This window comes from Microvirga rosea (genome assembly GCF_020595095.1).
Taxonomy (GTDB): Bacteria; Pseudomonadota; Alphaproteobacteria; order Rhizobiales; family Beijerinckiaceae; genus Microvirga; species Microvirga rosea.
Window position 1 is genome coordinate 56,598 of record NZ_JAJDOP010000009.1, and the last position, 54,023, is coordinate 110,620.

Here is a 54,023-nt window from a genome sequence, read left to right on the forward strand (position 1 = left end):
TGCGGCTTCCAAAACCGCGCCCGGCAACCATATGCTCCTTATGGGCTTGTGCTCCGTGCAAAAGGGTGAAAGAGGCTTCTCCGAAATCAGATGTTGAAGACTCATCCCACCCCCGATTCCCTCCAGGCTGGCGCCGTTGCCATCGATCCGGTCCTTTTCCGAGAGGGCATGAGCCGGGTCACCGCCGCCGTCCACGTGGTCACCACGGATGGTCCCGCGGGGCGCGCGGGCTTCACCGCGACCGCCGTGACGCCCGTGACGGATGATCCGGCTTCGCTTCTGGTCTGCGTGAACGCCGCCGGGCGGACGGCCCAGGCATTGATCGCCAACGGGGTTTTCTGCGTGAACACCCTTGGCAATGCGGACATTCCGGTGGCCGACGCTTTTGCCGGTCGGGCCAACCTGCAGGGGCAGGACCGGTTCACCGTCGGCCAGTGGGAGCCTCTGGAAACCGGGGCCCCGCGTCTTCTCTCAAGCCTGGTCGCCTTCGATTGCCGCCTTTCGGACGCACGTCTCGTCGCCACCCATTACGTGATCATTGGTCGCATCGTGTCGATCAAGCTCGGCGACCTGAAGCCGGCGCTCGCCTACCAGAACCGGCTGTACCACAGCGTATGACGCCTCAGTCGCGATGACGCGGCCCCTGCGGCGGGTAGGGGCTCCAGCCGGTCAGCTGCACGAACCCATCCCGCACGGCGACAACCAGGTGATTGCGGTGGCGGTGAACCAGAGTGCCGGGCCGATGCCCATGATCCGCACGCCAGCCGGTGCCTTCCCAGATGTGGATCAGGCGGGAATTGACCCGGGCGAAGGTCTCGATCGACCCGAAGGCGCGCATCGTGCGCAGCACGTCGTCCACGGTCTTGTCCCAGTCGAGGGTCCGCTGAACCTGGGTCATGCGTGGCCAGTAGCTGCCGCTTCCCTGGGGCTGCGCATGGCTCCAGAGCCGCGGCAGATCCTCCGCCAGGAGCGATGCGAGGCGCTTGGCCGCCATTTGGCATTTCGCGAGAAGCCGGTCGTGATTCTCGTCCGCATCGAGCCGGAAGAGCTCCTGGGCGACGATGGGCCCCGTATCGAAGGCCGGCTGCAGGGCGTGGGCGGTGACCCCCCATTCCGGCAATCCGTCGAGAATGGCCTGAAACAGCGGATAGGGACCGCGCCCCATGGGAAGCGGCGAGGGGTGGAAGTTGATCGCATAGGGAAGCTGGGTTTCCCAGCCCTTGATCAGCCAGGGATACCCCGCAACGATCAGGGCCTCGCAGCGCTGCGCCCTGAGCTGTGCGAGATCGGATGGGACCAGACGCGTGAACTGCACGGGCAGCCGTAGGGAACGGGCGCGCGCCACCGTCACATCGTTGAAATCATAGATGCCGTCGCAGGGGCGGCTGAAGAGCTTGACGGGCTCCCAGCCCCTGTTCAGGAGCGTCTCGAACACGTCTCCCAGGAAATCGATGCCGGCAAAGGCGAAACGCATGTCTCGTTCACGTCTCCGCGTGGGTCAGGGCGGATTGCTTCGCCTTGCGGGCTGAAACTCGGGCGGACGGGACGTCAATCAAGCGCAAGCCTCCGCTTCGAGCATCCCTAAGGATCCGGGCGGCCCTCGGCCGCTGCGGTCACCATGCGCTGCGGGACGCCTTTGATGAACCGGCGGAACACCGCGTTGTTGCGCAAGGCGATCTCGCCCGTCTCGATCACGGTTTCCAGCGTCGGGCGGTCGAGCTTGAAGCGCGTCGGCACCTCGTCCATTCGTTTCCGCCATTCCGGCCCCGCATCTTCGGACGAAACCCGGCCGACCGTGAAGGTGACGTCCCCGCACCGCCACCCGTCGAGGGTTCCGCGGAGCTTCAGGACCTCGTCGCTGGACAGGGAGCAGCGCCAGCGGCGCAGGTCGTTCTGCCAACTGCTCATGATGGTCGTGAAGTAGTCGTAGCCCTTGTACACACCGGAATCGATGGCGACGTCCGTGACGATCCCGGCGAGCTCCATGCCGGACGGGGACGACAGATGCTCCGGCCATTTGCCGGCGGGGCCACGGCCCGCATCGACCACCAGGAACAGGAAGCGCTTCACCCGCACGGCCTGCTCGGCCGTCATCGGCATGTAGGGACGATCGCGATTGGCCCGGGCAATGGCCAGGGAATGGATGCCGAAATTGTCCGTGAGGCCGCCATCGAGGAGCTTTACGTAGCGGAACTTCTCCGGATCGTTCCGGTACCGCACCAGGGCCGAGGCGCTCGCCTTGAGGGTTGCCGGGGCCGTCGGGTCCACCGCGCCGCGCTGGTAGAACTGGGGTACGTGCCCTCCGCAGGAGGAGCCGAAATTCTCGACGTTGAGGGGGATGAACAGGCCCGGCACGGCAGCCGAAGCCGCGACGGCCTCCGACAGGCGCACCTTGCCCAGATCGCTGCACAGGGCGCTGAAGGTCACGGGCTCGAAGACGAACGGAACGCGGCTGTAGATGTCCGATGCGGCGATCCAGACGAGCGGGCGCTTGCGGGCGAAGAGATCCGCGAAGGTCGCTCCGTCGAAAAGGTTGTCGTCGAGCCATTTGGGGAACTTGGAGCGGTCGTTGACGCCCCCGTCATTGACGATCCGAAGGACATTGGCGATCGACACGTCGGTATCGAAGCCTTGCTCGGCGTCCTGTTCGAGGAAGCGGGTTCGAAAGGTCTCCAGTCCTTCCCGTCCCCTGAGGCCGAAATAGGCGGCGGTCACCGAGCCGCCCGAAACGCCGGAAACGAGATCGACCACATCGGTCATCCGCTGCGGCCCTCGGTCGGTGGCGATCTGATAGCGGTCGAGTTCGTTCAGCACGCCATAGGAAAAGGCGGAGGCGCGCATGCCGCCGCCGGAAAAGGCCACGCCGACGACGGTCGAGCCGAACTGATCGGGGCCGAGAGGCCATCCGCCCTGGTCCGCCACATTCGCAATCGGCCCATTGATGGGAGTATTGAGGACGCCTCCGGCGCAGGCAGACACTGCCATTGCCAGAGCGCCTGCCATCAGCCAGCGCCGCCACAATCCCCGGTCCATCGTTCCTTCCCCGCACCCGTTGCGTAACGGAATACGATGACAAGAAGGAAGTCTCAATAGGATGACGGCCTCATGACCGAAATGCCGTCGCCGGATTGTGAACAAGGTTGACCCGAGGTGACCGCCATACGCCTTTGGTCACTGAGGCGCCGACGGAACTCCCCCGTTTGCCCAAGCTTTAAGTCTTTAGGCGTCTGCTCCCCGTGCCGAGGGCTGGAACCGGTCCACGGCACGGTATTGCGTAGGGAGTTCGCATGGTTTCGAAAGATTTCATCCGTCAGCTCGAAGGCTATGGTCTCACCACGGCCAGCATCCTCTACCGCATGCCGGATCATCCGCATCTTCTGCAGACCTATGTCTGGCAGGAATATGATCTGGCACCCCGTTTTCCCGTTCTGCTCGAGTTTCTCGATTTCTGGCAAAGGGAGTTGGTGGGACCTCTCCATTCCGTGACGGTCAGCCATGCAAAGCTGATCCGCCCGACGGAGTACCGGGCGGTCGACGGTGAGCTGAACCTTCATTGATGAGAGCTGACGCAAGGCAATGACGCCCTTGCGGGCACATTGCCTCATCCGGCGTTGCCAGCACTTGGCCGCAGGATCCATCTCGGGTAGAGAGGCGTGTCCTGAGCACCCTCGAACTTGCCGAGGCTCCTTGTTTTCCAACGCGCGTACTTCACAGATCCTGGCTGCCCTGGCATCCCAGCCCGGAGAGCGTCTCACCGTCCGTGACATCATGGCTGTCCTGAAGGACCGTGCCTTCGCGCTTCTGATCGTCCTCCTGGCCCTGCCCAATTGCCTGCCGATGCCCCCGCCGATCCCCCTCGTGTGCGGCCTCCTTCTGGCCCTGGTGGCGGTTCAGATCGTCTTTGGGCGGCCGACGCCGTGGCTTCCGCGCACGCTCCTGAACCGCTCCATCGCAACGGTCGACGTGGAGCGGGCCGTGAGCCGGGCGCTTCCGGTCTTCCGGCGGCTCGAGCGCTTCTCCAAGCCGCGCATGACCTTTCTCGACACCCCTTTCGCCATGCGCCTGATGGGCCTCCTCATCCTGATCATGGCGTTCGGACTTCTCTTTGCCCCGCCTTTCGTCGGGCAGATTCCGATGGGCCTCGCCGTCTGTCTCGTCGGTCTGGGTTTGGTGGAGCGGGACGGCGTGGTGGTGGTTTGCGGCCTCTTCATCGGCGCCTTCGGCCTGACGCTGAGTCTCGGCTTCATCTACGCGATCTTCTCGGGCCTCGAGACCCTGTTCTAGGCCTCAGATCAGCTTCAGCCCCTTCAGGCTCGCATGTCCTTCGCGTCCGACGATGATGTGATCGTGGACGACGATGCCGAGTGGCTTCGCCACTTCGATGATTTCACGGGTCATCTTGATGTCGGCGGCGGAGGGGGTCGGATCCCCACTGGGATGGTTATGGACTAAGACCAAAGCCGAGGCCGAGAGCTCGAGCGCCCGTTTCACGACCTCGCGGGGATAGACCGGCGTGTGGTCGATGGTGCCCGATTGCTGCACCTCGTCGGCGATCAGGGCGTTGCGTTTGTCCAGGAAGAGCAGGCGGAACTGCTCCTTGTCCATGAATGCCATGGCGGTGCGGCAATAATCGATGACGGAAGCCCAGGAGGACAGGACCGGCCGCTTGGCGACTTCGCCCTTCGCCAGGCGGCGGGCCGATGCCTCGACGATCTTGAGATCGGTCACGACGCTCTCGCCGATCCCGTCGACCTCCATCAGGCGGGGCGGGGCGGCGGCGAGCACCTCGGCGAATGTGCCGAACCGCTTGAGGAGCTCCTTGGCGATGGGCTTGACGTCCCGGCGGGGGATCGAGCGGAACAGCACGAGTTCCAGAAGTTCGTAATCGGGGAGGGAATCCCCGCCGATTTCCGAAAAACGCGCTCGCAGCCGGTCGCGGTGACCATGATAATGAGGAGAACTGTCGCCGCTCATGCCCGCCACTTGCCTTCGCGCCAAGGTCTTCGCCGACCGGTCGAATCCGATCGTTTGAAACACTATTGCGACGACAGCTTGAAGCCGGGTGCCAAGCCCGTGTCAAGGGGAAGCGCGTCCGACGCGCTCAAGCAGAATAGGGCGGCTTGTCGTAACCGTTGGGAGAAAGCGTGAAGATCTCGACGCCGGTCTCGGTCACCCCGACCGTGTGCTCGAACTGCGCGGACAGGGAGCGGTCGCGGGTCACGGCGGTCCAGCCGTCGGACAGCACTTTCACCTGCGGGCGGCCGAGATTGATCATCGGCTCGATGGTGAACAGCATCCCGGGTTTCAGAACGACGTTATAGGCCGGCTCCACATAGTGCAGGATTGTCGGCGAATCGTGGAAGACACGCCCCAGGCCATGCCCGCAGAAGTCCCGCACCACGGAGCAACGCTCGGCTTCCGCATAGGATTGGATCGCGGCGCCGATGTCGTTGGTGGTGGCTCCCGGGCGCACGGCCGCGATACCGCGCATCATGGCCTCGTAGGTGATTTCGCAAAGGCGCTGGGCCCGGCGTGGGACGTCGCCCACATAGAACATGCGGCTCGAATCCCCATGCCAGCCATCGAGAATCACCGTCATGTCGATATTGACGATGTCGCCGTCCCGCAGCGGCTTGTCGTTCGGAATGCCGTGACAGACCACGTGGTTGATCGATGTGCAGATGGTCTTGGTATAACCGCGATAATGGAGGCAGGCCGGATAGGCGCCGTGATCCCTGATGAATTCGAACGAGAGCTTGTCCAGCGCGTCGGTCGTCACGCCGGGCTTCACCTTGTCCACGAGCATGTCCAGCGCTTCCGCGGCCAGGCGTCCGGCACGGCGCATGGCCTCGAAGGCTTCCGGGCCATGAAGAGGGATCTCGGCGCGCCTGCGCTCAGTGGTCTCGGTCTCGGTCATACTCGGTCCTTGGATGGTCTTCCGAATGTAAGGATTGGCGCGTCCGACGCAAGCGAAGACCGCCCCCGGCTTGCGATTGACGCCCGGGGGTGTCATGACCACCCGCAACATCCGCCGGTTCGCCGGCCTGACGGTTTCGAGACGACATGAACGATCAACGCCCCTACGGCGCCTATGCGCCCTCCGGCTTGGCGAGCTTTGCCATTGCGGGCACGCGCCGGCTTCCCCAGCGCTGGGCCACCCGCCGCATTGCTCTCATGCTGCGACATCTCGTGCTGCATTCCCTCAAGGGCGCTCCGATCGATGTCGAGACCTTCGGGGTCCGCATGCGGCTCCATCCCTACAACAATGTCTGCGAGAAGCGGATTCTCTTCACGCCGCAATACTTCGATCCGGCGGAACTCGAATTGCTGGCCGGCCGCATCGGCGAGGGCTTCACTTTCGTGGATGTGGGCTCGAACGTCGGCTGGTATGCGCTTTTCGTCGCAGCGCGCGCCGGGGCGAAGGCCAAGATTCTCGCCATCGAGCCCCAGCCCGAGGTGTTCGACCGGCTGACCTACAATATCCGCCAGAACCCCTTCGGCACCGTGAAGGCGGTCGCCTGCGCGGTCGCCGACAAGACCGGCGAGCTGACCCTGTTCCTCGATCCGAACAACCGGGGCGAATCCAGCGTCAAGATCGTCAGCTCGAGCCAGACCGATGCGATCCGGGTTCCCGCCGTCACCCTGCTCGACCTTCTCAATCGGGAGGGCTTCGCGCGGGTGGATGCCATGAAGCTCGACGTGGAGGGGGCGGAGGATCTGATCCTCGATCCGTTCTTCCGGGATGCTCCGGCCTCCCTCTATCCGTCGCTCTTCATCATCGAGGACGGTCGCGATCGCTGGCAGATCGATCTGCCGCAGCTTCTGACCGGAAAAGGCTATCGCCTCATTCTCCAGACCCGGATGAACCTCGTCTTCGAGCGGGTGTGAGACCCGTTACCGGGGCGTGACGATGTCCACGGGATGGTCGATCGTCACCTCGCCGGGGTTGATCCGGCAGATATAGGCATAGGACTCGACGCCTGCCGCAAGGGCATGACGGAAGGCCTTGTCATAGGCGGGATCGATGTCCCGGGCCACGTCGAAGCGCTCGGCCCGCATCTGGATGACGTAGACGAGCGCCGCCCGCGCACCTGCGGCGGCCATGTCGGCCAGCTCGTAGAGATGTTTCGCGCTGCGGGCGGCCACGCAATCGGGAAACTCGGCGAAACCGGCCTCTCGCATGAGATGGCAGTTCTTGACCTCCAGGTAGCATGGCTGTTCGCCGTCCTTCTCGAGGAGGAAGTCGACGCGGCTGTTGCGCCCGTATTTGACCTCCGGCCGCACGCGATCGTATCCGGCGAAGGGGGCCAGCCGGTTCTCGCGCAGGGCTTCCGCCACCAGGAGATTGGGCCGGGACGTGTTGATCCCGATGAGCTGGAGGGGGCCGCCTCCGGCAGCGATCTCCACGAACTCCCAGTTATAGGCGAGCTTTCGCTTCGGGTTGGAGGCACGGGACAGAAACACCCGTGATCCGGGTTCCTTCAATCCCATCATCGCTCCCGGATTGGCGCAATGGGCGGTCACCCGCTCACCCGTTTCCAGAACCACATCGGCGAGAAAGCGTTTGTAACGCTCGATGAGGCGACCCTCGAGCAACGGCTCCGAAAAACGCATGACGACCCGTGTCTTGTTGGAAAAGGTCTCCTTAGCGCATCGTGCGGAAAAGTGGACCCGGTTTTCTGCGTCCCAAGCTGCTCGCGTCGGGGAGAAGCCCGCCCTTCGGCCGCGGGCTTGCTTGAGAAATGCCGCGTCCGGCGCTAAAGGCCGTCAAAAGGACCCTTGCTCATGGCCGTTTCCGTTACTGCCGCCCTGCTCATCATCGGCGATGAGATCCTCACCGGCCGAACCAAAGACAAGAATATCGGCTACATCGCCGAATACCTGACGGGTATCGGGATCGATCTGCGCGAGGTTCGCGTCGTTCCCGATGTGGAGGAGGAGATCGTCGCGGCCGTGAACGCCCTGCGTCACCGCTTCACCTACGTTTTCACGACCGGGGGCATCGGCCCGACCCACGACGACATCACTGCCGACAGCCTCGCCAAGGCCTTCGGGGTTGAAATCGACCACGACCCCCGCGCGGTCGCCATGCTGCGGGAGCGTTATCCCGCCCACGCGGTGAACGAGGCCCGGATGCGGATGGCCCGGATCCCGAAGGGTGCCGACCTGATCGACAATCCGATCTCCAAGGCCCCGGGCTTCCGGATCGGGAACGTTTTCGTCATGGCTGGCGTCCCCTCCATCATGCAGGTGATGCTGGACTCCATCGCGCCCACCCTGGCAACCGGTGCCAAGATGATCTCCGTCATGATCGAGGCCGAGGGACTGGCGGAAGGGCACTACGCGGAAGGACTCGCGGCCATCGCCGCCGATGAGCCCCGGGTTTCGATCGGGTCGTATCCGTCGTTCTCCGCGGCCGGGTTCCGCAATCAGATCGTCGTCCGTGGCAAGGACCCCGCCGCCGTCGAAGCAGCAGAGGCCGCCGTCCGTCAATTGCTGAATCGCCTCAAGGGCGATCGCAGTCCCCTTTGAAGCCGTTTACCCTCAAGAACCCCGCGAGTGAGCCCGATGTCCCCGACCTCTCCGAAAGCCTTTCCCGTCTCCTGGGATCAGTTCCATCGCGATGCCCGCGCCCTGGCATGGCGCCTTGCGGCGGCCGGCCCGTTCGAGGCCATCGTCTGCATCACCCGTGGTGGCCTCGTGCCCGCCGCCATCGTCGCCCGCGAGCTCGACGTGCGGCTGATCGAGAGCGTGTGCATCGCCAGCTATCACGATTACAAGAACCAGGGCGAACTGCAGATCCTCAAGGATATCGCCCCTTCGATCAAGGCGATCGGGGATGGTTCCGGCAAGGGGGTTCTGGTGGTCGACGACCTGACCGATACGGGCAAGACCGCCAAGATGGTGCGCGACATGCTGCCGAACGCCCATTTCGCGACCGTCTACGCCAAGCCCGCCGGGCGTCCGATGGTTGAAACATTCGTCACGGAAGTGAGCCAGGATACCTGGATCTATTTCCCCTGGGACATGGGCCTCGCCTATCAGGCTCCGATCCGCGAAGGTTCGGCCGGCTGATCCACGAGGCGAAAGAGGAGGGCGGCTTTTTGCCTGATTTCGATGTCACGTCCACGCGCAAGAGCCTGTTTTCCGCCCTTCTCGACGCACGGGATCGGTTCGGCCGCAACAAGGTCGCCCTCGAAGATCTGGAGCGGCAGCCGATCACGTTCGGCCGCCTCGTTCTCGGCTCGCTCCTGCTCGGGCGCAAACTTGCGGACAGGGTCGGGCATGGTGAAACGGTGGGTGTGCTTCTGCCGAACGTGCAGGCCATCGCCGTCACTCTATTCGGCCTCAATGCCTTCGGGCGCGTGCCGGCTTTCCTGAACTTCACCGCGGGCCTGAAGAACCTCACGGCGGCCTGCGAGATCGGCCGCATCCGCACCATCGTGACGTCGAGGCGCTTCATCGAGCAGGGCAAACTCGACGATGTGCTGGCAAGTCTCGGGGAGGGGCGCGAGATCCTCTACCTGGAGGATGTGCGTTCGACGATCACCAGCATCGACAAGATCCGCGCGCTCCTGGAAAGCTGGTTCGCGCGCCGGGTCCATCGAAGGGCGCATGTGAGCCCGGACGATCCCGCCGTTGTGCTGTTCACATCCGGATCGGAGGGCAAGCCCAAGGGCGTCGTGCTGTCCAACGCCAACCTCGTCGCCAACGCCTATCAGGTAAAGGCCCATGCGGGAGACGTCCTTCAGGACGATGATATCTTCTTCAACCCGCTTCCGATCTTCCATTCCTTCGGCCTGACCGCAGGCCTCCTGACGGCGATCCTCAACGGCATGAAGTCGGTGCTCTATCCGAGCCCGCTGCATTACCGGCAAATCCCGAAGCTCATCGCGGGCACCCGCGCGACGATCATGCTGGCGACGGACACGTTCCTCCAGGGCTATGCCCGGGCGGCCGGCGAGAACGATCTGGCGAGCGTGCGATACGTGATCGCCGGAGCGGAGCGCGTGAAGGAAGAAACGCGTGCCCTGTGGGGACGGCACGGCACCGTGATCCTCGAAGGCTATGGCGCCACCGAATGCTCCCCGGTGATCGCCGTCAGCCTGCCGGACCGTAATCGTCCTGGCACGGTCGGGCCGCTCCTGCCCGGGATCGAGCCGCGCCTCGATCCCGTGGAAGGTGTCCACGAAGGAGGGCGGTTTTTCGTTCGCGGCCCTAATGTCATGAAAGGCTATCTCGACCCGGATCGACCCGGCGCGATCCTGCCGCCGGAAGGCGGCTGGCACGACACGGGCGATATCGTGGGGATCGACAAGGCTGGGCTCGTGAGCATCCTCGGCCGTGCCAAGCGCTTTGCGAAGATCGGTGGCGAGATGGTGTCCCTGGCGGCCATCGAGACCGTCGCGCAGAGTTTATGGCCCGCCTTCAACCATGTGGTCGTCGCCTTGCCCGATCCCCGTAAAGGGGAGCAGGTCGTGCTCATCACCGACAAGCCCGACGCGGACCGCGACGCTCTTCTGCAGCATGCGCGGGACCAGGGCTTCCCGGAGCTTTGGGTTCCAAAGGCCATCCTGGTGTCGGCCGTTCCGGTTCTCGGGTCGGGAAAGACCGATTACGCAGGAGCCGTCGAGATGGCGCGTCGGCTCCAGCCCATGTTGTGATAAAAAGTCCTGACGCGCCGGATCCATCCTTCGCAAATCGGTGTTGACCAATAAGTCAGTGCCTTCGCACCCGATTGTCACGGGCGCGAGGCCCGTTTGGGATCGTCACGATGAGAAAGCTCCGTCTGATCCTCGTTTGCGCTGCCTTTGCCATATCAACCGCTCAGGCGCAGCAGCGACCCTTTACGCCGGCCTTGCCATGCAGCCAGGCGCAGCAGATCGTCCTGAGGAATGGGGCCGCCGTCCTGAGCACCGGTACCCATACCTACGATCGGTTCGTCCGGGATCAGAGCTTCTGCGAGATCAACGAGTATATCGATCCGGCCTGGGTCCCGGCCCGTGACACGCCCCAGTGCCCCGTCGGCTATCGGTGCCGCAGCGATCCGCCGGAATTCTTCGATTAGAGCGCCGCTGCAGCGCTTGTACCGTCCTGTCCGAATCGCCGTTCGGATAGGCCCGTCTATAGGCCGCGCAGGCCCCTGAAACTGACGTAACGGCAGTCGGTAACTTCATGTTGTCCGTTTGCAACATGTGTCCAAACAATCGCGACGGGACCCCCGAAATGTCCAATTTTTGGGCAGAAAGCCCTGATCTTGGCCATGGCGTGCAGGGCAGTCGCATTGCCCCGACACCTCGCTTTTGACTAGGGTCAGCTCAAGCTTGAGGGCCTGTCGCGCTCTTGAGGTTTTACGACAGCGGAGATTTCCATGAAGCTCGTTCAGAGCCTCCTGATCGGTTCGGTTGCGGGACTGACCCTTGCCGCAGGCGCCCAGGCGGCAGACCTGCCTGCCAAGAAAGCGGCCCCCGTTGAGTACGTGCGCGTTTGCACGACCTATGGTGAGGGCTTCTTCTACATCCCCGGCACCGAGACCTGCCTGCGCGTCGGCGGCCGTGTCCGCGCCGAAATTCTTTATACGGAGCCGGTGGCTCGGGGCGATGATGCCATCGGTTTCTATACCCGTGGCCGCATTCAGCTCGATGCACGAACCGCGACCGCCTATGGGCTTCTCCGCTCCGTGGTCCGCTTCGAGATCACCCGCACGTCGGGCACGCCCTATAACGCCGTTCCGGGCGGCATCTCGACATCGCCGAACGTTGCCGAGGCGTTCATCCAGTTCGGCGGCCTGACCGCCGGTCGCGTGGTGTCGTTCTTCTCGAACGGCGACTTGGCGACCGAGCATTTCGGAACGCTGCGTTTCGACGACGCTCCCGACGTCAATTTGCTGGCCTACACCTTCACGTTCGGCAACGGCTTCTCGGCGAGCATCTCGCTTGAAGACGGTCTGGACCGCCGCCGTAACGATTTCATTGTCGGCGGCATCGCCTCGAACGCCCTCGACTACGCGGGCCAGCGAGTGCCGGACCTCGTGGCGAATCTGAAATATGACGGGACCTGGGGAACGGCCCAGATTTCCGGTGCGGTTCACCAGATCCGCAGCAACAATCTCGTCACGCTGGCGCTTCCCGGTGTCGGAACGACGGCCAACTTCCCGGATACGGAGTACGGCTTTGCCGCCGCCGCGTATCTGGGTGTCAACCTGCCGCAGCTCGCTCCCGGCGACGCACTCTGGCTGGCCGCGACCTATACCAACGGCGCCCTGGCCTACATGGACGGCGGCAACGCGGGCATCAACTCCTCGCCCTATAACGCCGTCACGGCGAATGGCGGCGTCGGCCTCGTGGACGCCTATGTGAATCCGCTGACGGGTGACCTCGATCGCGGCCACGGTTGGTCGATCGCCGGTGGGCTGCGTCACTACTGGACGCCGAGCCTCCGCCAGTCGATCTTCGGCTCGTACATGCGCGTCGATTACGGGGCCGGCGCATCCGCCTTCACGGCGGGTGGTGTCGTCACGGGCCTTACCGACTTCAACGAATGGCGCCTGGGCTCGAACGTGATCTTCAGCCCGGTCAGCGGCTTGGATCTCGGCCTCGAAGTGATCTATGCCCGTGTCGATCCCCGCAACCGGACCTTCATTCCGGCAACCGGCCAGATCCGCGGCTCGGACAGCGGTTGGGAAGGTCGCCTGCGCGTCCAGCGCGACTTCTGATCGACGCTCCTTCAGACATCAAAAAGCCTCGGCCGCAAGCCGAGGCTTTTTCGTTTGAAACGCCAAACAGGTGATCGCGCTCCGATCACCTGTTTGATCGGAATGCGATCAGCACTCGGTCTTTTTCGTCGTCTTCGTGTCGCCGAACTCGTTCGTCTTCTGCTTCACTTCGGTGCTGCATCCGACGCTGCCCGTCGTCGTGACGGAGGTCGACGTAGAGGTATCGCTCGGCTCCGTCTTGCGCTCGATCGTGGTCTTGCTGCCGAGGAGACCATCCTCCTTCTTGATCGTGGTGGTCGTATCCTGGGCGAAAGCTGCGGTGCTGAATGCACCGGCAATCAGAACAAAGGCTAGCTTCTTCATCTCGCGAACTCCGCTGAAACGGTTGATGACGAGCGAACGTCACTGCCTAGATCGGAGTTCCGTCGATGGCCGAGGTTCAGCCTGAAGAGAGTGCTTTCAGCCGAGTTTTTTCATCATGAAGAAGCGCGGATAAATCGGGCCCGGTCCATCCAACTGACCGAAGACCTCAAAGCCAAGCTTTTCGTAGAAGGGACGTGCCTGGAAATCGTACGTATCGAGGAGCATGTGGTGACATTGCCGCCGCTTCGCTTCCGCTTCCGCGGCCTGCATGAGACGTCTGCCGACGCCGCGGCCCCGCAAAGCTTCCGGCACGACCAGCATGTCGATATGAAAACCGCCCCAGCGCGACTGCGCCCATAGACCGCCGCTGGGCTCGCCGGTTTCAGGATCAAGGATCAGAACTGCGAAGTTCTTGTTGTCCGGCGTGCCGACGACATCGGTCGTGAAACGGCGCAGCTCTCGCAGCAATGCATCGTAGGCACCTGCTGCCGGATTCGCCGTTTCCACGAAAACGGGTTCCGTCGATGACGCCGCAACCTGCATGATGTCGATCCCACTCCTTCGGACCGTGGTCGATACATCATTCCAAGATCCGAGCACAGAGTCGAGTTCGTGGGTGGAGGGAATCACAAGGAAGGGATGAACTCTTCGCTCGCGTCACAGCTGAGCCATACGCAAAAGAAAGCCCGCTTTCTGTTGGCGGGCTTGAAGAATGACCTATAGGTCCTGCAGTTTGCGGACCGAGCACAAGGGGGTGTGCGGGGGGCAATTGAAGGTCCGCATATTTGAGATGGGAAGTCCTCGGAATTGCGGCAAGGGCGCAGGCTATCACGTCTTCGTGTGAGGGGTCAGGGAACCGCCAGTGCTCTACTTTAGCCTCAAAAACACTTGCGTTTTTCGTTCCCTGTTCCTGCCCTTATAGGAATCTCTGCAGTGGTTTGCAGGCCAAGCAATTTTTCCTGTGAATCTGTGCTGATACAGGGAGCGCTAAGTGGGTCGTTGCTAAGTTAATGTCGTTCCAATCTATGGAGGACATATGAACCCCAGCTCTGATGTCTTTGGTTGGGCAATCCTAATCGCCACTTTCATTGGTCCGATTGCGGCCGTACTTGTGACGCGGTTTATCGATCAGAAGCGCGAAGAGACTCAACGCCGCCTGACCATTTTCCGTACACTTATGGCGACGCGAGCAGCCGGATTAAGTCCGGAGCGGATTGCCGCTCTAAACATGATCCAAATTGATTTTGCTGGTCATGTTAACGTCCTCGCGGCTTGGCACGGATTGCTCAGCCATTATGGGTCGCCTGTTCCGTCTAATGATAACGATGAAGCGTCGTTCTTTAGAGAACGCAATAGATTATCGACTGTTTTGCTCCACGAGATGGCAAAAAAATTGAGCATCAAGATTGAGCAGCTGGATATTCTTGATCGCGTTTATTATCCGGTCGGCTTGGCTAATCTCGAAACGGAACAGCAGATAATAAGGGCTTTATTTGTGGACATTGCTGCTGGTCGACGAGCGTTGCCAATTATCGCATACCCGCCTCCAGAAATCAAAGAATAGTCCAGTTTTTGGTTCTGCTGGTGCCTGTCGATCGATAGCTCTACTAACGATCGTTATGAGTCTCAGTGGAGCGGCAGATAACTTAGAAAGTAATTACAGTTGGGCTGGCAGGCTTCGTGGGCGAACCAATCTCCACTTGTAGCGTCTCTCGTAGCGGTTGGGCGACCGAAACCCCGAAGCACAACGCCTCCTAACGAGCAAGCATTCTCAGCCATGAATGGTGCGGACGGCGGGGGTCGAACCCGCACGGGCATAGCCCGAGGGATTTTAAGTCCCTTGCGTCTACCGGTTTCGCCACGTCCGCATGCAGGTTTGACGGTTATCGGGCTGCGCCGAGGAGCGCAAGCCCATCTGAGCCAGCGAGCCGGCGAAATCGGCTAACCGCGGTGGCCATAAAGCCAAGCGTAGCGCTCGGTCATGCCGACCGGTCCGAGATGCCGGATCACGCGATCGCGTCCGAAGGCCACGAGATTCCGGGCATGATAGATCTGGCCGTTGCGACGGGCCTGTTCCTGGACTTTTTTGGCTCTGTCGCGACGTCCCTGCTCATACGTTTTCAGGCTCTGCACGATATCGGATCGCGGATCCCGCACGAGCGTTCCGAGAAGCGCCGCATCCTCGATCGCGAGGGCAGCCCCCTGCGCCAGGAAGGGCAGGACGGGATGGGCCGCATCACCCAGGAGGGCGATCCTCCCCTTCGCCATTGGACCAACCGGGTGATCGAACAGGGACCAGCGAAGCCATTCCCCCGCGCCGGCGAGAAGCTCGCGCAACAAAGGGGCGGCGGATCGGTAATGCGTCAGCAGCGCCTCCCGTTGTCCAGGAGCCGCCCAGCCCTCCACGGGCGTGTCGCTTTTCTCGATGGCCACGATGTTGATCAGCCGCCCGCCCGCGACCGGATAGTGAACCACATGACCCTTGGGGCCGAGCCACAGGCCGGTCTCGTTTCCGGCAAGCTCCGCCGGGGCGAGATGGCGCTCGATGGTGGTGCGCCAGGCGATGGCGTTGCGGAAGGTCGGTGCGGCCGTGTCGCCGAGGGAATGGCGGAGCTTCGACCAGACGCCGTCCGCACCGATCACGGCGTCGGCCGTCAACGTATCGCGGGATTGGCTGGACGTCATGGTCAGGCTTGCGTCATCCGGCCCGTCGACGACACCCTCCACCGTCCGGCCCATGACGATCCGGATGTTCGGCAGGGAGCGTACGGCGTCGAGGAGAACGGTCTGGAGGTCGGCCCGGTGCACGACCCAGTAGGGGGCGTCGAAGCGCCCACGCATGAAGTCGCCAAGGGCAATCCGCCCAATTTCGCGGCCGGTGCGAAGGGTCCGGATGCGAACCCGCTCCGGCTCCGTCACCACGCGACGAAGCGCAGCGCCCAAACCAAGCTCGAGGAGAATACGGCTTGCGTTCGGGGAAAGCTGCAAGCCGGCCCCAACCTCCGTGAAGCCGGTGCGCCGTTCGACGAGCGTCACCTCATGGCCCAGGCGGGCGAGGGTGAGGGCGGTCGTGAGTCCCCCGATGCCGGCCCCGACAACCGCGAAGGATCGAGAGTTCACCGGGCGGGATGAGGAATGTCGGCAGCGATCTCGGGCTCGTCCCAACGGCATTCGGCCGGGCGGGCGTCAAAAGTCTTCAGGGACGGATCGTATTTGTACAGGGTCGAGCAATAGGAACAGATCACCTCCGAATCCCGCCCCATGTCGAGGAAGATGTGGGGGTGATCGAACGGGGGCTTCGCGCCGATGCACATGAACTCCTTCGAGCCCACGTGAATCACGGGAACGCCCGGCTCGTTGTGGAAGTGAGGGGTGCCTTTGTTCTCAGCCATCGCCGTTGCTCTGAACCTATCCGATTGGCGCGCACCATAATGGCGGATCGTTCATGCGCCTAGTGGCTTTTGCAGGATGTCGCGCCCTATTCGCCGGGGCCGGAAAGCCCAGGCGCTTTCAGCATTTGCATGAAGGCCGCAGCCTGCCTTAGGGTGCGCCGGACTGTCCCACCCCTCATTCATCCGGACCCATGCGCTTTTTCAATTCCGACGGCGTCAGCATCGCCTATGTCGACATCGCTCCCGAAGGTGGGCAAGGCGAGCCGATTCTCCTCATCCATGGATTTGCATCCAACCACACCGTCAACTGGGTCAATACGCTCTGGGTCAAGTCGCTGACCCGGGCAGGGTATCGGGTTGTCGCCCTCGACAATCGTGGGCACGGGCAGAGCGAGAAGCTCTACCAGCCCGAAGCCTACGACTCGTACAAGATGGCTGCGGATGCCCGTCGGCTCCTCGATCACCTGGAGATCGAGAAAGCCGATGTGATGGGCTATTCCATGGGCGCGCGGATCACGGCCCATCTGGCCCTTTCGGCTCCCGAGCGGATGCGATCGGCCATTCTCGGCGGCCTCGGAATTCATCTGGTCGAGGGCGTCGGACTTCCCTTGGGCATCGCCGATGCCATGGAGGTTCCGTCGCTGGACGATCTGACCGATCCCATGCAGCGGATGTTCCGGGCTTTCGCCGAGCAGACGAAGAGTGACCTGAGGGCGCTCGCGGCCTGCATCCGCGGTTCCCGACAAGTGCTCACACGCGAAGAGGTCTCGTCGATCCGCCTTCCGACGCTGGTCGCCGTCGGGACGAAGGACGACGTTTCAGGATCAGGTCCGGAGCTGGCTGCCCTCATCCCGAACGCGGTGGCGCTCGATATCCCTGGACGGGACCATAACTTGGCGGTCGGCGATCGTGTTCACAAGCAAGGGGTTCTCGACTTCCTCGCCCAGAGACCCTGAGCCGTTCATGAGATAAATCAGGAAGTTCAGGCTCTTAAGGCGCATTGTTCTGTTTCTGATTCACGCGCCGGAAATGGTTTCCAACCCTTGCTTCAAAGCTCAGCAAACGGGATTAACGCCTTGATAGCACAGCGGATTGCGGCATCTATCAGGGAAAGGGAGGTCGGATGACCCGGCTCGACAGCGCCATTCGCCGGCTTACGGCTCAGCGGGATCTCCTCGATTGGGCAACCCGCGTTGTCGCGCCGACCGGTCTGGTGCTGGAGCTCGGCCTCGGCAATGGACGCACCTACGATCATCTGCGGGCCCGCCTTCCGGGGCGGGAAATCTATGTCTTCGAGCGGTTGCCGGCCGCCCATCCGGATTGTCTGCCGGCGCCCGAATATCTGATCGTCGGCGACATCTTCGAGACCCTCCCTGTCTTCATCGCGAAAATCGGCAGGGGCCGCGCCGCGCTGGTTCACGCCGATATCGGCTCCGGCGACGAGAGTCTCAACCGCGAGGTTGCCCTGCGGATGTCTCCGCTCTTGGACGAGCTTCTGCAGCCGCAAGGGCTGCTCCTTGCGGACCGCGCATTCGCGTTGCCGCATTGCGAGGACGTGACCGAGGAAACCGGCATCGCAAAGGGCCGCTACTACGTTTATCGCCGCCGGAACGAGGCGGGGCGGGCAGGTATTAGCGCCCAGTGAAAGTCGGCTGGCGCTTCTCGAGAAACGCCGTCCGCCCTTCGACGGCGTCGGCACTGTCGAAGCAGGCATCCGCCAGGGCGACGGGATCGACGTTCGGGTCCGCAACGCCAAGCGCCGCGTCGATGGCCGCCTTGGCGGCCCGGATCGTCAGGGGAGCGTTTCGGGCAATCTCGGCTGCGGTCGCCAGGACCGTCGCGGCGAGATCGGCATCGGACACGACCTGCTGCACGACGCCCAGCCGCTCCGCTTCCGCCGCCCCGATGCGCCGGGCCGTGTAGAACAGGCTCCGCGCAGCAGGGCCGCCGATGGCCGCCGTGACAAGCCGCATGGCGCCGGGCGGGTATCCGACACCGAGCTTCGCCGCCGGAATCCCGAACACCGCATTGTCGGCCGCGATACGAAGGTCGCAAGCCAGGGCCAGGCCCAGTCCGCCGCCGAGGCAGAAGCTGCGAATCATCGCGATAACGGGTTTCGAGCAATGGGCCACGGCCCAGAACGCGGCCTCGTTCGCAGCCTCGTAGAGCCGGCCGCCCGTTGCATCGGCGCGCACCGTCTCGAACTCCGAGATGTCGGCCCCCGAAGCGAAGGCCCCGTGTCCCGCGCCGCGCAGGATGATGGCGCGCACACGCTCGTCTCCGTCGAGGGAAGCCATGATGGCCGGCAAGGCCTTCCACATCCCGAGATCGATGGCGTTGCGCTTTTCCGGGTTGTCGATGGCGATGGTGGCGACAGCCCCGTCGTAGGACAGGACAAGTTTCGAGGATGGCGATGAAAAATGGGCAGGCATGCGATTTCAGATCTAGGGGAATGGAGAGGACACCCCTATTTATGCTAGTTCGAACGGCCCCGGCAGGGAGAACATGATGACTCAGGCGTGGATGAAACCAGGATCTTCTGACCATCTGGCCGGAACCGTGGATCCCCTGTGGGACCGTCTGCGCGAGGAAGCCGAGGCGCTCGTTCATGACGAACCCGCCATGGGGGCGATCGCGCTGGGGACCGTGCTTCAGCAGCCGAGCCTGGATGCGGCGGTGATCCACCGGGTCGCGACCCGGCTCGGTCATCCGGCCCTCGGAACCGATATCATCGAGCAAACCTACCTTGAGGCCCTCTCCGAGGAGCCTGCGATATCGGAGGCTTTTCGGGCCGATATCCGCGCCGTTTTGGACCGGGACCCGGCAACCACCCGCGTGATCGAGCCCGTTCTCTATTTCAAAGGCTTCCACGCCATTCAAACGCATCGCCTCGCCCATTGGCTCTGGCATCGGGGACGGCAGGATTTCGCCCTTTATCTTCAAAGCCGGTCATCCGAGGTCTTTCAAACGGACATCCATCCCGCCGCGCAAATCGGCCGGGGCATCTTTCTCGATCACGCCACCGGTCTGGTTGTGGGTTCGACCGCCGTCATCGAGGATGACGTTTCGCTTCTCCAGAACGTGACGCTCGGCGGAACCGGGAAGGAGCGGGGAGATCGTCACCCCAAGATTCGGCACGGCGTGCTGATCGGCGCCGGAGCCAAGATTCTGGGCAACATCGAAGTGGGCCACTGCGCCCGGGTGTCGGCGGGATCGGTAGTGCTCAAGCCCGTTCCACACAACGCCACGGTCGCGGGCGTTCCGGCCAAGGTGATCGGAAGCGCCGGCTGTGCCGAGCCTGCCCGTTCCATGGACCATTTCCTGAGGGAGATGGAAGGCATCTGACGCCGCTTTTCTTCGGAGCGGACCCAACGCGGCTTGCCCGCGTTGGCCCGGCATGGCAAGTGCTGCATCCATGCAAATGAAGAAAGGACAAGCGGTGGACAAAACGGAGATGGCGAAAGTCGAGCAATATCTGCGCCAGACTTTTGCGAATCACTCGATCCGCGTGGTCGGTCGTCCCAAGAAGACCGATTCGGCTGAAGTTTATATCGGCGAAGAGTTCGTTGGCGTTCTTTTCGTGGACGACGAGGACGGCGATCGCTCCTTCAACTTCACCATGGCGATCCTCGATACGGACCTTGAGGACTGATTGCTCCCGGCAAGCCAAGCTTGGCTTGCCCTGTGATTATCCTGATTATGGGCTGGCCGCTGCGCCGGCCCTTTTCACATGAGCTTTTCGCACGAGAGTGAGCCATGCCGATCTACAGTCTCGACGATCGTATCCCTGCCTTGCCCGAGCCCGGACGATTCTGGGTTGCTCCCGATGCCCATGTGATCGGCAGCGTCCGCCTTGGGGTCGATGTGGGTATCTGGTTCGGGGCCGTTCTTCGCGGAGACAACGAGCTGATCGAGATCGGAGACGGAACGAATATCCAGGAGGGCTCTCTGCTTCACACCGATCCCGGGGCCCCTTTGAGCGTCGGCCCAGGCTGCACCATCGGTCACCATGCCATCCTTCATGGATGCACGATCGGACCGAACAGCCTCGTGGGAATGGGTGCGACGATCCTGAACCGGGCGCGAATCGGAGCGAATTCCATCGTGGGCGCCAACGCGCTCGTGACGGAAGGGAAGGAATTTCCCGACAACGCCCTGATCGTGGGCGCGCCGGCACGGGTCATTCGGGCGCTCGACGAGGGGTCGATCGAGCGCCTGAGAGCGTCAGCGCTGGGTTACGTGGCGAATTGGAAGCGTTTTGCCGCAGGGTTGAGGCGGATCGACTGATCCGCCCTGTTCTTAGCGATTCGCTGTCGTGGTCGGAGAGCTGATCGTCGGCGAGGTGATGCCGCCGAGCGAAACCCAACCGGTTGCCGCCTGGCTTTCGCGCTTGATGTAGACGTAACCGGTCCGGTCCCAGGGAAGGACGGACGACGTCTTGTTGTCGAGCACGTAGTCGCCCTGATTCGTGCGGACCAGCAGCACGGCATGGCCTTCGCCCAGCTCGTCGATCACCACCGTCATGCGCATGGCGCGGCGGGGGAGGCCACTCTCGGCAAGGATGCGGCGCTTCAGGAGCTGGAAGTCCTCGCAATCGCCCTTTCCGTCATCCGGGAAGCCCCAGATGTCGACAACGCCCCAATGGTCGGCGTCCGTGACGGCTTTCACGTTCGCGTTCACCCGCTGATTCACCGAGGTAATCAGCTTCCACACCTGGGGGGTGAGCTCGATGGTCTGAGGTTCGGCCGTGTTGACCGCGCATTCGGCAGGAAAGTTCTCGCAGAACTTCACCCATCCGAGGATCGGCTTCGCGCTGCCCATATCGGTGATGCTGTGGGCCGCAGGAGGGAGCGAAGCTAGGGTCTGTGCTTCGGCAAGACCGGCCGGAGCCAGAAGTGCAAGGCCAAAAAGGGCCGTGCGAACGAATTTGGATGAAGAAATCGACTTTGTCGCGTGATCAAAGAGATTTTTGAAATAATCCTGCCGCATGCCCCACCAGCCGGTTAATGTTCTTTTAACCAAACTGACACGGTAGGATTTCCGGCTCAAGCGGAAAGTAAAAGGTGAGTTAACGCGTCGCGCCCGGATCGGTTCCGATATGGTTAACGAAATATTTCCATATTTGCGCCATGGAAGCTAAGCCGTTGGCATTGCTGACATTGGGATCTTACATGCGACCGCCGCAAGGGGAACCTCTTCCTTTATTTCCTGTGTCAAAAAGTCCGATGCCGTCCGTTTCGTTACAGGTATGCGCCGTTCCCCGTGGCTTGGCGTAAGCCGTCATGCAAAGCTTTTCCGATGGCCAGCACCCCGTCACGCCCTGCCCGTGAACCAATTCTTAACCTTCCTGCGGTTGTCGCGTGGAGCATCGGCGTCTTGATCGCCATCCATGCGCTGCGCCTGCTCCTGTCCGATGAGACGGACTTCGAGCTGCTCATCGATTGGGCGGTGATTCCCGCCCGGTGGGCCGTCGCGTATGGCGGCGTCGAGGCCCAGGAGGTTCTGGGCGCCCTGAAGCGAGCCGGGACATCGGGTGAAGCGTCGCCGTTCGTCGCGCTCGGGCAATACGTCCTCCAGGACGAGGATGGGCGGCCGTGGACGGCCGTAACCTATGCCCTGCTTCATGGCTCCTGGAGCCATGTCCTGATCAACAGCATCTGGCTCGCCGCTTTCGGCACGCCCATCGCGCGTCGTTGCGGGGCGGCGCGCTTTTTCGCGCTGGCGGTCCTCTCGGCCATCGGCGGCGCGCTCCTCTACGCCTTCATGAATTCCCTCCAGGTGATCCCGATGATCGGTGCATCCGCCGCCGTTTCCGGCATGATGGCGGCCGCCTCATGGTTCATGTTCGCGCCCGCCGAATGGCATCCGGAAGGGCGCCCTGCGATGCCCCACGAGCGGCCTCGGGAGAGCTTGTCCGGGATCGTCCGGAACCGGCAGGTCCTGATCTTTCTCGGGGTCTGGTTCGCCGCCAATTACCTCTTCGGCTTTGTTCAGCCCATGGGCGTCACCGATGCCAGCGTCGCCTGGGAGGCTCACATCGGAGGCTTTCTGGTCGGCCTGGGGCTTTTTCCCCTTCTGGATCCCCTTCCGACCCGGCAAACGCGCTTCATGGCTTGAAAAGGCCCCCGTTTCGCCAGATCATCGACGGGCTGACGAAAGGTCAGAGATGTCCCGAGCGGACGACAGGACCTTGCGTCGGTCCTGCGGCCACGGGGCGGGAGCCCTGCAGCCGCGCAACGGAGGCGAGCATGTCGGTCCATCACATCCTTTCTGCCAAAGGGCGCACCGTCGTCACCATCGAGCCCCACAGAACGTTGGGTGAGGCTGCCCGTACCCTGGCCGAGCGGAAGATCGGGGCGCTACTGGTCACGGACGGCAGCCGGCCTGTTTCCGGAATTATCTCGGAGCGCGACATCGTTCGCGCCGTATCGGCTCAAGGGGCGGATGCCCTGCATGAGCCGCTCTCCCGTTTCATGACCGAGAAGGTCGTCACCTGCACGACCAAGTCGCCTGTCAATGAGCTGATGGAGATCATGACGGACGGCAAGTTCCGTCACATTCCGGTCGTGGAGAACGGCGCGCTGGTCGGGATCATCTCCATCGGCGACGTGGTCAAGCATCGGCTCGCCGAGATCGAGGCGGAGGCGCAGGCCATCAAGGATTACATCGCCACCGCCTGATCACACGGCCTGGCTTTCCTTCAGGAGATCCAGGATGTCCGGAAGCGCGCGCTCGGTCGCCTGGCGGCCCAGCGCGATGCATTCCTCGGCCCGGTGAAACTCGAAAAGTCCCATTTTCGCGAGCTTTGGCGAGATCATGATATCGGGCGGATCGCCGGCTAGGCGGGAGCGGGCGATGCGGTCCTGGGTGATGTTGAAGGCATCCACCATCACGGTGGCGATGCCCGGCGCATTCGGCTTTCTCGGCTTGGCTGTCCGCCCCGACGGGAAGATGCCCCAGCGCTTGGGTTCGGAAAAGGCTTCCTCGATCTCGCGCTCATCGCTGGATTCTTCAGCGGCGTCATAGGATTGGATCACCGTGCCGCGAATCCGGATCTCGCCATTCAGATTCACGCAGATCACCAGGTCCGCTCCGAGGGCACGGGCGGCGGTGATCGGAATGGGGTTCACCAAGGCTCCGTCCATGAGCCAGCGCCCGCCGACGAGAACGGGATCGAACACTCCGGGAAGGGCATAGGATGCCCGCATCGCCTGGACCAGCGGCCCTCGGGTCAGCCAGATCTCATGGCCGCTCGCGAGTTCCGTCGCGATGGTGCAAAAACGAATCGGCAGGGTTTCGACCCGCTGGTCGGTCAGGTCCTGGTCGAGGAGACGCTGCAGACGGGTTCCGGCGATCAGGCCGGACCCGCTGATGTGAAAATCGAGCAGGCCCATGACCCGGCGTTTGGTGAGGGACGCGGCAAAGGCTTCGAGCTCATCCAGCTTGCCGGCCGCGTAACAGCCCCCGACCACGGCGCCGATGGAGCAGCCGGCGATCACGTCCGGCACGATTCCGGCATCGCTCAGGGCTCGCAGGACGCCGATATGGGACCAGCCGCGTGCCGCCCCTCCGCCGAGCGCCAGCCCGATCTTGACCCTCGCGCGCGGATCCCGCTCAATCGGTGCATGCATGTCAGCGATGCTCCCGCCACCCCCGGACCCGACACTGCGCCGGGCGATGTTGTCCCACAACATGGCCGAACTCCAGACCTGTGTGACTTTATGCGACGCTTGTCGTGAAAGTCTTATGAATAACGCACGACAAGCTTATCAGGTCGGTGGTGTGGAAAACTAAACGGTGGAGGACGGCAGAACGCGTCGAGCGACCAGCATGATCACGAGGGCGCAGAGCACGAGAAGTCCGAACATTGCCCGCAATCCGAGGAGATCCGCACCGAATCCGATAATCGGAGGGCCGAGGAGAAGGCCCGCATAACCCAGGGTCGCAACCATCGCGACCCCCATGCTTGGCGGAATTCCCGGCGTTTCTCCTGCGGTGCTGAACAGGACCGGCACCACATTCGCGAGGCCCAGGCCCACCAGGGCGAATCCTGCCGCCGACAGGAGAGGGTGGGGCACGGCCACGGCAAGGCCAATGCCGAGCGCGGCGAGAAAGCCCCCCACCACCAGGGTCTTGACGCGCCCGAGGATCCGCACGGCGAAATCGCCCATGAACCGGCAGATCGTCATCGTCAGGGAAAAGGCCGCAAACCCGCTGACAGCCCGTTCCAGGGTCGCGCCGGCGATGGTCTGCAGATAGATCGCCGACCAGTCCACCATGGCGCCTTCGACGAGAAAGCAAAGAAGCGTCAGCCCTGCGAGTCCCAGGATCCCCCGCCTCGGAATGGCGAATCCGTGGCCGCCCTCCGCGCGGTCCTTCTCGCTGATGACGAAGAACGAGGCGATCAGGAATAGCAGTCCGGTGCCGCCGCAGGTCAGCAGGAGCGTCGGGACGATCGCGAAATCCAGGGCGATCAACGATCCCGAGGCGGCTGCTCCCAAGAGGCCGCCGAGGCTGAAGAAGGCATGGAACGAGGACATGATCGCCTGGCCCCAGCCCTTCTCGACCAGGGTGGCGTTCGTGTTCATGGACACGTCCATGGTGCCGTTGCAGGCCCCGGCCACGAAGGAGGCGAGAACCAGGGCCGGAAGCGTGGAGGCGAAGCCCGGAAGCAGCAGGGTGGCCGCGAAGGCGAAGGCCGAAGCTGCCGCGACACGCCCGCTTCCCAGCGCGGCCGTCCCCCACCCGATGAGGGGCATCAGGAGAACGGCCCCGAAGCCGAAGGCCAGGAGCGCGAAGCTGAGCTCACCGTCGGTCAGGCCGAGGGCGGCCTTGAAACGGGGCAGTTGCGCAGCCCAGGTTCCGATCAGGAAACCGTTGCCGAAGAACAAGCTGCTGGTGGCGGCGCGCGCCAAACGGATATCATGTCGCGTCATGCGCTGCTTCTAATCCGCCTGTCATCGCTTTTCACCCCCGCGCCGAGGAATGGCAGCCTGTCGATTTTGTGGATGCGGCAGCCGATCTGACCGGCTCAACCGAAGATCAGGCCCGGCCTGCCGTCCTGCATGGTCACCTGGCGATAAAAGCAGGACCGGCGGCCCGTGTGGCAGCACCCGCCGTCTCCCGCGACCGTCACCTTGAGCCACAAGGCGTCCTGATCGCAATCGACCCGGATTTCGACGACGGTCTGGACCTGCCCGCTGGTCGCACCCTTGTGCCACAGCTCGTTGCGGGAGCGCGACCAATACCAGGCTTGGCCGGTTTCGAGGGTCTTGGCCAAGGCTTCGGAGTTCATATGCGCGACCATCAGGAGATCACCGGTCGCGGCGTCGGTCGTGACGCAGGTGACGAGCCCGTCCGCCCCGAAGCGCGGGGTCAGGATCGAACCCTCCTCCAGCTCCGCCTTCGGGCCGGGGGAGGGAAAAGTGTCGGAGGCGCACATGGAAGATGCCTTGTACTGGCGGGCCGCGTTCCGGCGGCCCGCGATCGGGACGAAAAATGAGGCTCAAGCCTTACCCTGGCGCAGCAAGGTGAGAAAGCGGACCTGTTCGGCCGGATCGTCCTTGAAGGCTCCCATGAACTGGGTCGTGAGGGTGAGGGCGCCCGCTTTCTGAACGCCCCGCATGGACATGCACATGTGCTCCGCTTCGATCATCACCGCCACGCCGCGGGGATCCAGGCAGTCCTGGAGGGCGAGGGCGATTTGTGCCGTCATCGTCTCCTGCGTCTGCAGCCGACGGGCGTAGACCTCCACAAGACGGGCGAGCTTGGAGAGCCCCACGACCCCCTTTGCCGGATAATAGCCGATGTGAACCATGCCGAAGAACGGCACCATGTGGTGCTCGCAATGGGAGTAGAACGGAATGTCGCGGACGAGGACGATATCGTCGTATCCCTCGACCTCGGCGAAAACCTTGTTGAGAACGTCCCGCGGATCGTCCTTGTAGCCCGCATAGAATTCCTTGAACGCTTTCGTGACGCGCTTGGGGGTGTCGAGAAGGCCTTCGCGGTCCGGGTCGTCTCCCGCCCAGCGGATCAGGGTTCGGACGGCCTCCTCGGCCTCCTCGCGTGTCGGGCGGTCCAAAGGCTTGTCTATGATGGAACTCGTATGTTTCGGCGGGGACTTAACCACATTGTCCATGTGGAGCCTCTCTTTGGTTGTGGAGGATTGCAAAGCGGCGTCATGCCCTTCATCAACCCTGACCATGCGACGTTACCGCTTCGGCGCGGCCGGTCGCATATTTAATGCCTGATCCTTATATTGGGCGTTAATACCCATCTGGCCACTCAAGAGCGCGATGCTGAACGAGATCTACAACCGCCGCATTCTGGAACTGGCCGCGACCATTCCCCATCTCGGGCGACTCGCGGATCCGGATGCCAGCGCGACTGCGCACTCGAAGCTCTGCGGCTCGACGGTCACGGTCGATCTCAAGGTCGAGGGAGACGTGGTGACGGGCTTTGCGCATGATGTAAAGGCCTGCGCCCTCGGCCAGGCTTCGTCGTCCATCATGGGGCGCCATGTGATCGGCTCGACGGCGGACGAGCTTCGCGCCGTCCGGGATGCGGCCCGCCAGATGCTGAAGGCCGGCGGCGTGCCCCCGGCCGGGAAATGGGAGGACCTCGCGGTGCTGGAGCCGGTGCGATCCTTCAAGGCCCGGCATGCCTCGATTCTCCTCACGTTCGACGCGGTGGTGGACGCGTTGGACCAGATCGCCGCCCGAAGGGCGCCGTAGTGGCGAGCCCCGTCCGGCAGGCGGCTCACTGGGCCATTCGCGGCTATCAGCTGACCCTATCCGGCCTTGTCGGACGCCAGTGCAGGCATCTGCCCTCCTGTTCCGAATATACCGACGAGGCGATCCAGAGACATGGTTTCTGGGCCGGCGGATGGGTGGGCTTTTCCCGGATCTGCCGCTGTGGTCCGTTCGGCACGTCCGGCCTCGATCTCGTGCCTGAAACATTGCCCCCGGGATCCGCGTGGTATAAGCCGTGGTCCTATGGTCGCTGGCGAGGCGTGAATGCCCCGGCGATCACTTGCGAGTCGGTCGAACCTGACGGCGGCTGATTCCTTCCTGTTCCAACCCATCCGTCGGCCCCCGCTTACCTGCTCCGTTGGCAGGAGTGAGCAAGGAGAACCTGATGATTACTCTGACATTCCCCGATGGCGCCCAGCGGCAATACGCACCCGGAACGACTGGGCGCGAAATCGTTGAGGGCATTGCCAAATCCCTGGCCAAGCGCACCGTCGCCATGGCCCTCGACGGAACCGTTGTGGATCTCGCCGATCCCATCAGCCGTGACGCCAAGATCGAGTTCCTCAACCGCGAAGATCCCCGGTCGCTGGAGCTGATCCGGCACGATTGCGCGCACGTGCTGGCCGAGGCGGTGCAGGAGCTGTTTCCCGGAACCCAGGTCACCATCGGCCCGGTCATCGAGAACGGCTTCTATTACGATTTCGCCCGCAACGAGCCGTTCACCCCCGAGGACTTTCCCGCCATCGAGGCGAAGATGCGCGAGATCATCGCGCGCGATAAGCCCTTCACCAGGGAAGTCTGGAGCCGCGACAAGGCGAAACAGGTCTTCAAGGAAAAGGGTGAGGCCTACAAGGTCGAACTCGTGGACGCGATCCCGGAAGGCCAGGACCTCAAGATCTATTTCCAGGGCGACTGGTTCGATCTTTGCCGCGGTCCGCACATGACCTCCACGGGAAAGATCGGCAACGCCTTCAAGCTCATGAAGGTGGCAGGCGCCTACTGGCGGGGTGACTCGAACAACGCGATGCTCACCCGCATCTACGCGACGGCCTGGACGACCCAGGAAGATCTCGACGATTACATCCACCAGCTCGAAGAAGCCGAGAAGCGCGATCACCGCCGCCTGGGCCGCGAGATGGACCTGTTCCACTTCCAGGAGGAAGGGCCGGGCGTCGTCTTCTGGCACCCAAAGGGCTGGACGGTGTTCCAGGAGCTGATTTCCTACATGCGCCGCCGCCTGAAGGGCGACTACAAGGAAGTCAACGCGCCGCAGATTCTCGACAAGGCCCTGTGGGAGACTTCCGGCCACTGGGGCTGGTATCGCGAAAACATGTTCGCGACCCAGACCGAGGATGACCGAGTCTTTGCGATCAAGCCGATGAACTGCCCCGGCCACGTGCAGATCTTCAAGCACGGCCTGAAATCGTACCGCGATCTGCCGCTGCGCCTCGCCGAGTTCGGCAACGTGCACCGCTACGAGCCGTCCGGCGCTCTGCACGGCCTGATGCGCGTGCGCGGGTTCACGCAGGACGATGCGCATATCTTCTGCACGGAAGAGCAGCTTGCCGCCGAATGCCTGAAGATCAACGACCTGATCCTCTCCACTTACGCCGATTTCGGCTTCGAGGAGATCGTCGTGAAGCTCTCGACGAGACCCGAGAAGCGCGTCGGCACGGACGAGATGTGGGATCATGCGGAAGATGTCATGACCCGGGTTCTCAAGCAGATCGAGGACCAGTCCGGCGGACGCATCAAGACCGCGATCAACCCGGGCGAGGGCGCGTTCTACGGGCCGAAGTTCGAGTATGTCCTGCGCGACGCCATTGGCCGTGACTGGCAGTGCGGCACCACGCAGGTGGACTTCAACCTGCCGGAGCGGTTCGGTGCGTTCTACGTCGATGCAGACGGCCAGAAGAAGACTCCCGTGATGGTGCACCGCGCGATCTGCGGTTCCATGGAGCGCTTCACGGGCATCCTGATCGAGCACTTCGCCGGCCATTTCCCGCTCTGGCTTGCCCCCGTGCAGGTGGTCGTCGCCACGATCACGTCGGACGGCGACGATTATGCCCGGGAAGTCGTCCGCGCGGCTGAAAAGGCCGGTCTGCGGGTCGAGGCCGATCTGCGCAACGAAAAGATCACCTACAAGGTGCGCGAACACTCGCTCGCCAAGGTTCCGGTGCTTCTCGTCGTCGGCAAGAAGGAAGCGGCCGAGCGGACCGTGTCGATCCGCAGGCTCGGCAGCCCGGACCAGAAGTCAATGACCCTCGACGAGGCGCTCAAGGTCCTGGCGGATGAAGCCGTCACGCCGGACCGCAAGCGGGCCCGCAGCCTCGCGGAGCCGGAGGAGCACCTGACCCTCGACGGTCAGCACGTGGTCGCCAGGACGGTCGCCTGACTTCCGGCCGAAGCATTCCGATCATTCCGGGGTGACCGACAGGCCACCCCGGAACAACATCTTTCTCATCGTCTGTCGGGTTTCAGCTCGTCTGCCGCTGTCGCCCCGAGCTGCGTCCCCCGGCCTCGGAGCCTGCGGTGACCCCCGACGTGCCGCTGCCGGGATTTCCGCTCGCCGCTCCGGAATCTCCCGCCTCCGTTCCGGTGGCATGGCCCGGTTGGTGCTGGCCGACCCGCAGATTGTTCTGGACATGGGCGATCCCCGAAACCGACTCGGCCAGATCCTCGGCCCAGCGTTTCTCGTTCCGGTCGCGAACCGTGCCGCTCAAGGTGACCTCCCTGCCGCTGACGCTGACCTCGATTTCCGAGGCATCGAGCCGAGCGTCGTCCGTCAGCCGCTCGTTGATGTCCTCCCTGATGCGGTCGTCGGAGCGCTGATAGCTGCGGGGACCCTTGCCGCGGTGCTCGCCCCGGCGGACCTCTCCTCTGCTTCCGGTGGCGTCGTTCTCGAACCGGGTGTTGCCCGGGCCGCTGCCATAATTGCCGTGGTCCCGCCGCTCTGACACGAGGCTCCAGGTACGCTCCCGGTTCTGCATGCGACGTTCGTCCTCGCGGCTATCGTCCCCCGGGCGCTCCCACCAGCCGGTCGCTGTCGCCGCGCCAAACTGGCGCGGCCGATAACCACCGCCGCCGCGGCCCGTATCATAGGTGCCGTTGTCGTCGCCGTAGTTCTGATAGCCTTCACCGCCGAAACCGCCTCGCATCTTGGGATTGCGCTCGCCGGCGCCCACGGGGCCGCCGCCGATGCCGAAGGCCGCGCGCTCATCGTCCTGATCGCGGAAGCGGAAGCCGCCCCGGGAGGCGCCGCGCCGGCTGCGGACGGCATGGCCCCGCCCGCGATCCTCGTCCCGATCGTCGTGGGCCCGCCGGGCCAGTTCGCGCCGCTCGTCCTCGGTCAACCGGTCACGCCTGGGACGTTCCTGTCCCCCTGCGATGGAGCGATCGGGCTCGGAAGGGGAGGAGATGCGCCGCAGGGCCTGCGATGCCCTGTCCTCGGCGTCCGTCGCCAGATCGCCGAGCGCCACGATGCCCACCAAATGTTTGTCGTGGTCGACAACGGGGAGACGGCGGATCTGATGGTCGCTCATCAGCTCCACGATATGATCGACGTCATCGTCGTCGAAGCACCACCAGACATTGTCGGACATCACATCCCGCACGAGCGTGTTGTCGGGAGCCAGGCCCGCCGCCGTGGCGCGAATGGTGATGTCCCGGTCCGTGATCACGCCCTTCAGGCGCCGCCCGTCGCAGACCGGAAGCGATCCGACATTCATCTCGTCCATCAGGCGAGCCGCGTCCCGGATCGTCCGATCCGGCGGGATCACGCGCACGTTGCGGGTCATGACGTCCGATATCTTCATGAGCTTGCTCCCGGTTGGGGCCGCCCTTGAAGGTTGGCGAGAACCAATATGCGCGGCGGCCATGCATCGATGACCGTTCAATGCCGCCAAGGCTGGAAAGGTTCAGGCTTATTATGGTTTGGCGACGATCTCGATGTCGCGGTCGAGGCCGCTTTCCACTTTGAAATCGCGAGTGTGAACCTTGCCGTCGTGGCGGGCGATCAGGACATAATCTCCCTCGGCCAACGTGACGGAAGGGAAGGCCCCGATAGCTTCCCGGATGACGTCGCCGCCGGGCGTCAGCACGCTGAAGGCGGTCCCGGCAAAGGCTTCGCCGCCTTGGGCCGCGACGAGCTTGAGAGTGACGGTGGCCGCGCGGTGGTTGAGGGTCGCTTCCGTCACCTTGCCGGTCTCGACCTTCAGGTCTGCGCGCATGATCGCGTTGGCGTCCCCATAGGTGGACACCACGTGGTAGGTGCCCTCCGGCAGACGAATGACGTCATCCGCCCTGGCGTTGGCGATGACCAGACGGCCTTCCGAGTTGGAGCCGATCGGAACATAGACCGAGAAGCTGAGCTTGCTTCCGGGAATCGACGAATCGCCCACGGCACCCTTCAGCTTGAGCGCTCCGGCGCTGATCACGAGCCGGTCCGACAGGGCTCCCGCCTGGATCGTCAGGCGCTTCGACGCGCCTGCGAAGCCGTAGGCCACATGAACGATGTAGTTGCCCGGCGAGAGCGTGAAGGTCGGGGTCGGGCTGGTCGAGCGCGCGATGATGGTCGGCTGGGTCGTATCGCCCTTATCCTCATACACACGCCAGACGAGGCCGGAGCGGATGGACTGATTGTCAGGAAAGACGGCGCTGGTAGCGAGCGTCACCTGGCCGAGAGTCACCGGCGGAGCCTTCTGCGTCAATGACGGGACGGCCGGCGACGTCTGGGCTTGCGCCGCACCGGAAACGAGGCCGGTTGCCAAGGCGAGAAAAAGCAGGCGCAGGGTCACGATCGCATTCATTCCTGAGAGCCGGTCCTAGCGTATCCGGGGGACTTCGGCGGTTCTGATCGGCTCTTCCTTCTTGCTCTTTACGAGGTCGGAGGCAGCCGCGACAAGATTTTCATAGGAAATGGGGCGAAAATTAAACTCGACCCGATGCCGGCCCGCCGGAATCTCGACGCCGCGGAACAGGAGGTTCGCGCGGAGCAGGGGCTTACGCTCTCCGTCCACCGTGACCTCCCAGCCGGGATAATAGACGTCGTGCAGGACGAGCACGCCGGCTTCCACCGTTTCCAGGTCGATGCTGACGGAGTTCCGCTGATAGCTGACGATCTTGACGTGGTCCTGAAGGTCCTTGGGGCTCGCCCCCTCCGCCGAGGACGCGTAGCGCTCCTTGAGAAGCGGCATGCTTGCGTCGTCGATCAGGGCCTCGCTCTGGCGGTTGAATTCCGGCAGCTCCTCCTGATCGAGGGCCGCCTCGGAATCCACCGGGCTGATCTCATGCGCCACATAGGCGCGTGGGCTCGCGCCGTTGAGACGATAGATCCACATGCGGCCGGTGCCGTAGACGATCTCGGCTCCCGTCAGCCGGGGGAAATGGCGCGGCATGCGCTCGATCGGGCGGTCGAGCACCAGATATTCCAGGCCGAGAAGTCCGGCGAGGCGGCACTTGTAGCCCCGGAACGTCGCCGGAAAGGTCCGGAGATTCGGATCCTCGGCGTTCTCGCCTGGGCCAATGGCCCGCTCGTAATCGGCGAGGCGGAGCGGGTTGTAGCCGATGATGTCCTCGATCTGCAGCACCATGGAGGCGTTCTGCCACGGTCCTCCGAGGCCGAGGATCTCGACGCGCGGGTAGTCGCCTTCGGAATGCCGGTCGGCCAGCTCGCGCTTGAGGATCTGGAGCCCTTGGAGCTGTTCGGGCGGGAGCTGGCGGAAGACGGCGTAGCGCTCGGCCGGCTCCGCATTCAGCGGCGAGGCGGCATGGCGCAGGATGAGCTCCCCGCCGGTCAAGGTGATCAGCACCATGGCTGAGATTTCGCGCCACCGGGGCGTGAGGCTCGCCTTGGACAGGGCCGCGATCAGAAGCGCGGCGGCCACGAGGCCGAGGCCGATCTCGCGCATGGCGGGAGCACCCTGTCCGGCCCGGAGGGCGAATGCCATGGCGCTGGCGATCGCGGCGATAGCAAGGGCAAGCGACAGCATCGGCAGGAAGATATGGAGCCTGCCGACGGAAGGGGCGGCCCATTTCGGAAGCCCGTCGACGACGTAGCGGTGGACCAGATAGCCCGCCGCAAAGGCGAGCATGATGTTGATCAGAAAGGTCGCATCCGCGGGACGGCGATAAAGATCGACGCCGGGCATGTGGTCGAAGATCATCTCGAAGCCGGGCGTGTAGCGTCCAAGCGCGTAAAGCAGGGCCAGGACGCCCACCACGAAGAAGAAGCGGAACTCGCGCGCCAGGAGGCGCCCGCCTGCGATTCCATGCCAGAAGAGGAACAGGGCCGGGATCGTGCCGATGAACAGGTAGTTGGTGGCCCGGTCGGTCCAGGTGCCCTCCGACAGGCTGTGCCAGTCCGGCCCCCAGTAGTCGTAGGTCCAGCGCAGGGAGCCGAAGACGTTGCCGAAAAGGATCGTCGCGAGGCTTTCGGGCGGCAGCGAGCCCATGGCCGCGACACCGAACCCGAAGGATGGGCGGGTCGAGGTGGCCAGGAACTGCATGGTCAGGACGACAGGGACTGCCAGGAGTGCCCCGCCGATTGCGGCCATCGTCACCAGAACGCCGAGCCGGGACTTGAAATAGGAAAAGGGAGCGGAAGCCGTCGCGATCCGGTAGCCGGCGCCGGCAAGAAGCGTCAGGTCGCAGAGAAAGGCGACCTGATCCCGCCCGATGGTCATCAAGACCGCCACGACGGCGAACAAGGCGCCAAAGCGATACGAGCGCCGGTCGAGCGCTTCCTCGAGCAGCAGGAGCGCAAGGGGGAACCAACCGTAGCTGAGGATGATCCCGGTATGCTGGAGCCGGGCGCTGGCGGATCCGCCGAGAATGAAGACGATCGCCGCAACCACCGCTCCGGCCGGATGCCAGCCGCGCCTTCTGAACAGGGGGACGAAGGCGAGGGCGCCCGGGATGAAATGGGCGAAGATCACCAGGTCGAACAACTGCATCGACGGCTCGGGGACCAGCCATCCGAAGAACAGCATCGTGGGGGTGAACAGGAGCGATTGCGGATCTGCCGCAGAAGGATGTCCCCCGAAATGGTAGGGGTTCCAGAACGGCATTTCCCCGTGCGCCAGCGCTGCGCCGAGATAGCGAAGGGTCGGGTAGAACTGGTTCTTCGAGTCCCAGGGAACGACGGTGCCCGTCAACGGCCAGATCAGGGCCGCGAGAGCCCAGAAAGCCAGGATGAGGCCCAAGGCCACGAGGGTCGGACGCCGGGTCCAGATCCCAGGTTCCGTTACTTTGCCCGATGCAGGTACAGATGTGTTCATTGTTATTGAGACGGCACTCCACCGGTGACTCTAGGCAGGTCCCGGACGATCCCCCGAGGCGATCGAGGCGGAGCTCGCCGGACCGGCAAGCCACCATTCCTCGCCATGCTCAGGAAACCTGCTTGGCGTGTCGCCGTACTCCCCCTATACATCCGCTGCGGTTTCTGTTCTGCAACGGCCCCAAAATGCCCGCGCTTCCTCAAGCGCAACAAGAGGGCGAGACCATGGCAGGCAAAGCGCCGCCGAAATCCCGCTGCCCTTGAGGCATCTCAAAAGCATTGTCTCATATATTCCCTGTCGGATGAAGGTCCTATGAACGAAAGCCTTGCCCGCCTTGAGCAACGTCGCTCCGTCCCCGCCCGCTGGCTGAGCGAGCCGGGGCCGACACCCTCGGAGATCGACACGCTTTTGACCGTTGCGGCCCGCGTGCCCGATCACGGGAAGCTCGTTCCGTGGCGCTTCATCCTCATCGAAGGGGAGGGACGCCAGCGGTTGGGCGAGGTGCTGGTGGGGGCCTTCAAGGCCGACCAGCCCGAGGCGGAGGCCGAAAAGGTGGAGGCGGAGCGCACCAGGTTCTCGCATGCGCCGCTCGTGGTCGCGGTCGTATCGAGGGTCACGCCCCACGTGAAGATCCCCGATTGGGAGCAGGTGCTGTCGGCGGGCGCCGTCTGCATGAATCTCCTCAACGGAGCGACCGCGCTCGGGTTCGGGGCGGTTTGGCTCACAGGTTGGGCCGCGTTCGACCGGCGGGTGCTCGACGCGCTCGGCCTCGCGCCGGAGGAGCGCATCGCCGGCTTCATCCACATCGGGACGGCGAGTGAGACGCCCACCGACCGGGCGCGTCCCGCCCTTGCCGATATCGTGACCCGCTTCTGACGAACCATGTTCTACGAAACCGCCACCAAGAACCACGGCCTTCCCCACGACCCCTTCAAGGCCATCGTGACGCCCCGGCCCATCGGCTGGATCACGGCGATGAGCGGGAAAGGGGAGGTGAATCTGTCGCCCTACTCGTTCTTCAATGCGATCGGCGAGAATCCGCCGATGGTCGCCTTTTCGTCCAACGGGCGGAAGGATGCGGTCACATTCATCGAGGAAACCAAGGAATTCGTCTGCAACGTCGCGAGCTTCGACTTGCGGGATCAGCTCAATTTGACCTCCGCCCCCCTGGCGCGGGGCGAGAACGAGATGGTTCATGCCGGGCTGGAGGCCGCACCCTCGCGCCTCGTGAAGCCGCCGCGGGTGGCTCAGGCACCGGCGGCCCTCGAATGCCGATGGGTCCAGACCGTTCCGCTCGTGCCCCTGGAGGGCGGAACGCCGACCTATTTCCTGGTCATCGGTCAGGTTGTCGGCATTCACATCGACGACCGCTTCATCGTGGACGGTTTGGTCGATACCGCGGCCATGCGGCCGATCGCCCGCTCCGGCTATCGCGACTACTTCGTTGCGACGCCCGAGACAAAGTTCGCCATGACGAGACCGGGCGGCTAGCGCTTTCCGGCTCTTGTCAGGAGGCGCTCGGCCCGGACCAGATGGGGGCGGTCGAGCATCTCGCCGGCGACCCCCACGACGCCCGCGCCTGGAGAGGCTTGAAAGGCCGCGATGACGGCCTCTGCCCGCGCGACGGCCTCTTGCGACGGCGTGAACGCCTCGTTGATCACCGGAACCTGTGCCGGATGGATCGCCATCTTGGCGACGAACCCGTCCCTGCGAGCCTCCCGGCACTCGGCGGCGAGGCCCTCGAGGTCACGAAAGTTGGTGTAGACCGCATCGACCGCATCGACGCCCGCCGCCGCCGCCCCCAAAAGGGTCAGGGAGCGCACCAGACGATAAGGGTCGGTATAAAGGCCATTCTCCCCTCGGTTTCCTTCGGCTCCGATATCGGCGGAAAGATCTTCCCCGCCCCATGCAAGGCCCGCGAGCCTGTGACTCGCGCCCGCGAACGTGCCGAGGGCAAAAACGCCAAGGGCATTCTCGGTGGCGATGGCGAGGATCCGGGTGCCGCCATCATCGAGACCGAACTCGGCTTCCCGCACGGCGAGCTTTGCGCCCAGATGGGCCGCGTCGACCCCGCCGACGGCCTTCGGCAGCACGACGCCATGCGGACCCGCGCGCATGACACCATCGAGGTCATCGTCGATCAGGCCGGAGGTCAGGCCGTTCACCCGGACATAGAGGCGCGGCCCCGCCGGTTGGCCCTTTGCTTCCGTCAGGAAGGAGGCCGTCGTGGCGCGTGCCTCGGCCTTGGCATCGAGGGCAACCGAATCTTCCAGATCGATCAGAAGAGCATCGGCCCCGGACAGGAGGGCCTTTTCGAGTTTCTTGCGGCTGTCGCCGGGAACGAACAGGAGCGAGCGCATCGGCCTCAAACCTCGATCGTCGTGTCGCGCTTGCGCATGAAGGCCTGCCGGCGGCACTCGGCCACAAGGGTGCCGTCCTGCTTGTAGGCCCGGTGGATGAAGTCGACGATCCCCGCATCCGGGCGCGAGCGCGATTCCCGCTTTGCGACGATCTCGGTCGTGACGTTGATCGTATCGCCTTCGAACAGGGGGGCGGGGAACTTCACGTCCGTCATGCCCAGATTGGCGATGGTGGTGCCCACGGTCGTGTCGTTCACGGAGATGCCGATCATCAACCCGAGGGTGAACAGGGAGTTCATGAGGGGGCGGCCCCATTCGGTCTCGGTTGCGCAGAAATGCGCGTCGATATGAAGGGGCTGCGGATTGAGCGTCATGTTGGAGAAGAGCATGTTGTCCATCTGCGTCACCGTCCGGGTCAGGCGGTGGCGCATGATGTCGCCGATCACGAAATCCTCGAAGAAGAGGCCGCCCCTCGGGTGCCTTTTGCTCTCATCGCTCATGTGGAGATCCTTGTTTCGCCCATGGCCGCCCGGTGGCCGACCTGCCGATGCTCCGGCCCGCGCCGAAGGTCAATAGCCGAATTGCTCTCTCAGAATCCGTTCGTCGAGGCTGTGACCGGGATCGTGCAGCATCACGAGGTCGATGCTGCGGTCCATGGAAGCGTGGACCCTTGAGATATCACGGAATTCCGTGTGATCCGCCACGGCGCTCACCGGTCTCTCGATGGGATCCATCACCTCGATCTGGATCTTGGCATAGTCAGGCAGCAGCGCCCCCCGCCAGTGGCGCGGCCGAAAGGCCGAAATGGGCGTCAGCGCCAGAAGGGGGGCATTGAGAGGAAGAATCGGCCCGTCGACCGAAAGGTTGTAGGCCGTGGACCCCGCCGGGGTCGCGATCAGGACCCCGTCGGACATCAGTTCGGAAAGCCGGACCTGGTTGTCGATGCTGACCCGCAGTTTCGCGGCCTGATAGGTCTGTCTCAGCATGGAGACTTCGTTGATCGCGCGGGCCGTATGGGAGGTCCCGCGCACGTCCCAGGCCACCATCAGGAGGGGATGGGCGACGCTGCGCTCCGAGGCCTCGAGCCGATCGAACAGCTCGTCCTCGCGGAACTCGTTCATGAGAAAGCCGACCGTGCCCTTGTTCATGCCGTAGATCGGCTTCGACCTGCCCATGAAGCGATGAAGCGTGCGGAGCATGAGCCCGTCGCCGCCGAGCGCCACGATCACATCCGCATCGTCGGGCTCCACGCTCGGATAACGGCCCTTCAGCAGCGCGAGCGCGGATTGCGCTTCCGCCGTCGGACTGGCAACGAATGCGACATGGTTGAAACGGCGCGCCATGCCCGGGTACCCTCCTCACGCCAAACGGCTATTGGAAGAAGGCATAGCATGGAGAGCCCACTTCTCGTCTATACGACCTTTCCCGATGTCGACACCGCATTGAGCGTCGGCGAGGATCTGGTCCGGGAGCGAATGATCGCCTGCATGAATGTGCTGCCCGGAATGCGCTCGGTCTACGCCTGGAAAGGGTCGGTCGAGCGAGGCGCGGAGGCAATCGCCATTCTCAAGACGCGAAAGAGCCTGCAGGATCAGGTTCTGCAGGCTCTCAAAAGCCGCCATCCCTATGAGACGCCGGTCATCCTGACCATCGAGCCGGGTGCGGATGCGGACACCCTTGCCTGGCTTGTCGGCGAGACGACTGTGCCCACCTAGGACTGCTTCTGCGGTTAGAGGCCGGAGCTCCATTGCACCGGAACGAACCGGTAGCCGTTGCCGTCCTTCGCGATATGGCCCGTCGCAGGGAAGGGGGCATGATAAAAAGCGACCTGCGCCCGTTCGGCGGAGGCCATGTCGAGCATCTTATGCCGCGTCTGGCGCGCCGTCTCGGCATCCATGTCGAAAACGGCGGACCAGTCGGGATTCCGGACGAAGAGCGCCGGATGGTTCGTCACGTCGGACATGACGATCAGCTTTCCCTGTCCGGAGTTCAGCATGTAGGACGTATGGCCCGGCGTGTGACCGGGCGTCGCGATCGAGGTGAGGCCGGGTACGATCTCCTTGCCGGCATCATAGCGCTTCACGTCCTTCGCGACGGGATCGAATACCCGGTGAACCCCCTGGAAGGCGCCCTTCATGGCCTCCGGAGCCTGGCTCATCCGGGCATCGTCCATCCAGAAGTCCCATTCCTGAGCCGGCACCATGATTTCCGCCTTCGGAAAGACGGCCGTCCCGTCCTTCAACCGCAGGCCGTTGATATGGTCGCCGTGGAAATGGCTGATGACCACCGTGTCAACTTGGGCAGGATCGAACCCGGCCGCGCGGAAATTCGACATCCAGGTGCCGGAGGTGGGGGCGCCCATGTCGCCGTTGCCGGTGTCGATCAAAGTGACGCGGCCATTTTGCCGGATCGCAAGGGTCGTGAAAGTCAGCGGGATTTTGTCGGCAGGAAGAAAGGCATCCTGCATCGCTTTCTTGACGTCGTTGAGCTCCGCGTTGCGGATGAAGCCTTCCAACGGGCGATAGGCGAAACCGTCGTTGATGGCGGTCACTTCGATGTCCCCCACCTTGTAGCGGTAATAGCCGGGGGCTTGGCGCGACGATGTCGTGGTGCCCTGGGGAGCGGGGCTCGATTGAGCCAGGGCGGAGCCGGCAACCGGAATAGCGGTACTTGCAAGAATGGCGCGACGGGTCAGCGTCATGAGAACCTCTCTGGAAAAAGGATCGTCAAGGCTAGAGAGCGACTTCAAGAGCGCAAGAGCTTGGCCTTTCACGAATCGGCGAGCGTCAGCGTCCGAAGCGGGTTCAGTCGTCTGTCCGCGTGAGCTGGTACAGTGCGATCCCGCTCGTTGTGGCGACATTCAAGGAGTCGAACCCGCCACTCATCGGAATCGTGACCGAGCGGGTTTGGGCAAGAAGCTCCGGCGGCAGACCGGGACCTTCGGCGCCGAGGAGCAGGGCCGTCCGACCCTGAGGCTTGATCCGGCTGAGAGGCTCGGCGCCCGACGGGGAAAGGGACAGGATCTCGAAACCTGAGCTTCGAAGGTGTTCGAGCAGGTTTTCCGCCGAACCGGCGCGGGTGAACGGAACGACCAGGGATCCCCCGACGGCGACACGGATGGCTTTCCGGTAAAGCGGATCGCAGGTCGTGTCATCGAGCAGAACGCCGTCTGCCCCGAAAGCGGCGGCATTGCGAAAGATGCCGCCGACATTGTCGTGATTCGCAAGCCCGACGAGCCCGAGCACAAGGGCGTTTGGCGGCAGCCCGTTCAGAAATTGCCTGGGGGGAGCGGAGGGAATTCTACGGGCGATAGCCAGGATGCCGCGATGAATGGGAAATCCGACGATCGCGTCCATGACGGAGCGGCCCGCCGCATAAACTGGAACTCCAGCGGGCACTTTCGCCAGAAGATCGCTCATTCCTTCGACACGGTTTTCCGACAGCAGGAGCGATTCCACCGCAAAACGCTCCTGCCGAAGCAGGACCCGCAGCACGACCTCGCCTTCCGCCACGAAGAGATTTTGCCGTCCGATCAGGTCGCGCTCGCGAACCGCCCGGTAAGGTTCGATTCGGGGATCGTCGGGGTCTGTGATCGTAACCGTGTTCGGCATCGGGTCGGGTGCAGCCATGAGTTCGATTGTTCCGACCTATGGCGGCGCTTGAGCGCGGGAACAACGACTTTCTGTCTCTGTTAGCCCCACGCGATAGGTTCTGGTCGATCTTTATGGAGGCAGACGGTCATGGATATGTTGGGTGGATGGCTATGGGCGCTTGTCGTTATCGGAGGCCCTGTTCTCCTCGGCATCGCGCTTTTCCTGTTTTCGGCGAACCGGCGCAAAATGACCCGGCGGGAAGTGCAGGCTTCCGAGCAGAGTGCACGGGAGAACTGGGGCAAGGAGCGGGTTCGCTGATTGGACGGCGAAGTCGAAAGGCGATAGCCCGGTTATTTTCTAAAATGCTATAACATTAAGTATCGGTTCATCTCCAATCGCTATCCTGCAGGGACCGTTATCTGCAACGATGAGTTTGGAACCAGACATGAACCATTCCAGCGTAAAACCGATCGGCTCCGCCTTGTTCGCCGTGCTGCTTGCGGCTTTTTCAAGTGAGGCCTTGGCGTTCCCCGTGATCCAATCCCCCGCAGAATCGGCCACGGGCAGTCAGATGCTTCACAAGGCCTGGCACAGCGGCGTTCCCCACAGGCGGGTCATTGGCGATCGTGTCTATGGAGGTTATTGTCCTCCGCAGGGGTGCCCCGCCTGGACACAGCGCGATCTTCGGCAGGATCCCCGCACGGGAGAATGGTACAGCCCGGAAAATGAGCGGCGGCGGTACGAGCCTGAGCCGCGCGAACATCGCGGACGCCGTCATCGTTACTGAATATTGGACGTCTCGGGCGCCACCTAACTATCAGGGTGCTTTGTCAAGCGACCTTCTACTCGAGCGGCTGCTGCAAATCCCCCTGGCCAGGAGGGGAGCTTCTCCTGACGTGCTTCCTCCGAGCGATTCAGCAAGTCGGTGCTTCCGGGGGGCACGTCATCACCAAATCGTGGCGAATGTTGCTCGCCCATACATGGGTGAAGCAGTAACGGTGCTTCTTGATCCCGTCAGCCGCTCGGCACACGCCCATAGCCGCCGTTTGATGATGCGGGGCGCGGCGGCGCCGTCATGGCTGTCTGGTGTCTTTGCGGCGGTCCAGCTCGGCCTCGATCTCGAATGCCAAATCCCGCACCAGCTCCCGGTACTCCGCGCATCGGGCCCCCCGCACGGCTGACATCGATCGCTCCCAGTGCAACAGGGCTGCCTGCGCCGCGGTGAGATCCTCGCAGAGTGATCGGAAGCTCTCGTTCGTCCGGGCCAGCTCCTCGATCGCATGTCCCCGGTCGGGGAAGCGGGCAATAGCGGCCTGGACGGCGTGATCCATGGGGTAACCCCGCTGCCGGGTTCAGACAGCGCCGATGCGCCGTCCCATAGTGATCAGCATTGACCCATACCGCAGGCGTGAGGAGTATGTTACGGTAGGTTACGGGAAGAGGCGTCTCGTACGCCCGCGGACAACGGACCGATCCATGCTCGGCCAAAGCGACGGCACAGTCGGTGCCTCGCCCCAGGTGCAGTCGTCGCCTGCGGCGGAGGATGTGCGCGCCCAGCTCGCCATTCTCCTCACCAGCCCAGACCTCGATGCTCCGGCGCGGGCCCGCAAGTTCCTGCACTATGTCGTCGAGGAGACGCTCGCCGGGCGCGCCGACCGCATCAAGGCCTATGCCATCGGCACCGAGGTGTTCCGGCGGAGTTCGGACTTCGATGCTCAGAGCGATCCGGTCGTGCGCATCGAGGCCGGACGGCTGCGCCGGGCCCTGGAGCGCTACTATCTCTCCGATGGCGTGTCGGACCCGGTGATCATCACCATCCCCAAGGGGGCGTATGTCCCGCACTTCGCCTGGCGCGCGCAGGCCACGATCCCTCACCCTTCCGCACCAACCATTCTGTCACCGGCAAAGAGCCAGGTCGGTTCGCCGCGACGGCGCTGGATGCCCTGGATTGGCGCGGCAGTCCTTCTGATCGCCGTCCTTACCCTCCTTGCCGCGCTCGTCCTGTGGAACACGGGGCGAGACGGCCCGGCCCGCCCCTCCCAGGCGTCCGCTCCCATGCCTCTCGGCAGGCCGACCCTCGTCGTGATGCCGTTCGAGGATCTGGGAGAGCTTCCGGCAACCAGGACCTACGCCGCCGGCCTGACCGAGGAAGTCCTGAGCCAGCTAGCTCGCTTCAAGGAGATCACCGTCCTCGGCCGGGAGACGTCGCGGACCATCCCGCCGGGAGCGGATGCCGCCCGTATCCGTCAAGACCTCGGCGTCCGGTACGTGCTCGAGGGCAGCGTCCGGGCCGCGGCGCATCGCCTGCGCATCACGGGGCGTCTCGTCGATGCCGGGACCGGCACCGTCCTGTGGTCGCAGACCTACGACGAGGATTTGCAGGTCCGCGATCTCTTTACGATCCAGGACGACGTCGCCCGCAAGGTCGCGACCGCCGTGGCGCAGCCCTACGGCATCATCCAGCGCGCCGACCAAACTCAAGCCGGCGCCCGCCCGCCGGACGACCTTGAGGCCTATGCGTGCACGCTGCGGTTCTATGATTACCGGGCCGCCCTGTCCGAGGACAGTCATGCGGCCATCCGGACCTGCCTTGAAAGGGCCGTGGCGCTCCATCCGGATTATGCGACCGCCTGGGCGATGCTGTCTGTCCTGTATCTCGACGAGGATCGGTTCGGGTTCAATCCGAGGGCGGGGTCCAGCAACCCGATCCAGCGCTCGCTCGATGCCGCTCGCCGCGGGATCCGCCTCGATCCGGAGAACGTGCGAGCGCTCCAAGCCCTGATGATGGTATTGTTCTTTGCCCAGCAACCCACGGAAGCGCTGGAGATCGGTGAGCGGGCCGTCGCCTTGAACCCGAACGACACCGAGCTGCTCGGCGAGTTCGGCACCCGTCTGGGCCAGGCCGGAGCTTGGCAGCGCGGCGCCGAGCTGCTGGAGCAGGCTCTTGCCCGCAATCCGCGCCACTCCGGCTATTACAGCGGCACGCTGGCAGTTTACGCCTATATGCAGCGCGACTACGCCCGCGCCGAGACCTTGATACGCCAGGCGAGGCTGGAGAAATTTCCCCTTTATCACTTCGTCGCCGCCGTCATCTACGCCCAGCTCGACAAGGCGCCGGAAGCCGCTGCGGCCCGCGACGAGTTCTTGCGGATGCGCCCGACCATCTTCGAGCATTGGGATGAGGAGATGGCCAAGCGGAACTACCGGCCGGAGGACGCAGCGCATTTTGCCGCGGGCGCCCGCAAGGCCGGTTTTCCGGTGCCGGCCTGGACGGCCGCGGAAGCGACCCTTCAGGCGCCCGCTCAGCAGCGCTGACCCGCACTGCCTCTACGTAACCTACACGATGCTACAGGCGCGAATGCTCCACCATTGCTAGCGTCCAGGAGTGGCATGGCGGCCAGGAGGATTGCGCTCAAGGACGCTGTCGAGCGGGGAGCCGCCAGTCGGGATCGCCGGGCTGGGCAAGTCAGGTGTCACACAGTCCTCGATAACCTAACGCAAGGGAGATTTGTCATGCCTTTGGATCTGACCCGTCGCCAGGCGACGATCGGTGCCTTGAGTCTTCTCGCCGGAACCTCTGTGAGCACGGTGAGCGAGGCTCACTTGGGCGAGCTGTTGGGCATCGATGACGGCCTCGAGGAGTTCTGGCTCGCAACCGACGCGTACATCTACGGCTATCCGCTGGTCACAATGGAGATGACGCGCCGCGTGATCACCAATGTGGCCGCCCCTGAAGGTACCCGGGCGCCCATGGGCCACCTCATCAAGCTCCGGCATTATCCGGATGCCGCGTTCCGCGACGTGACGGCGCCCAATGCGGACACGCTCTACACCACCGCGTTCGTCGATGTCGGCCAGGAGCCCTGGGTGCTGGGCCTGCCGGACATGAAGGACCGCTATTATCTGATGCCGATGCTGGACGGCTGGACGACGGTCTTCCAGGTTCCGGGCAAGCGCACCACGGGCACCGGACCCCAGACATACGCCATAACCGGGCCCGGCTGGACCGGTACGCTGCCGCAGGGTGTCAAGGAGTACAAGTCACCCACCAACATCGTCTGGCTTCTCGGCCGCATCTACTGCACGGGCACGCCGGAAGATTATGCGGAGGTGCACGCACTCCAGGACCAGGTCAAGCTGATGCCGCTCAGCGCCTACGGCAAGCCGTATACGCCGCCTGCCGGCAAGGTCGATCCGTCGATCGACATGAAGACCGCCGTACGCGATCAGGTGAACCGCATGGACGCGGTGGCGTACTTCACCCTGCTGGCACAGCTGATGAAGACCAATCCACCAGCGGCGGCCGATGCTCCGGCCCTCGCCAAGTTCGCTCGTATCGGGCTCGTTCCCGGCCAGGACTTTGATGCGAGCAAGCTGCGTGCCGATTTCTCCAAACGCATTCCGGAGATTGCCAACGATCGGATCATGATCCAGTTCAAGATCAACAAGGACGTTCACGATATCGACGGCTGGGGCTTTACGACGAAGACCGGCATCTACGGCACCGACTATCTGATGCGGGCTCTCGTTACGGCGATCGGACTCGGAGCCAATCGCCCGCAGGACGCCGTCTATCCGACCTCGCAGAAGGACGGCGACGGCCAAGTCTACGACGGGGCCAACAAGTACGTCATGCGCTTCGCCAAGGGCCAGTTGCCGCCCGTCGAGGGCTTCTGGTCCCTGACGATGTATGACGGCGCCTATTTCTTCGTACCCAACCCGATCAACCGCTATTCGGTCAGCGCCCGCCAGAATCTGAAAGCCAATCCCGATGGCTCGATCGACCTCTATATCCAGAAGGATTCGCCGGGGGCGGACAAGGAATCGAACTGGCTGCCCGCTCCGGCCGGCAAGTTCATCCTTATGCTCCGCATGTATTGGCCGAATGAGAGCAACCCGTCGATCATCGACGGCACGTGGACGATACCGCCGGTCAAGAAGGTGAGCGATCGGGCTTAGCCGGGTGCGAGTGCCGACCGCTCAAATCCACAGGAGGAATCGATGATGAGGTATCTGCTCACATTCTCTGTCCTCGCCTTGACGGCGACGTCGGCGGCCGCGCAGGTCGGACCCCCGACGTCCCAGCGGACCTGCGGCGCCAATCGCCAGCTCGTCATGAAAGAAGGCGCGGTCGTCCTCGATACGAGCCCCTCCACTTATGCCCGCTTCGTCCGGAGCGGGGCGGAATGCCTCGTCGACCAGTTCCCGGAGCCGGCCTGGGTTCCGAGCTCCAACAATCCGCAATGCTTCATCGGCTATAGATGCAAGGATGGGACCGACGATTTCTGATGCCACTGATACGGCCGCAGAATTGAGGGGCTAGCCAAGCTGGCCAACACTTGCGATCCTGCGGCCGGCAATCGGTGTTTCGTCGCAAACCCAGACCCTGGAGGACGATCGTGGAGACTGGCGCCCTCGGATTTCGTCGTGGCGTGCTCGCATCTTTCTGCGCACTGCTCGGGATGGCGGCAAACGCCTGGGCCGCAGACCTGGGGCCCGCCCCGTCGCCCATCGTTGAACCGCTTCCCGTGCCGCCCGCATGGAGCTTCCGCTTCGTGCCCTATGGCTGGCTTACCTCCCTGAATGGGACCCAGACCGTGCGCGGGCGCTCGGTGAAGGTCGATGCCAGCTTCGTGGACATCGTCGAAAAGAGCGACACGCTGGTGGCCCTGATGGGGGACCTGGAAGCCCGCAACGGGCCCTTCGCCCTGCTGGGCAACGTGGTCTGGAGCAAGATCGGCGCCGAGGGCGGCAATGTCAGGAGCCGAGCCCTGGCGCCCGGCGTGGCGGGAACCCTCGGCACGTCGCTGGGGGTCGACATCACGATGGCCATCGCCGAAGTCGGCGTCGCCTACGAGGTTGCCCGTTTCGGCTCGCTGGCGTTCGACGTTCTGGGTGGGGCACGATACTGGCATCAGCGGGCCGATCTGTCGCTTGCTGTCGCGGCGACAGTCGACGTCGGCGATCTCGAGATTGCGGGGGGCCGGGCGCTCGCTCGCTCCGGCTCGGTCGATTGGCTCGATCCGATCGTCGGCGCACGTCTGCGGTACACGGTGGCGCCAGGACACGAGATCATCCTGCGCGGCGACATCGGCGGGTTTGGCGTGGGGAGCGACTTTTCCTGGCAGGCCATCGGCGCTTATGGATTTGAGCTCGGCAGCTATCAGGGCATCACGTTTTCGGGCGTGATCGGCTACCGTGCGCTTTATGTCGATTACGTCCAGGGCGAGGGCCGGCAGCGCTACGAATTCGACATGCTTCAGCATGGACCCGTGATCGGCCTCAGCGCCCGCTTCTGACGGGCGGGATGGCCGACGGTCTTGGCGTCGTTGCGGAATGCCGCCGAGGAGTATCAGGGCCTCGTGTTCCGAACGATGCGAAGGATAACCGCTCGGTCTATCGGGCGTTAACGCGCTTTTCCATCAGGGCCTAGATGATCGCCGCTCCCTGACGTCCCCGGTTGGCAATCACGCCGCGCGGACCGGGATCTTTTTCTCCCTGGGAGAACGCCGCCCTCCAAAGCAGTGAAGGGGGAGAACGGAGCCGGAATCATTTTGGGGATTTTTTGGGACTTCTTGCAGCGGCTCCTGCGATTCCTGTCCGTTTTATGCCGTTTTGTTCTTCAGTGAACGAGCGAGCACTCCGTCCCACGCATGGCGACAAGATCATGAAATATAAAGGATTTTCGCTGTGCGGGAATGGTGCCGGTTGCGGGACTCGAACTCGCGACCTACCGCTTACAAGGCGGTTGCTCTACCAACTGAGCTAAACCGGCGCTCCCGTATGGCCGATGAGGTAGCAGCGCGGGAAGCAGGGCGCAAGTTCCCTTTAAAGTTAAAAATAATGTGCTCCGCAGCACCGCAACCAACGCCCTGGCATGGAATTGTTAACGGAAGGTTGCTGAGGAGTTCTAACCCATGATGGGTCCCAAATCATACACGGCATCGAAATTCCCGTTTCCCGATGCCCGAGGCGGTTTCTTCGCCGCCGGGATGGTTGCATGTCTCGTTTTGGGCGCGATTCCGGCCCAGGCGTCCCATGTGGCTTCGCATACGACAGCCCAGACGGATGCCAAGCTGAAAAAGACCTCTGGCACAACCGTGGCCGTCAAAGATCCGGACACGACCGGGTCCGTCCAGGTTCACGACGAGAAGTCGAACTGCAATCGCTCCCGCAAGAAGCTCTGGGTCGAGGATGAAGGCTGGATCGTGCGTCAGGTGACGACGTGCTACTGATCGCTTTCTTCGAGCCTCGCCATGTGAAAAGCCCCGCCAATGGCGGGGCTTTCCGTTTGAAAGACCGGTTTGCGAGCGATCAGTCGTTCTCGTAGGTGAAGATGTCGCGGTTCTTCGTTTCAGGCATGAAGAGCAGGCCGATCACGAAGGTCGCGAGAGCAACGATCACCGGATACCAAAGGCCGGAGAAGATGTTGCCCGAGGCCGCCACGATCGCGAAGGCGGTGGGAGGCAGGAAGCCGCCGAACCAGCCGTTGCCGATGTGGTAGGGCAGGGACATGCCTGTGTAGCGAATCCGGGTCGGGAAAAGCTCCACCAGCATGGCGGCGATCGGGCCGTACACCATCGTCACGTAGAGGACGAGGATGAACAGGAGGCCGATGCCTGCCAGCGCCCGGCTGTCGGAGAGCACGCCGCCGACCGACGGTGTCTTGAGGATCGTCGGATCGCCGGCCTTCGGATAACCCGCCGCCTGCGCCGCGGCCACGAGGGCAGCGCCGGTCTTGTCCGCGACGGGAACCTCGGTGCCGTTGATCTTCGCCGTCAAGGGCGTCCCTGCCGGAGCCTTGATCAGGTCATAGTGGATCGAGTTGTTCGCGAGATTACGACGAATGACGTCGCACGGCTCGGTGAATACCCGCACGCCCACCGGATCGAACAGGAAGCCGCAATTGGCGGGATCTGCCGTAAGCTCAAGCTTTACCTGGTTGGTGGCATCGATCAGCTTCGGATTCACCGTCCGGGCAAGGCTGGAAAACAGCGGGAAGTAGGTGATGGCCGCAATCAGGCAGCCGATGAGCAGGATCGGCTTGCGGCCGACCTTGTCCGACAGCCAACCAAAGAAGATGAAGAACGGCGTGCCGAGAAGAAGCGCAAAGGCGATCATCAGATTCGCCGTCGTCCCGTCCAGCTTCAAGGTCTGAGTCAGGAAGAACAGGGCGTAGAATTGGCCCGTGTACCAAACCACCGCCTGACCGGCCGTGCCGCCGAGAAGGGCCACGAGGGCCACCTTGGCATTGTCCCACCGTCCGAAAGCTTCCGTAAGGGGCGCCTTCGAATGAGTGCCTTCTTCCTTCATCTTCTGGAAAGCCGGCGACTCGTTGAGCTGCAGGCGGATCCAGACCGAGAAGGCCAGGAGGATGATCGAAAGCAGGAACGGAATGCGCCAGCCGTAAGCCGCGAAGGCTTCGGGCGACATGCTGAGGCGAAGCACGAGAATCACGATCAGGGACAGGAAGAGACCGACCGTCGCCGTGGTCTGAATCCACGACGTGTAGAAGCCGCGCCGTCCATGGGGCGCATGTTCCGCCACGTAGGTTGCCGCGCCGCCATATTCGCCACCGAGCGCGAGGCCCTGAAGCAGGCGGCAAAGGATGAACACCGTCGGCGCCAGGTAGCCGATCGATTCGTAGCCGGGCAGCAGGCCGACCACGAAGGTGGCGAGGCCCATGATGGTCATGGTGACCAGGAAGGTATACTTGCGGCCGATCATGTCGCCGAGCCGGCCGAACACCAAGGCGCCGAACGGGCGTACCGCGAAGCCGGCCGCGAAGCCGAACAACACGAAGATGAATTTGGCCGTATCATTGGTGCCGGGAACGAAGTTCTGACTGATATTCGCGGCCAGGGAGCCGGCGAGATAGAAGTCGTACCATTCGAAGACCGTTCCGGCAGAGGAGGCGACGATGACCTTCCTCTCCTCCCGGCTCATAGGTCGGACTGCGGCGTCCGTCCTTGGCGTTGTTGCTGCTGTTGCCATAGCATTTCCTTCCAAAGTGTGATGATGCCCGTTGTGCCGGGTCTTGATTTCCGCATGCCATGAGCACCGGAATCTTTCAGGATGGAAAGCTAGCTGCAGCTTCAGCCGCCACAATTCTCAATTGGTAGTTTCGACTTCCGTCTAAGGCAGATGGGGTCGTCGACAATAAGATAATATTGCCAACAGGTTAGCGTTCTATCGTCACGAACTGCCCGCCGCCATGACGGCCTTGGTCACCGCAAAAAGGGAGATCGCTGCGGCGTTCGAAACGTTCAGGCTCTTGATCGCGCCGGGCATGTCGAGGCGGCCGATGACATCGCAGCATTCCCGTGTCCGTTGCCGCAGGCCCTTTCCTTCGGATCCAAGCACGAGAACGACCGGCAGCCTGAGGGGCGTCTCGTCGAGGCGATTCTCTCCCGACGAATCAAGTCCGACGCGCTGAAAGCCTCTGTCGCCCAAGGCGATCAGGGTATCGGCCAGGTTGCGGACGATCATGAACGGCACATGTTCCAGCCCGCCCGAGGCCGATTTCGCCAGAACGCCGGTGGCGGCGGGGCTGTGCCGCGCGGTCGTGATGATCGCCTCGACCCCGAAGGCGGCTGCCGTGCGCACGATGGCGCCGACATTGTGCGGATCCGTGATCTGGTCGAGCGCCAGGACGACCTTTTGGCCGCTCAGGGTGTCGACGTTGGGCGAGGGAAGGGGGGATGCCTCCATGTAGAGCCCCTGATGAACGGCGTCTGCTTCCACGAGACGATTGATCTCGTCCGGCCGGACGATGTCCGGCTCCTGCGGCAGCAGCGATCCGAGTTCCTCATGAAGGCGGCGGGCCGAATTCTCGGTCGCCAGGAGCCGGCGAATCGCCCGCTTGCCGTTGCGGAGAGCCTCCGTGACCGGATGCCATCCGTAGAGAACGACGGTCTCGGGATCGCCAAAAGTGCGGCGCGGCCCATGGTCACGATTCCCCTTCTTGTCGGGGCGGCGTTGAAAGCGGGGCTTGCGGGAAGAAAAGGGGCGATCGCTCATGGGACTCGTTCTGTTCGGAGACCTGAGCACATAGCACAGGACACCATGATCTCGACACCCGACACGCCGATTGCGCTTTGGTGTTGACACCGGCCATCCGGGTCACCATAAGAGCGCCCACGGAAGCCCCGGTGGGGCGCTTTCGTCGACGACCTCAGGCGCGATGCGCTCTGGTTGGGCAAATGGGGGAATGTCCCGAGCGGCAAAGGGGGCGGACTGTAAATCCGCTGGCTACGCCTTCGTAGGTTCGAGTCCTACTTCCCCCACCACCCAAACCTCTGCTAGCCTTTGGTCACGCGGGTGTAGCTCAATGGTAGAGCAGCAGCCTTCCAAGCTGAATACGAGGGTTCGATTCCCTTCACCCGCTCCATTTCCCTTCAAACTCCGACTTTGGTTCCCGTTGCGGAGGCTTGGCCGTTCATGTAGCGCCGTTCGTCGTTCTCGATGAATGGATTCCTTACATGTTGCGCCGATTCTTCCTTTTTGCCGCGCTCGGGTTGGCCCTTGCGGGATGCGTGACGGCCTCGAATACGCTTTCACCCGATCAGGTCGCGAATCTCCGCCTGGAGAGCGTGACGGTGGCCTTCGCGCCTTCCGCCCGAATCTGGTGGGGCGATGGCGAGCGCGCCTATGCGGCGTCGAAGGGGCTCCCGATCCAAGATTCCGACGCATTGGGCAAGACGCCGGAAGGCCAGGCCTACGTTCAGGGCATCATCGCCGCCAAGCTGCGCGATGCCATGACGCGCAATCTGGCCGGCTACCTTGCCGGCACGCGGCCCGCCAGGGTCGAGGTGATGGTCAAGGAGCTCGAAATTGCATCCACCATCCAGAAGATCGTCGTGGGGGGCAACTACAGGCTCAGGGCTGACGTCAACATCGTCGATGCCAAATCGGGGGCCGTGCTGCTGGCCTTCAACGATCAAAGCGCCGTCCGGGGAGCCGGCGGCGGATTGCTGGGCGTTTTGGTGGATAAAGCCCTTTTGGCGGAGCCGATCGACCAGATTGTGGAGAACTATGCGAGCCAATATCGAAATTGGCTCTTGCGCAATTAGCGCAACCGCAATATCGGGACGCCCTGAGAATTTTGTTCCTGGCCTCGGTAAGGTAGAGATCAATGGCGAAGGAAAAGTTTGAGCGGAATAAGCCGCACTGCAACATTGGGACGATTGGCCACGTTGACCATGGCAAGACGTCCCTGACGGCGGCGATCACGAAGGTTCTGGCGGAGTCGGGCGGGGCGACGTTCACGGCGTACGACCAAATCGACAAGGCGCCGGAAGAAAAGGCGCGCGGCATCACGATCTCGACCGCGCACGTGGAATACGAGACGACCAACCGTCACTATGCCCACGTGGACTGCCCCGGCCACGCCGACTACGTGAAGAACATGATCACGGGTGCGGCGCAGATGGACGGCGCGATCCTGGTGGTGTCGTCGGCGGACGGCCCGATGCCGCAGACCCGCGAGCACATCCTTCTGGCGCGCCAGGTCGGCGTTCCGGCGCTTGTGGTGTTCATGAACAAGGTCGACATGGTGGACGATCCGGAGCTTCTGGATCTGGTCGAGCTTGAAGTGCGCGAGCTTTTGTCGAAGTACGACTTCCCGGGGGACGACATCCCGATCGTGAAGGGCTCGGCTCTTTGCGCGCTGGAAGACCGTTCGCCTGAGATCGGCCGCGATGCGGTTTTGAAGCTGATGGCCGAGGTTGACCGCTACATCCCGCAGCCGGAGCGTCCGGTGGACCAGCCGTTCCTGATGCCGATCGAAGACGTGTTCTCGATCTCGGGTCGTGGCACGGTGGTGACGGGTCGCGTTGAGCGCGGCATCATCAAGGTGGGCGAGGAAGTGGAAATCGTCGGCCTGAAGGCGACGGTGAAGACGACGGTGACGGGCGTCGAGATGTTCCGCAAGCTTCTGGACCAGGGCCAGGCGGGCGACAACGTGGGCGTTCTTCTGCGCGGCACGAAGCGCGAGGACGTGGAGCGCGGCCAGGTGCTGTGCAAGCCCGGCTCGATCAAGCCGCACACGAAGTTCAAGGCCGAGGCCTACATCCTGACGAAGGAAGAGGGTGGCCGTCATACGCCGTTCTTCACCAACTATCGTCCGCAGTTCTACTTCCGCACGACGGACGTGACGGGTGTGGTGACGCTGCCTGAGGGCACCGAGATGGTGATGCCTGGGGACAACATTGCGATGGAAGTGACGCTGATTGCTCCGATCGCCATGGAAGAAAAGCTGCGCTTTGCCATCCGCGAAGGCGGCCGCACCGTCGGTGCCGGCGTCGTCGCTCAGGTCATGGATTAAGTTTAGAGTTCCGGGCGGCGGAATGCCGCCGCCCGTGATCCGCCGGAGGAGTGTAGCTCAATCGGCTAGAGCACCGGTCTCCAAAACCGGGGGTTGGGGGTTCGAGTCCCTCCACTCCTGCCAGCGGATCGACAAAGCGGGCGTTTTGCGCTAGAGAGCGCCCCAGTGATGGTTTCGAGGGTGGCGCGAAGCTCAAGAAAACGGCTTCGCGCCCCTTCACTTTGGGCCGAATGGTGCTCATGAGAGGACGTCCGCAATCATCGCAAGAGCTTGTGGGCGCAGGCGAAATGGCAAAGACGAACCCGTTCGATTTTCTACAGCAGGTACGCTCGGAAGCCGCAAAGGTGACCTGGCCGACCCGCAAGGAGACCATGATCACGACCGCCATGGTCTTCGTGATGGTCCTGGTCGCTTGCTTGTTCTTCTTCGTGGCCGATCAGGCCATGGGCTGGATGGTCCGCACGGTCCTTCTGGGTTTTGGCGGTTAAGGGGTGGATGCGATGACGAAGCGTTGGTACATCGTCCACGCTTATTCGAATTTCGAGAACAAGGTTGCTCAGTCGATCAAGGACCAGGCCGCTCAGCGTGGCCTGGAAGACAAGTTCGACGAGGTGATGGTCCCGACCGAGAAGGTCGTCGAGGTGCGCCGGGGCCGAAAGGTCGATACGGAGCGTAAGTTCTTCCCTGGCTACGTCCTGGTGAAGTGCGACCTCACGGACGAGGTTTATCATCTGATCAAGAACACCCCGAAGGTCACAGGCTTTCTGGGTGCCGACAAGTCCAAGCCGGTTCCGATTCCGGATCGGGAAGCGGAGCGGATCAAGGGGCAGGTCGCCGAGGGTGTCGATCATCCCAAGCCGTCCGTCAGCTTCGAGATCGGCGAGCAGGTCCGGGTTTCGGACGGCCCGTTCGCTTCCTTCAACGGCGTGGTCGAGGAAGTCGACGACGCCCGGGCCCGCCTCAAGGTGGCGGTGTCCATCTTCGGCCGCGCGACGCCGGTCGAGCTTGAATACGGTCAGGTCGAAAAGATCTGACGGTTAGCGGTGCCTTGAAAACGCCGCTTCTCTAGGCCCCAAGGGCCTTTCATCCGCGGGAGGTCCGCCCGGTCGCCAGCCGGGATCATCGGACTGAACCGCGACCTGCAACCACCATCCCGCTCGGTTGGCTCCGGGCGGTTGGTCCATTGGAGAGCAGTCCTATGGCAAAGAAAATCGCGGGCTACGTTAAGCTTCAAGTGCCCGCCG

At 63.3% G+C, this 54,023-nt stretch carries 61 protein-coding genes and 5 tRNA genes (1 of these 66 only partly in view); 38 read left to right on the plus strand and 28 right to left on the minus strand.

Features of this window, described 5'->3' with window-relative positions; translation table 11 throughout:
* Positions 1-90 precede the first annotated feature (90 nt).
* Positions 91-618: a flavin reductase gene (locus tag LJD17_RS19085; protein WP_227385803.1), complete on the plus strand. Its 528-nt coding sequence runs from the start codon at positions 91-93 to the stop codon at positions 616-618.
* 4 nt (positions 619-622) lie between these two features.
* On the opposite strand, the gene LJD17_RS19090 is transcribed toward LJD17_RS19085, so the two are convergent.
* Both LJD17_RS19090 and LJD17_RS19095 read right to left on the minus strand, forming a co-directional pair.
* Positions 623-1,474: a methionyl-tRNA formyltransferase gene (locus tag LJD17_RS19090; protein WP_227385804.1), complete on the minus strand. Its 852-nt coding sequence runs from the start codon at positions 1,472-1,474 to the stop codon at positions 623-625.
* Positions 1,475-1,581: 107 nt separating this feature from the next.
* On the minus strand, positions 1,582-3,033 hold the full coding sequence (locus LJD17_RS19095) for a patatin-like phospholipase family protein (protein ID WP_227385805.1): 1,452 nt from the start codon (positions 3,031-3,033) through the stop codon (positions 1,582-1,584).
* A 254-nt stretch (positions 3,034-3,287) separates the two neighbouring features.
* Here LJD17_RS19095 and LJD17_RS19100 point away from each other — a divergent pair, with 254 nt between their 5' ends.
* Positions 3,288-3,557 carry an usg protein gene (locus LJD17_RS19100; protein ID WP_227385806.1) on the plus strand — a complete coding sequence of 90 codons (270 nt, stop codon included), beginning with the start codon at positions 3,288-3,290 and terminating at the stop codon, positions 3,555-3,557.
* A 130-nt stretch (positions 3,558-3,687) separates the two neighbouring features.
* Positions 3,688-4,284, plus strand: a complete 597-nt coding sequence (locus LJD17_RS19105) for an exopolysaccharide biosynthesis protein (protein WP_227385807.1) — start codon at positions 3,688-3,690, stop codon at positions 4,282-4,284.
* Positions 4,285-4,287: 3 nt separating this feature from the next.
* Here LJD17_RS19105 and radC read toward each other — a convergent pair whose 3' ends face one another.
* Both radC and map read right to left on the minus strand, forming a co-directional pair.
* Positions 4,288-4,974 (minus strand): RadC family protein, encoded by a 687-nt coding sequence (gene radC / locus LJD17_RS19110; RefSeq protein ID WP_227385808.1) that lies wholly within the window; start codon positions 4,972-4,974, stop codon positions 4,288-4,290.
* Between the two features lie 127 nt (positions 4,975-5,101).
* A complete protein-coding gene (gene map / locus LJD17_RS19115) occupies positions 5,102-5,917 on the minus strand; it encodes a type I methionyl aminopeptidase (protein ID WP_227385866.1) in 816 nt (271 codons plus the stop codon).
* Between the two features lie 146 nt (positions 5,918-6,063).
* Here map and LJD17_RS19120 point away from each other — a divergent pair, with 146 nt between their 5' ends.
* Positions 6,064-6,888 (plus strand): FkbM family methyltransferase, encoded by an 825-nt coding sequence (locus tag LJD17_RS19120; RefSeq protein ID WP_227385809.1) that lies wholly within the window; start codon positions 6,064-6,066, stop codon positions 6,886-6,888.
* A gap of 6 nt (positions 6,889-6,894) precedes the next feature.
* Here LJD17_RS19120 and sfsA read toward each other — a convergent pair whose 3' ends face one another.
* The gene (sfsA, locus tag LJD17_RS19125; RefSeq protein ID WP_227385810.1) at positions 6,895-7,614 is read right to left on the minus strand and encodes a DNA/RNA nuclease SfsA; all 720 of its coding nucleotides are present in this window, start codon (positions 7,612-7,614) and stop codon (positions 6,895-6,897) included.
* A gap of 171 nt (positions 7,615-7,785) precedes the next feature.
* Between sfsA and LJD17_RS19130 the strand changes: the two genes are divergently transcribed.
* The 5 genes from LJD17_RS19130 (at position 7,786) to LJD17_RS19150 (ending at position 12,715) form a co-directional block, all read left to right on the plus strand.
* A complete protein-coding gene (locus LJD17_RS19130; protein ID WP_227385811.1) occupies positions 7,786-8,532 on the plus strand; it encodes a competence/damage-inducible protein A in 747 nt (248 codons plus the stop codon).
* A gap of 36 nt (positions 8,533-8,568) precedes the next feature.
* On the plus strand, positions 8,569-9,075 hold the full coding sequence (gene gpt / locus LJD17_RS19135) for a xanthine phosphoribosyltransferase (RefSeq protein ID WP_227385812.1): 507 nt from the start codon (positions 8,569-8,571) through the stop codon (positions 9,073-9,075).
* A 29-nt stretch (positions 9,076-9,104) separates the two neighbouring features.
* Positions 9,105-10,664: an AMP-binding protein gene (locus tag LJD17_RS19140; protein ID WP_227385813.1), complete on the plus strand. Its 1,560-nt coding sequence runs from the start codon at positions 9,105-9,107 to the stop codon at positions 10,662-10,664.
* Between the two features lie 110 nt (positions 10,665-10,774).
* Positions 10,775-11,068: a hypothetical protein gene (locus LJD17_RS19145; protein ID WP_227385814.1), complete on the plus strand. Its 294-nt coding sequence runs from the start codon at positions 10,775-10,777 to the stop codon at positions 11,066-11,068.
* A gap of 303 nt (positions 11,069-11,371) precedes the next feature.
* Entirely contained in the window at positions 11,372-12,715 is a 1,344-nt protein-coding gene (locus tag LJD17_RS19150) for a porin (RefSeq protein WP_227385815.1), read from the plus strand.
* A gap of 108 nt (positions 12,716-12,823) precedes the next feature.
* Here the strand turns inward: LJD17_RS19150 and LJD17_RS19155 are convergent, their stop codons facing one another.
* Positions 12,824-13,078 (minus strand): hypothetical protein, encoded by a 255-nt coding sequence (locus LJD17_RS19155; protein WP_227385816.1) that lies wholly within the window; start codon positions 13,076-13,078, stop codon positions 12,824-12,826.
* Between the two features lie 96 nt (positions 13,079-13,174).
* Positions 13,175-13,621, minus strand: coding sequence for a GNAT family N-acetyltransferase (locus LJD17_RS19160; protein ID WP_227385817.1), 447 nt, complete (start codon positions 13,619-13,621; stop codon positions 13,175-13,177).
* 493 nt (positions 13,622-14,114) lie between these two features.
* On the opposite strand from LJD17_RS19160, the gene LJD17_RS19165 reads away from it, so the two are divergent.
* A complete protein-coding gene (locus LJD17_RS19165) occupies positions 14,115-14,642 on the plus strand; it encodes a DUF6680 family protein (protein ID WP_227385818.1) in 528 nt (175 codons plus the stop codon).
* Between the two features lie 218 nt (positions 14,643-14,860).
* On the opposite strand, the gene LJD17_RS19170 is transcribed toward LJD17_RS19165, so the two are convergent.
* The 3 genes from LJD17_RS19170 to LJD17_RS19180 form a co-directional block, all read right to left on the minus strand.
* Positions 14,861-14,946: transfer RNA gene (locus LJD17_RS19170), tRNA-Leu, on the minus strand.
* A 73-nt stretch (positions 14,947-15,019) separates the two neighbouring features.
* Positions 15,020-16,198, minus strand: a complete 1,179-nt coding sequence (locus LJD17_RS19175; RefSeq protein ID WP_227385819.1) for an FAD-dependent oxidoreductase — start codon at positions 16,196-16,198, stop codon at positions 15,020-15,022.
* The gene (locus LJD17_RS19180) at positions 16,195-16,470 is read right to left on the minus strand and encodes a zinc-finger domain-containing protein (protein ID WP_227385820.1); all 276 of its coding nucleotides are present in this window, start codon (positions 16,468-16,470) and stop codon (positions 16,195-16,197) included. The genes LJD17_RS19175 and LJD17_RS19180 overlap by 4 nt, the downstream gene beginning before the upstream one ends.
* A gap of 191 nt (positions 16,471-16,661) precedes the next feature.
* Between LJD17_RS19180 and LJD17_RS19185 the strand changes: the two genes are divergently transcribed.
* Both LJD17_RS19185 and LJD17_RS19190 read left to right on the plus strand, forming a co-directional pair.
* Positions 16,662-17,426, plus strand: coding sequence for an alpha/beta fold hydrolase (locus LJD17_RS19185; protein ID WP_227385821.1), 765 nt, complete (start codon positions 16,662-16,664; stop codon positions 17,424-17,426).
* Positions 17,427-17,593: 167 nt separating this feature from the next.
* Positions 17,594-18,115, plus strand: coding sequence for a class I SAM-dependent methyltransferase (locus tag LJD17_RS19190; protein WP_227385822.1), 522 nt, complete (start codon positions 17,594-17,596; stop codon positions 18,113-18,115).
* Here LJD17_RS19190 and LJD17_RS19195 read toward each other — a convergent pair.
* Positions 18,102-18,902 (minus strand): enoyl-CoA hydratase, encoded by an 801-nt coding sequence (locus LJD17_RS19195; RefSeq protein ID WP_227385823.1) that lies wholly within the window; start codon positions 18,900-18,902, stop codon positions 18,102-18,104. The genes LJD17_RS19190 and LJD17_RS19195 overlap by 14 nt on opposite strands.
* Positions 18,903-18,978: 76 nt before the next feature.
* On the opposite strand from LJD17_RS19195, the gene cysE reads away from it, so the two are divergent.
* The 3 genes from cysE (at position 18,979) to LJD17_RS19210 (ending at position 20,757) form a co-directional block, all read left to right on the plus strand.
* Complete coding sequence (gene cysE / locus LJD17_RS19200) at positions 18,979-19,815, plus strand: serine O-acetyltransferase (protein ID WP_227385867.1); 837 nt, start codon at positions 18,979-18,981, stop codon at positions 19,813-19,815.
* A gap of 94 nt (positions 19,816-19,909) precedes the next feature.
* Positions 19,910-20,122, plus strand: a complete 213-nt coding sequence (locus LJD17_RS19205; RefSeq protein WP_109597485.1) for a DUF3126 family protein — start codon at positions 19,910-19,912, stop codon at positions 20,120-20,122.
* A gap of 104 nt (positions 20,123-20,226) precedes the next feature.
* Positions 20,227-20,757: a gamma carbonic anhydrase family protein gene (locus LJD17_RS19210; protein ID WP_227385824.1), complete on the plus strand. Its 531-nt coding sequence runs from the start codon at positions 20,227-20,229 to the stop codon at positions 20,755-20,757.
* Between the two features lie 12 nt (positions 20,758-20,769).
* Here LJD17_RS19210 and LJD17_RS19215 read toward each other — a convergent pair whose 3' ends face one another.
* Complete coding sequence (locus LJD17_RS19215) at positions 20,770-21,459, minus strand: transglutaminase-like cysteine peptidase (RefSeq protein ID WP_227385825.1); 690 nt, start codon at positions 21,457-21,459, stop codon at positions 20,770-20,772.
* Between the two features lie 309 nt (positions 21,460-21,768).
* On the opposite strand from LJD17_RS19215, the gene LJD17_RS19220 reads away from it, so the two are divergent.
* Positions 21,769-22,587 carry a rhomboid family intramembrane serine protease gene (locus LJD17_RS19220; protein WP_227385826.1) on the plus strand — a complete coding sequence of 273 codons (819 nt, stop codon included), beginning with the start codon at positions 21,769-21,771 and terminating at the stop codon, positions 22,585-22,587.
* Between the two features lie 131 nt (positions 22,588-22,718).
* Positions 22,719-23,150, plus strand: coding sequence for a CBS domain-containing protein (locus tag LJD17_RS19225; protein WP_227385827.1), 432 nt, complete (start codon positions 22,719-22,721; stop codon positions 23,148-23,150).
* On the opposite strand, the gene LJD17_RS19230 is transcribed toward LJD17_RS19225, so the two are convergent.
* The 4 genes from LJD17_RS19230 to folE form a co-directional block, all read right to left on the minus strand.
* The gene (locus tag LJD17_RS19230) at positions 23,151-24,164 is read right to left on the minus strand and encodes a patatin-like phospholipase family protein (protein ID WP_227385828.1); all 1,014 of its coding nucleotides are present in this window, start codon (positions 24,162-24,164) and stop codon (positions 23,151-23,153) included.
* 96 nt (positions 24,165-24,260) lie between these two features.
* Complete coding sequence (locus LJD17_RS19235; protein WP_227385829.1) at positions 24,261-25,406, minus strand: MFS transporter; 1,146 nt, start codon at positions 25,404-25,406, stop codon at positions 24,261-24,263.
* A 95-nt stretch (positions 25,407-25,501) separates the two neighbouring features.
* The gene (gene hisI, locus LJD17_RS19240; RefSeq protein WP_227385830.1) at positions 25,502-25,912 is read right to left on the minus strand and encodes a phosphoribosyl-AMP cyclohydrolase; all 411 of its coding nucleotides are present in this window, start codon (positions 25,910-25,912) and stop codon (positions 25,502-25,504) included.
* Between the two features lie 63 nt (positions 25,913-25,975).
* Positions 25,976-26,611, minus strand: a complete 636-nt coding sequence (gene folE / locus LJD17_RS19245) for a GTP cyclohydrolase I FolE (protein ID WP_227385831.1) — start codon at positions 26,609-26,611, stop codon at positions 25,976-25,978.
* Between the two features lie 157 nt (positions 26,612-26,768).
* Here folE and LJD17_RS19250 point away from each other — a divergent pair, with 157 nt between their 5' ends.
* The 3 genes from LJD17_RS19250 to thrS all read left to right on the plus strand — a co-directional run bounded on the left by LJD17_RS19250 (position 26,769) and on the right by thrS (position 29,619).
* Positions 26,769-27,206 (plus strand): iron-sulfur cluster assembly scaffold protein, encoded by a 438-nt coding sequence (locus LJD17_RS19250; RefSeq protein WP_227385832.1) that lies wholly within the window; start codon positions 26,769-26,771, stop codon positions 27,204-27,206.
* Complete coding sequence (gene yidD, locus LJD17_RS19255) at positions 27,206-27,535, plus strand: membrane protein insertion efficiency factor YidD (RefSeq protein ID WP_227385833.1); 330 nt, start codon at positions 27,206-27,208, stop codon at positions 27,533-27,535. Before LJD17_RS19250 ends, yidD begins: the two co-directional genes overlap by 1 nt.
* 74 nt (positions 27,536-27,609) lie before the next feature.
* Complete coding sequence (thrS, locus tag LJD17_RS19260; protein WP_227385834.1) at positions 27,610-29,619, plus strand: threonine--tRNA ligase; 2,010 nt, start codon at positions 27,610-27,612, stop codon at positions 29,617-29,619.
* An 82-nt stretch (positions 29,620-29,701) separates the two neighbouring features.
* Here thrS and LJD17_RS24405 read toward each other — a convergent pair whose 3' ends face one another.
* The 3 genes from LJD17_RS24405 to LJD17_RS19280 all read right to left on the minus strand — a co-directional run bounded on the left by LJD17_RS24405 (position 29,702) and on the right by LJD17_RS19280 (position 34,501).
* On the minus strand, positions 29,702-31,039 hold the full coding sequence (locus LJD17_RS24405) for a CBS domain-containing protein (protein ID WP_406600849.1): 1,338 nt from the start codon (positions 31,037-31,039) through the stop codon (positions 29,702-29,704).
* A 111-nt stretch (positions 31,040-31,150) separates the two neighbouring features.
* Positions 31,151-32,032 carry a hypothetical protein gene (locus tag LJD17_RS19275; RefSeq protein WP_227385835.1) on the minus strand — a complete coding sequence of 294 codons (882 nt, stop codon included), beginning with the start codon at positions 32,030-32,032 and terminating at the stop codon, positions 31,151-31,153.
* 15 nt (positions 32,033-32,047) lie between these two features.
* Positions 32,048-34,501, minus strand: coding sequence for a YfhO family protein (locus LJD17_RS19280; RefSeq protein ID WP_227385836.1), 2,454 nt, complete (start codon positions 34,499-34,501; stop codon positions 32,048-32,050).
* 312 nt (positions 34,502-34,813) lie between these two features.
* Between LJD17_RS19280 and LJD17_RS19285 the strand changes: the two genes are divergently transcribed.
* Positions 34,814-35,377: a nitroreductase family protein gene (locus LJD17_RS19285; protein WP_227385837.1), complete on the plus strand. Its 564-nt coding sequence runs from the start codon at positions 34,814-34,816 to the stop codon at positions 35,375-35,377.
* 6 nt (positions 35,378-35,383) lie between these two features.
* Positions 35,384-35,992, plus strand: coding sequence for a flavin reductase family protein (locus LJD17_RS19290; protein WP_227385838.1), 609 nt, complete (start codon positions 35,384-35,386; stop codon positions 35,990-35,992).
* Here LJD17_RS19290 and LJD17_RS19295 read toward each other — a convergent pair.
* From LJD17_RS19295 to LJD17_RS19305, 3 genes are all read right to left on the minus strand, one after another.
* Positions 35,989-36,861 (minus strand): HpcH/HpaI aldolase/citrate lyase family protein, encoded by an 873-nt coding sequence (locus tag LJD17_RS19295; RefSeq protein WP_227385839.1) that lies wholly within the window; start codon positions 36,859-36,861, stop codon positions 35,989-35,991. The genes LJD17_RS19290 and LJD17_RS19295 overlap by 4 nt on opposite strands.
* A gap of 5 nt (positions 36,862-36,866) precedes the next feature.
* On the minus strand, positions 36,867-37,361 hold the full coding sequence (locus LJD17_RS19300; protein ID WP_227385840.1) for a MaoC family dehydratase: 495 nt from the start codon (positions 37,359-37,361) through the stop codon (positions 36,867-36,869).
* A 69-nt stretch (positions 37,362-37,430) separates the two neighbouring features.
* The gene (locus LJD17_RS19305; RefSeq protein ID WP_227385841.1) at positions 37,431-38,204 is read right to left on the minus strand and encodes an NAD kinase; all 774 of its coding nucleotides are present in this window, start codon (positions 38,202-38,204) and stop codon (positions 37,431-37,433) included.
* A gap of 48 nt (positions 38,205-38,252) precedes the next feature.
* Here LJD17_RS19305 and cutA point away from each other — a divergent pair, with 48 nt between their 5' ends.
* A complete protein-coding gene (cutA, locus tag LJD17_RS19310; protein ID WP_227385842.1) occupies positions 38,253-38,576 on the plus strand; it encodes a divalent-cation tolerance protein CutA in 324 nt (107 codons plus the stop codon).
* A 14-nt stretch (positions 38,577-38,590) separates the two neighbouring features.
* On the opposite strand, the gene LJD17_RS19315 is transcribed toward cutA, so the two are convergent.
* Together LJD17_RS19315 and LJD17_RS19320 are read right to left on the minus strand one after the other, a co-directional pair.
* Positions 38,591-39,562 carry an MBL fold metallo-hydrolase gene (locus LJD17_RS19315; RefSeq protein ID WP_227385843.1) on the minus strand — a complete coding sequence of 324 codons (972 nt, stop codon included), beginning with the start codon at positions 39,560-39,562 and terminating at the stop codon, positions 38,591-38,593.
* A gap of 103 nt (positions 39,563-39,665) precedes the next feature.
* Positions 39,666-40,490 (minus strand): TrmH family RNA methyltransferase, encoded by an 825-nt coding sequence (locus LJD17_RS19320; protein ID WP_227385844.1) that lies wholly within the window; start codon positions 40,488-40,490, stop codon positions 39,666-39,668.
* A gap of 111 nt (positions 40,491-40,601) precedes the next feature.
* On the opposite strand from LJD17_RS19320, the gene LJD17_RS19325 reads away from it, so the two are divergent.
* Together LJD17_RS19325 and LJD17_RS19330 are read left to right on the plus strand one after the other, a co-directional pair.
* Complete coding sequence (locus LJD17_RS19325; protein WP_227385845.1) at positions 40,602-40,772, plus strand: hypothetical protein; 171 nt, start codon at positions 40,602-40,604, stop codon at positions 40,770-40,772.
* A 127-nt stretch (positions 40,773-40,899) separates the two neighbouring features.
* Positions 40,900-41,241, plus strand: coding sequence for a hypothetical protein (locus LJD17_RS19330; protein ID WP_227385846.1), 342 nt, complete (start codon positions 40,900-40,902; stop codon positions 41,239-41,241).
* Positions 41,242-41,527: 286 nt separating this feature from the next.
* Here the strand turns inward: LJD17_RS19330 and LJD17_RS19335 are convergent, their stop codons facing one another.
* Positions 41,528-41,785: a hypothetical protein gene (locus LJD17_RS19335; RefSeq protein WP_227385847.1), complete on the minus strand. Its 258-nt coding sequence runs from the start codon at positions 41,783-41,785 to the stop codon at positions 41,528-41,530.
* A 145-nt stretch (positions 41,786-41,930) separates the two neighbouring features.
* On the opposite strand from LJD17_RS19335, the gene LJD17_RS19340 reads away from it, so the two are divergent.
* The 4 genes from LJD17_RS19340 to LJD17_RS19355 all read left to right on the plus strand — a co-directional run bounded on the left by LJD17_RS19340 (position 41,931) and on the right by LJD17_RS19355 (position 46,753).
* Positions 41,931-43,769 carry an adenylate cyclase gene (locus LJD17_RS19340; RefSeq protein WP_227385848.1) on the plus strand — a complete coding sequence of 613 codons (1,839 nt, stop codon included), beginning with the start codon at positions 41,931-41,933 and terminating at the stop codon, positions 43,767-43,769.
* A gap of 198 nt (positions 43,770-43,967) precedes the next feature.
* Positions 43,968-45,413, plus strand: a complete 1,446-nt coding sequence (locus tag LJD17_RS19345; protein WP_406600850.1) for a DUF1254 domain-containing protein — start codon at positions 43,968-43,970, stop codon at positions 45,411-45,413.
* A gap of 42 nt (positions 45,414-45,455) precedes the next feature.
* Positions 45,456-45,743 carry a hypothetical protein gene (locus LJD17_RS19350; protein ID WP_227385849.1) on the plus strand — a complete coding sequence of 96 codons (288 nt, stop codon included), beginning with the start codon at positions 45,456-45,458 and terminating at the stop codon, positions 45,741-45,743.
* Between the two features lie 110 nt (positions 45,744-45,853).
* On the plus strand, positions 45,854-46,753 hold the full coding sequence (locus LJD17_RS19355; protein ID WP_227385850.1) for a hypothetical protein: 900 nt from the start codon (positions 45,854-45,856) through the stop codon (positions 46,751-46,753).
* A 400-nt stretch (positions 46,754-47,153) separates the two neighbouring features.
* Here LJD17_RS19355 and LJD17_RS19360 read toward each other — a convergent pair.
* Positions 47,154-47,229: transfer RNA gene (locus tag LJD17_RS19360), tRNA-Thr, on the minus strand.
* Positions 47,230-47,371: 142 nt separating this feature from the next.
* Here LJD17_RS19360 and LJD17_RS19365 point away from each other — a divergent pair.
* Positions 47,372-47,689 (plus strand): hypothetical protein, encoded by a 318-nt coding sequence (locus LJD17_RS19365; protein ID WP_227385851.1) that lies wholly within the window; start codon positions 47,372-47,374, stop codon positions 47,687-47,689.
* A gap of 79 nt (positions 47,690-47,768) precedes the next feature.
* Here LJD17_RS19365 and LJD17_RS19370 read toward each other — a convergent pair whose 3' ends face one another.
* Together LJD17_RS19370 and LJD17_RS19375 are read right to left on the minus strand one after the other, a co-directional pair.
* Positions 47,769-49,448 (minus strand): MFS transporter, encoded by a 1,680-nt coding sequence (locus LJD17_RS19370; RefSeq protein WP_227385852.1) that lies wholly within the window; start codon positions 49,446-49,448, stop codon positions 47,769-47,771.
* A 201-nt stretch (positions 49,449-49,649) separates the two neighbouring features.
* Positions 49,650-50,474, minus strand: coding sequence for a TrmH family RNA methyltransferase (locus LJD17_RS19375; RefSeq protein ID WP_227385853.1), 825 nt, complete (start codon positions 50,472-50,474; stop codon positions 49,650-49,652).
* A 184-nt stretch (positions 50,475-50,658) separates the two neighbouring features.
* Here LJD17_RS19375 and LJD17_RS19380 point away from each other — a divergent pair.
* The 8 genes from LJD17_RS19380 to rplK form a co-directional block, all read left to right on the plus strand.
* Positions 50,659-50,743 (plus strand) — tRNA-Tyr (locus tag LJD17_RS19380).
* A gap of 27 nt (positions 50,744-50,770) precedes the next feature.
* Positions 50,771-50,844, plus strand: a tRNA-Gly gene (locus LJD17_RS19385).
* A 91-nt stretch (positions 50,845-50,935) separates the two neighbouring features.
* Complete coding sequence (locus LJD17_RS19390; protein ID WP_227385854.1) at positions 50,936-51,526, plus strand: hypothetical protein; 591 nt, start codon at positions 50,936-50,938, stop codon at positions 51,524-51,526.
* Positions 51,527-51,588: 62 nt separating this feature from the next.
* Positions 51,589-52,779, plus strand: coding sequence for an elongation factor Tu (gene tuf, locus LJD17_RS19395; protein ID WP_227385855.1), 1,191 nt, complete (start codon positions 51,589-51,591; stop codon positions 52,777-52,779).
* 46 nt (positions 52,780-52,825) lie between these two features.
* Positions 52,826-52,902 (plus strand) — tRNA-Trp (locus tag LJD17_RS19400).
* 164 nt (positions 52,903-53,066) lie between these two features.
* Positions 53,067-53,267: a preprotein translocase subunit SecE gene (gene secE, locus LJD17_RS19405; RefSeq protein ID WP_152586472.1), complete on the plus strand. Its 201-nt coding sequence runs from the start codon at positions 53,067-53,069 to the stop codon at positions 53,265-53,267.
* Positions 53,268-53,279: 12 nt separating this feature from the next.
* Positions 53,280-53,813, plus strand: coding sequence for a transcription termination/antitermination protein NusG (gene nusG, locus LJD17_RS19410; protein WP_181052125.1), 534 nt, complete (start codon positions 53,280-53,282; stop codon positions 53,811-53,813).
* Between the two features lie 164 nt (positions 53,814-53,977).
* Positions 53,978-54,023 carry the start of a 50S ribosomal protein L11 gene (gene rplK, locus LJD17_RS19415; protein WP_227385856.1) on the plus strand. Its footprint extends 383 nt past the window's final position, so only the first 46 of its 429 coding nucleotides appear in the window; its start codon is at positions 53,978-53,980; the stop codon falls past the right edge of the window.

Coding starts and splice junctions, on each gene's coding strand:
- LJD17_RS19250 (WP_227385832.1), top strand. CDS start 26,769: ATGCTGAACGAGATCTACAACCGCCGCATTCTGGAACTGGCCGCGACC.
- LJD17_RS19375 (WP_227385853.1), bottom strand. CDS start 50,474: ATGAGCGATCGCCCCTTTTCTTCCCGCAAGCCCCGCTTTCAACGCCGC.
- LJD17_RS19090 (WP_227385804.1), bottom strand. CDS start 1,474: ATGCGTTTCGCCTTTGCCGGCATCGATTTCCTGGGAGACGTGTTCGAG.
- gpt (WP_227385812.1), top strand. CDS start 8,569: ATGTCCCCGACCTCTCCGAAAGCCTTTCCCGTCTCCTGGGATCAGTTC.
- LJD17_RS19150 (WP_227385815.1), top strand. CDS start 11,372: ATGAAGCTCGTTCAGAGCCTCCTGATCGGTTCGGTTGCGGGACTGACC.
- LJD17_RS19295 (WP_227385839.1), bottom strand. CDS start 36,861: ATGCGCTCGCTCCTGTTCGTTCCCGGCGACAGCCGCAAGAAACTCGAA.
- thrS (WP_227385834.1), top strand. CDS start 27,610: ATGATTACTCTGACATTCCCCGATGGCGCCCAGCGGCAATACGCACCC.
- LJD17_RS19230 (WP_227385828.1), bottom strand. CDS start 24,164: ATGTTGTGGGACAACATCGCCCGGCGCAGTGTCGGGTCCGGGGGTGGC.
- LJD17_RS19155 (WP_227385816.1), bottom strand. CDS start 13,078: ATGAAGAAGCTAGCCTTTGTTCTGATTGCCGGTGCATTCAGCACCGCA.
- LJD17_RS19210 (WP_227385824.1), top strand. CDS start 20,227: ATGCCGATCTACAGTCTCGACGATCGTATCCCTGCCTTGCCCGAGCCC.
- LJD17_RS19315 (WP_227385843.1), bottom strand. CDS start 39,562: ATGACGCTGACCCGTCGCGCCATTCTTGCAAGTACCGCTATTCCGGTT.
- LJD17_RS19370 (WP_227385852.1), bottom strand. CDS start 49,448: ATGGCAACAGCAGCAACAACGCCAAGGACGGACGCCGCAGTCCGACCT.
- sfsA (WP_227385810.1), bottom strand. CDS start 7,614: ATGCGTTTTTCGGAGCCGTTGCTCGAGGGTCGCCTCATCGAGCGTTAC.
- LJD17_RS19215 (WP_227385825.1), bottom strand. CDS start 21,459: ATGCGGCAGGATTATTTCAAAAATCTCTTTGATCACGCGACAAAGTCG.
- LJD17_RS19100 (WP_227385806.1), top strand. CDS start 3,288: ATGGTTTCGAAAGATTTCATCCGTCAGCTCGAAGGCTATGGTCTCACC.
- LJD17_RS19365 (WP_227385851.1), top strand. CDS start 47,372: ATGATGGGTCCCAAATCATACACGGCATCGAAATTCCCGTTTCCCGAT.
- LJD17_RS19120 (WP_227385809.1), top strand. CDS start 6,064: ATGAACGATCAACGCCCCTACGGCGCCTATGCGCCCTCCGGCTTGGCG.
- folE (WP_227385831.1), bottom strand. CDS start 26,611: ATGGACAATGTGGTTAAGTCCCCGCCGAAACATACGAGTTCCATCATA.
- LJD17_RS19280 (WP_227385836.1), bottom strand. CDS start 34,501: ATGAACACATCTGTACCTGCATCGGGCAAAGTAACGGAACCTGGGATC.
- LJD17_RS19390 (WP_227385854.1), top strand. CDS start 50,936: ATGTTGCGCCGATTCTTCCTTTTTGCCGCGCTCGGGTTGGCCCTTGCG.
- LJD17_RS19130 (WP_227385811.1), top strand. CDS start 7,786: ATGGCCGTTTCCGTTACTGCCGCCCTGCTCATCATCGGCGATGAGATC.
- LJD17_RS19320 (WP_227385844.1), bottom strand. CDS start 40,490: ATGGCTGCACCCGACCCGATGCCGAACACGGTTACGATCACAGACCCC.
- LJD17_RS19190 (WP_227385822.1), top strand. CDS start 17,594: ATGACCCGGCTCGACAGCGCCATTCGCCGGCTTACGGCTCAGCGGGAT.
- radC (WP_227385808.1), bottom strand. CDS start 4,974: ATGAGCGGCGACAGTTCTCCTCATTATCATGGTCACCGCGACCGGCTG.
- LJD17_RS19335 (WP_227385847.1), bottom strand. CDS start 41,785: ATGGATCACGCCGTCCAGGCCGCTATTGCCCGCTTCCCCGACCGGGGA.
- LJD17_RS19275 (WP_227385835.1), bottom strand. CDS start 32,032: ATGAATGCGATCGTGACCCTGCGCCTGCTTTTTCTCGCCTTGGCAACC.
- LJD17_RS19330 (WP_227385846.1), top strand. CDS start 40,900: ATGAACCATTCCAGCGTAAAACCGATCGGCTCCGCCTTGTTCGCCGTG.
- LJD17_RS19340 (WP_227385848.1), top strand. CDS start 41,931: ATGCTCGGCCAAAGCGACGGCACAGTCGGTGCCTCGCCCCAGGTGCAG.
- LJD17_RS19145 (WP_227385814.1), top strand. CDS start 10,775: ATGAGAAAGCTCCGTCTGATCCTCGTTTGCGCTGCCTTTGCCATATCA.
- LJD17_RS19165 (WP_227385818.1), top strand. CDS start 14,115: ATGAACCCCAGCTCTGATGTCTTTGGTTGGGCAATCCTAATCGCCACT.
- LJD17_RS19305 (WP_227385841.1), bottom strand. CDS start 38,204: ATGGCGCGCCGTTTCAACCATGTCGCATTCGTTGCCAGTCCGACGGCG.
- LJD17_RS19185 (WP_227385821.1), top strand. CDS start 16,662: ATGCGCTTTTTCAATTCCGACGGCGTCAGCATCGCCTATGTCGACATC.
- hisI (WP_227385830.1), bottom strand. CDS start 25,912: ATGTGCGCCTCCGACACTTTTCCCTCCCCCGGCCCGAAGGCGGAGCTG.
- LJD17_RS19225 (WP_227385827.1), top strand. CDS start 22,719: ATGTCGGTCCATCACATCCTTTCTGCCAAAGGGCGCACCGTCGTCACC.
- LJD17_RS19095 (WP_227385805.1), bottom strand. CDS start 3,033: ATGGACCGGGGATTGTGGCGGCGCTGGCTGATGGCAGGCGCTCTGGCA.
- nusG (WP_181052125.1), top strand. CDS start 53,280: ATGACGAAGCGTTGGTACATCGTCCACGCTTATTCGAATTTCGAGAAC.
- LJD17_RS19220 (WP_227385826.1), top strand. CDS start 21,769: ATGGCCAGCACCCCGTCACGCCCTGCCCGTGAACCAATTCTTAACCTT.
- cutA (WP_227385842.1), top strand. CDS start 38,253: ATGGAGAGCCCACTTCTCGTCTATACGACCTTTCCCGATGTCGACACC.
- LJD17_RS19195 (WP_227385823.1), bottom strand. CDS start 18,902: ATGCCTGCCCATTTTTCATCGCCATCCTCGAAACTTGTCCTGTCCTAC.
- secE (WP_152586472.1), top strand. CDS start 53,067: ATGGCAAAGACGAACCCGTTCGATTTTCTACAGCAGGTACGCTCGGAA.
- LJD17_RS19345 (WP_406600850.1), top strand. CDS start 43,968: ATGCCTTTGGATCTGACCCGTCGCCAGGCGACGATCGGTGCCTTGAGT.
- tuf (WP_227385855.1), top strand. CDS start 51,589: ATGGCGAAGGAAAAGTTTGAGCGGAATAAGCCGCACTGCAACATTGGG.
- LJD17_RS19235 (WP_227385829.1), bottom strand. CDS start 25,406: ATGACGCGACATGATATCCGTTTGGCGCGCGCCGCCACCAGCAGCTTG.
- LJD17_RS19325 (WP_227385845.1), top strand. CDS start 40,602: ATGGATATGTTGGGTGGATGGCTATGGGCGCTTGTCGTTATCGGAGGC.
- LJD17_RS19300 (WP_227385840.1), bottom strand. CDS start 37,361: ATGAGCGATGAGAGCAAAAGGCACCCGAGGGGCGGCCTCTTCTTCGAG.
- map (WP_227385866.1), bottom strand. CDS start 5,917: ATGACCGAGACCGAGACCACTGAGCGCAGGCGCGCCGAGATCCCTCTT.
- LJD17_RS19085 (WP_227385803.1), top strand. CDS start 91: ATGTTGAAGACTCATCCCACCCCCGATTCCCTCCAGGCTGGCGCCGTT.
- LJD17_RS19285 (WP_227385837.1), top strand. CDS start 34,814: ATGAACGAAAGCCTTGCCCGCCTTGAGCAACGTCGCTCCGTCCCCGCC.
- LJD17_RS19160 (WP_227385817.1), bottom strand. CDS start 13,621: ATGCAGGTTGCGGCGTCATCGACGGAACCCGTTTTCGTGGAAACGGCG.
- LJD17_RS19180 (WP_227385820.1), bottom strand. CDS start 16,470: ATGGCTGAGAACAAAGGCACCCCTCACTTCCACAACGAGCCGGGCGTT.
- LJD17_RS19290 (WP_227385838.1), top strand. CDS start 35,384: ATGTTCTACGAAACCGCCACCAAGAACCACGGCCTTCCCCACGACCCC.
- LJD17_RS19350 (WP_227385849.1), top strand. CDS start 45,456: ATGATGAGGTATCTGCTCACATTCTCTGTCCTCGCCTTGACGGCGACG.
- cysE (WP_227385867.1), top strand. CDS start 18,979: ATGACTCAGGCGTGGATGAAACCAGGATCTTCTGACCATCTGGCCGGA.
- LJD17_RS24405 (WP_406600849.1), bottom strand. CDS start 31,039: ATGAAGATATCGGACGTCATGACCCGCAACGTGCGCGTGATCCCGCCG.